We start from the raw sequence: 57671 nt of genomic DNA on the forward strand, positions 1-57671 counted from the left end.
CATGGCTTACCTCTTCGACAAGCCGAATGCCGACAAGCCGTCCACGCGCACCACGCAGTATTTCGAAATGCTCGGCCTGCGCGCGCTCTACCACGAGGGCTGGATGGCATCGACGACGCCCTACCGTGCACCTTGGGACATCACCGCGCAGCCGCCCAAGGACATCGTCAATGGCGTCAAATGGGAGCTGTACGACATCACCAAAGACTGGACGCAGAACGACGATGTCGCAGCAGCCAACCCTGCCAAACTCAAGGAACTCCAGGATTTGTTCTGGGTGGAAGCGAACAAGTATCAGGTGTTACCGCTCGACGCCTCCGGTTTCACGCGCGTCGTTGCGCAGCGCCCGAGCATCGTGGCCGGACGCACCGAGTTCAATTACCTGTCGCCAGTGACCGGCATTCTTCCAGGCAACGAGCCCAACATATTGAACAAGTCCTACGTCATTTCGGCTGACGTCACCGTTCCGCCAAGCGGCGGCGAAGGCGTGCTGGTGACGGACGGCGGCCGCTTCGGTGGTTATGCCCTCTACCTCCTGAAAGGCAAGCCGGTTTTCAGCTACAACCTTGAGGGCGTGGCGCAATTCCGTTGGGAAGGGACCGAGGCGCTTACTCCCGGAAAGCACGGCATCAGCTTCGACTTTAAATACGCTGGGCCGGGATTCGGAAAAGGCGGCACCGGCGTGCTCTCGGTGGATGGCAAGCAAGTGGCGAGCCGTACGATCCCCAACAGTGTCCCGTTCGTCTTCGGCGTGGATGAAAGTTTTGACGTCGGCTCCGACACCGGTACCCCCGTCGATGACAAGGATTACCAGGTGCCGTTCGCGTTCAACGGCTCGCTGCACAAACTCACCGTCAAGCTCGAACCGCCGCAGTTGAATGTCGCGGGCAAGGAGGCAGCCCAGAACAAGGTCGGCAACAAAGACTAAGACTGCGCGCGGGCCAACATGGACGATATGGCCCGTATCGTGAAAGCACATTTCCACCATCAAGTTTACTTGGGTAGTCAATGCAATAGACGTCTCTCAAGGAGAGCACTATGACGCACACGCTCAGACCACTGGCCGTACTGGCGACCTTCGTCGCGCTGGCTATTCCTGTGATAGCCGAGGGGCAAACCGCCACCGAAATCCCCCCGGCGATCACCACGCCCGATCGTCTTGAGACCCGTATCGGCACGCTGGAATTCAAGGATGGCGCGCCGAGCGCAAAAACCGCTCAGGACGTCTATGACACCCTGGCCTTCACCCGTGGTGTAGACGCGTTCATGAACAGTTTTTCGGGCGCCTCGGCCTATGCGGTTCGCGAGGGCTTCCACAGCATCGGAGCTGAGGACAACTCGGTGGTTATCTTCTCTGAGTTGATGGACTCCAAATCGCTCTTTCTTACCGCCAACGTCGATACGATCTATACGCTCGCGGTCCTCGACTTGACGAAGGGGCCGTTGGTGGTTGAGGTGCCACCGAAGGCGCTCGGTACGCTCAATGACATGTGGTTCGGCTGGATTATCGACATTGGCGCGCCCGGCCCTGATCGGGGCGAAGGAGGCAAATACCTGATCGTGCCGCCGGACTACGACGGTCCTCTTCCAGACAGCGGCTTCTTCGTGGGCCGATCGAAAACCAATCATGCTCTCTACGCCGTTCGTGCCTTCATGGAGAACAACGATCCAAAACCTGCTGTGGCCGAGATCAAAAAGTCGCTGAAGATCTACCCCTACACGCCGGGCGGATTTGGCACCAGCATTGCCACGGCACTCGAAGGCAACGTCAGGCTTGCGCCCAATCCACCAATACCGCCGACGAAGTTCGTTGAGGGGAGCGGCAAGTCATTCAATACAATCGCGCCTAACGATTTCTCCTATTTCGAGATGCTCGACAAGCTCGTGCAGATGGAACCGGCCACCTCTTTCAACCCGGAACTCATAGGCCAACTGGCGGCCATTGGCATCGTGAAGGGCAAACCCTTCAGCCCCGACGCCCGGATGAAGAAGATCCTCACCGACGCTGCGGCCGTGGGCAACGCGGCTGGGCGAGCGCTGAATTGGCGTGCCGCCGACTATCCGGGGTGGTCCCTTTATCCGAACTCGATGTGGGCCAACATGCTATGGCAAGGTGGCTTCGACTTCGAGACGCCGCCGCCGACGATCACCAAGGAAGGCTTGTTCAAAGCGCTGCCACCGACTGGCGCGCGGACCCTCGACTCCCGCGCGGCCTTTTACTACGGCTACACCATGGATTCGCCGGGCATGATCATGCGACTGCCCAACGTTGGCTCGCAGTACCTCATGGGCTTCACTGATGCTGAAAAAAATCCCTTCGATGGCGGCAAGACCTACAAGGTGACCCTGCCGCCGAAGATCCCCGCAGCCAAATTCTGGTCGTTCACCGTCTACGACAACCAGACGCGGTCAATGCTCCAGACGCCGCAGCGTTACCCGCGCGCAGGCAGCCAGACCTACCCTACACCAGCCGCCACAGAGAACACGGACGGGTCAACGACTATCTACTTCGGCCCTTCCAAGCCCGCAGAGGCCAAGGCAGGCAACTGGATCCAGACCACGCCCGACAAAGGGTGGTTCACACTCCTGCGCCTTTACAGCCCACTTGAATCGTTCTTTACGAAAGAGTGGCGGCCGAGCGAGGTCGAACTGGTTAAGTGAGACTGACAATCTGTTTCAGTGGATGGCGCGAAGCGCCGCCGCTGCCCGTGTCTGCTATAGGTCCAGGTTGTGTAAAAACGCATGCTCTGATTCTTACCGGATGAACGCCTGTAAATCGGTGCCCAGTTTATCGATCGCCGCTTTGAAATCCTGTGCAGTGATTTTCTGACTGGCGTTTGAAACCTGGCTGCCGAAGACTTTACGCACCACTTTGGCCACGGTCTGGTTGTTACTGGCGTCGATGAATTCGGCTTCGATGAACAGAGTGGTGTCCTGATCGCGATGGCCGCTGGCGGCGGAAACGCTACCCACGACGGCGGCAACCGGAATCACTTCATACCACTTCATGCCTTCGTTTTCGGCATTCACCCCGGTGATCGCCGCGCGCAAGATCAGCGTTTTCGAACCCTTCGGTGCTGATTTTTCGCTCGATACCACCTGGTATTTCTGCCCGAGCGTGTTTTTGGCTTTGCTGGTCATGTAGTTCTGTATTTCTTCCAGCGTCTGCCGATTCACCCGCTCGTTGGGCTGTGGCGCCGGGTAGAGTTCAAGCCGGTTGAATACCACGGTGTCGTAGGCGTCGGGATTCCAGGAGGGGCTCACCCAGCGCATGGCTGTCTCGCCGCTGGTGGTGGTGACTTGCTGCAGGTTGTTGTAGTTGGACAGGAAGCCTGAATACTGCGCCTTTTCGGTGACTTTCGAGGTACAACCGCCTAGCAGCAGGCTGGCCAGTGCAGCGCCAATGAGCAATTTTCGGGACAGGTTCATGTGATGTGTGCTCCATGGATTGAGTCGTATTTTTTCGGTAGCAGGCGTCAGAAGCGCCAGGTCATGTTTCCGGTCACGGCTTGAATCCAGGCATTGTCGAACTGACCGGAAGTTCGAGTGCCCGACGTGGATTTGGTCTGGTCCACCGGCATGTCGCCGAGCCAGACCATGGCCCAGCTGACGTTGATGTCGGTGACCTTGTTCAGCGCATAGGTGGCCCCCGTCGAAATGCGCCAGGATTCGCCCATGGGCACGGTGAACGTGCGGTTGCCGTCCGAAACGGCGCTGCTGTCATACGCGACGCCAACGTTCCACAACAGTTGCGCGGTGGCCTGGTATTGCGCGCCGAGCGCGAGTTGCCAGGTGTCCTTGAAGTGGGCGTCGACCGTGGTCGATTGGGCGCCGACCGCCGTGGTGTCGACCTGCACGGCGATATCACCGAACTCGGACCAGTCCTGCCAGTTGACCGAAGCCAGCAAGGCCCATTGCGGGTCGAGTTGCTGGAACAGGCTCAGGGTGGCGGTTTGCGGCACTGTCATGTCGAGCTGGGTGTTCAGCCCATCCAGACGCTGCAAGAGCGGGCCGTCGCCTTTGACGTCAAGCCCGTCTTCGAAGTCCAGATCGACCTTGCTGGTGTAGGCCAGGCCAATGCGGGTGCCGGGTTGCGGGGCGTAGATTACCCCGACATTCGCGCCAAACCCCCAATCGTTGTCTTTGTACTTGAACTGGCCGTCGCTGCGGTCGGTGAGGCCGAAGGGGGAGCGGTCGATCGCGGTTTGCGCTTGCAGCATGCCGTACATGGCTTTCACGCCGAGGCCCACCGACCATTGCTCGTTGAAGCGGTAAGCCACACTGGGTACAAACGACAAACCGGCGAGGCTGGCGTTCTGCGCGAAGTAGCGCCCGGACCAGTCGTTATCGTAATTGGCCGCCAACCCGAAGTCGCCGTAGTTGCCGAAACCGACGCTCCAGTGCTCATCCAATTCATGGCTGATGAAGAAGCTGCCGCCGGGAATCGGGTCGAGGGCATTGCCACTGCCGGTGCCCGTGCCGTTGGTGTCGGCATCGCGGTTGAAAGTCAGGTCGCCGTAGAGAATCTGCAATCCACCGGTGATTTGTGTGCCGGGCAGGTAGCTCATGCCCGCCGGGTTGCTGGCAATGGTCGAGGGACCCTGCGCCCGGGCGGCGGCACCGGCGTTGGCCAGGCCAGTGTTATCCGTGCCGACTTCGTAGAGCATGATGCCGCCCGCATGGGCCTGTTGGCAGCACAGCGCAAGCAGGGTCAAGGCGGGCAGGGCGGGCAGGGCGGATGTTTTTATCTGCATGGGGTCACCTCGGCAAATGTCCATCACGAACGCGGATGGCCAGCGTCAGCCACCCGCGTACTCGACTGCTTACTTGCCCATGGCTGCCCGGGCTGCTTCGATCTTGGCCTTGACCGCTTCGAGGTTGAAGCTCGCGCCTTTTTGCATCGGCGGGAACTCAACCGCTGTTTCAGCCAGTTTGACCACCTGCTGCTGCACGAACACGAAGCGCCAGAACTGGAATTTGAACCACTCGAAATATTCCAGCGAACCATTGGCCGCCATGTTTTCCGGCCAGCCGGCGCGTTCGAACGGGTCGAGACGCAGGTTGGTCAGGATCGGCATGTCCAGCGTTGTTTTCGCTCCCAGCCAGCCACCGGGCTGGTCGATGAAGCGATACTTGAAGTCATCAATGCGGACCGCCCCCAGGGTGCTTTCGCCAAAGTAGAAAATTTCATGGCGATTCGACGGGCCTTTGCCGGTGATCATCGGCGTCTGGTCATAACCATCGAGGTGCACTTTGTAAGTGGTGTCGCCCAGTTGCTTGCCCTTGAGCAGTTCGGCGGTGATGTTCGGGTTGCCGGCTGCTGCAACGAGGGTCGGGAACCAGTCCATACCGGACATGATGCCGTTGGCGATCTGGTTCGCCGGTACTTTGCCCGACCAACGAATGATCGCCGGCGCCCGGAAGCCACCTTCCATCACCGTGCCTTTGCCCATGGCAAACGGGGTGGTGCCGCCATCCGGCCAGGTAAAGTTTTCCGCACCGTTGTCAGTGGTGAAAATCACAATGGTGTTGTCATCCATGCCGTCTTTTTTCAGCTTGGCCATGACATCGCCGACGATGTCGTCAAGCTGCGCCATGCCGGCTTCCTGTTCTGACCAACCGTTTTGAGCGTTGCGCATGGCTTCGTACTTGTCGGACAGATGCGTGACAATGTGCATGCGGGTCGGGTTGAGCCAGAGGAAGAACGGTTTGTTGTCCTGCTTGGCCTTGTCCACAAAGGCAAACGCCTTGTCGCGAATTTCGTCGTCGACGGTTTTCATGCGGTCGGGATAGAGGGTGCCGGCGTCTTCGATCTTCTGTTTGCCGACCTTGCCCCAGCGTGGCATCACCGTTGAGTCATCCGTAGTCGTTGCCCAGCTGTGCACCATGTTGCGCGGCCCCACGGTCGCGAGCAGTTCCTGCGGATAGTTGGGGTGCGCCGGGTCTTCCATGGCGTCGAGGTGATAGAGGTAGCCGAAGAACTCGTCGAAACCGTGGACGGTGGGCAGGAATTCGTTCAAGTCACCCAAATGGTTTTTGCCGAACTGGCCGGTGGCGTAACCCATGGATTTGAGTGCGGTAGCGATGGTGACGGCTTCAGCCGGAATACCAATAGGAGAACCGGCCTGACCGACTGTGGTCATCCCGGTACGGATCGGCAGTTCACCGGTAATGAAGTTGGCGCGCCCGGCCGTGCAACTGGCCTCGGCGTAATAATCGGTAAAGCGCATGCCTTCGGCGGCGAGCTGGTCGAGGTTGGGGGTTCGACCGGCCATCATGCCCTGGTTGTAGACGCCGATATTGGACCAGCCAATATCGTCGCCCATGATCACTACAATATTCGGTGGTTTATCCGCCGCTTGAGCCATGCCGGGGAGAACCATTGCAGACAACAGTGCAGATGCAGCGAACGCCGTTGATAACTTTGTCCGGTTCATGTCGAGCTCCTGCGCACTAGCGAAAGTACCCTGTGAGAAGCCCCCCGACTGCTCTTGAAAATTGGATCCCCCGCGAAGAGAGTAGGTATGAATTGTGAAATATCCAGTAATTAGTTCCCCCACCTTGCGTGGTTGTTTCATGGGGTTTACAGCCTGTTCGGCGATTCAGATGGTTGGTGACATCTCACCTCGATACGTTCGCGCGGCACGGAAATTAATCCGTTGCGGTTTTACTTCTGCAGCTACGCTTAAAACCCTGACCTGATCTCTGCGGAGAGCAAGCGATGTCACACCTCTTACAGCATGTCCGGTTGTTCTCTCTCGGTTTGGTCATAGGCTTGTTTGCTGCCCCCTTATACGGGGCCCAAACCCCTGCCGTTGATGCTCCAGCGGTTCAACTGGAGCCCAAGGCGCTGGAAATCTTGAAGGCCATGAGCGCCAGGCTGGCGGGCACCCAAGGCATGAGTTTCAAGGCCATCACCACGTACGAGAAACCCAGCCGGCTGGGGCCACCCTTGGCCTATAACACCGTGGCACTCGTCAATGTGCAGCGCCCCGATCGCCTGCGCGTACTGACCTCGGGCGATGGCCCTGCGACCGAGTTCTACTACGACGGCAAGCAAGCCTATGCCTTTGAACCGAAGGAAAACCTGTTAGCCCAAGCAGAGGCACCTGCCACCATCGATGCAACCCTTGAGGCGGCTTACCAGCGCGCGGCAATCTATTTTCCCTTTACCGATGTCATCGTTGCCGATCCCTACAAGGATCTGGAAAGGGACATGCGCCTGGCGTTTTACATCGGTCAGTCCACGGTGGTCGGCGATACCACGACGGATGTGATTGCTTACGCCAATGACGTGGTGTTCGTGCAAGCCTGGATCGGCACGCAAGACAAGCTGCCGCGCATGTTGCGTGCGGTGTTTCGTGACGATCCGACCCAATCCCGGCATCAGGTCGCGTTCAGTGACTGGAAACTTGGTTCGGCGCTGTCCGCGGATTTCTTCAAGCCAGAGCACATCGAGAACGCACACAGGATTCAGTTTGCTCCGCCGCCAGACCTGCGCGCCCCGGAAGGGGTTAAAGCACCGGTCGCAAAACCTTGAGCGAGGAGGCTGAACCATGAACAGATCTACCTTGAAATTCGCCGGCCTGTTAGTCGCGGCGCTCAGCTGTAATCAAGCGGCGGCCTGGTCGCATGCTTCCAGCTTCGGGCACTCTTCAGGCGGCGGTGGCAGTTGGAGCGGAGAAAGCAATCGAGGCGGTTCGGCGTCCGGCGGTAGTGGCAGTTGGAGCGGTTCAGGCTATCGCGGCGGCTCGGCCTCGGGTAGCGGCGGTAGTTGGAGCGGCAAAGACGAAAATGGCGGCACTGCCTCCGGTGGCGAAGGTTCGTGGCATGGCACCGGAGCCGAAGGCGGTACCGCTTCCGGTGGCCAGGGGGCTTGGCACGCCCAGGGCGAATATGGCGCCACTGCCAGCGGTTACCATGCGAACGGCTATGGGGCGACCGCCTACCATCCAGCAACCTATGGCACCAGCTACTACCACCCGCCCACCGCTGTTTATGCCAGTAGCGGCTGTTACAACTGCGGTTATAACGAGGGCGTCAATCCCGCCGCCGCAGCAGCGGTAGGGGTGGTGGCCGGTACCGCTATTGCCACTGCGGCCAATCAGAATGCAAACAACAACGCCTACGGCGCGGGCTATAACGCGGGAATGACGGCCTCCGCACCGTCGACCATGCCCATGGGCACGACCTTTGTCAGCCTTCCCTCCGGATGTGGGTTGAGGACCGTTTCAGGCGCTACTTTTTATCAGTGTGGAAACTCGTGGGTGCGACCTGCCTACGGAGCCAATGGCGTTTTCTACACCGTGGTGCCGATGCCGTAGTCAAGAGGGAGTAACCACAAGACCGATTCACTGATCGTTAGCAGTTGATTCCGTCGAGAGTTAAAAATGCTGATCAATCAACCGAAGTATCTGCTGCTCAGTTGCAGCGTTTGCCTTGCACCTGTGGGGCTGGCCCTCGCGGAAGATTCTGCCGAGCTGGCCAAAAAAGCCCTCAATCCGATTGCTGCGATGTACAGCCTGCCGGTCCAGTACACCTGGGACCAGAAGATGGGGCCGACGGGCGAGGGCATGCACAGCGTCACCAATATCCAGCCGGTGTTGCCATTCGAATGGAACAATGAATGGAACCTGATTTCGCGCACGATTTTACCGGTGATCGATCAGCATGGCCTGGCCCAGAATGGCGCGGCGGACAAGTCCGGTATCGGTGACGTGACCCAAAGCTTTTTCTTCTCCCCCAAGGCACCGACGCCCAGTGGCTGGATCCTTGGGGGCGGGCCGGCGATCCTGATTCCCACCGGCAGCGACAGCCTGTTGAGCAGTCGCCAATGGGGACTGGGTCCCACGGTGGTGGCACTGAAGCAATCGAACGGCTGGACCCGAGGCATTCTGGCCAACCACATCTGGAGCCTGGACGGTGAGGGGTCAAATGGCGCGCAGAAGGTTAACCAGACATTCCTGCAACCGTTCCTGTCGTACACCACCGCCACCTACACCACCTTCGGAGTCAACACCGAGTCGGTTTACAACTGGCAAACCAGGGAGTGGGCCGTCCCGGTGAATGCGACGGTCACCCAACTTCTGAAACTGGCGGGGCAACCGTTGACGATTCAGGTCGGGCCACGCTACTGGGCCGACAGCGCGGAAGACGGCGCCCGAGGCTGGGGCGTACGAGCGGCGGTGACGTTTTTGTTCCCCAAGTGAATGCGGGGCGGTTCGCTGATTGTCCTGATTGCCCGGTCTAGCTTTGCGGAACAACTCGGGCGTCGTTCCCGGTGCCTTCGATGTAAACGTTCATGCCTTTGTTCAGCGCAGGGTTGATCGGCTGAGTCACCGATACCAGCACACCACTTCTCACCCGAACGATGATCTGTTGCGCTTCCTTGGGTTGGTCATAACGTTTTTTTTCCGCGTAGTTGCCACCGGCCGCACCGGCAAGGGCGCCGGCTACCATGGCGACATCCCGACCGGTGCCACTGCCGATCAGACTGCCGATACCGACACCGGCGAGCCCACCAAGAATGGCTCCGACGCCGCTGTCATGATTGGTCTGCATCTGTGTGAGCACGATCTGTTCGATCTTGCCCGAGCGAATCTCCGTCTCGCCGGGGCCCCCGCTGCCGGCTCCTACGGTGGCACAGGCACTGACCACCAGACTTGCCAGTACGATCGTCAGCCAGGAAAAAGTGGTTTTCATTGCCGAACTCCATCATCCAGGGAATGGGTTGATTCAAACGCATCGCATCACGTGAGAAAAAAGCCTAGCACAAGGTTTTCCAGGCACATGGACATTCCCGCGGGCTCAACAATACTCAAGGACTGGCTCACCCCCGTCAGTACCTCCGTCAAGCCGTGCCACTCTCAGGAGATCGGATCAATGAACATACGCCTTCAATGCTGGCGCGTAGTGCCAGCCATGAAGGATGTACGTCCGGGTAAACGAACGCTGATTTTGCGCGCGGCGATTACCGGGGTAACGGCCACCAGCGAGGGCATGCGTTGGTATGAAATTGTGCCGGTGGCGGCAGTGGTCGGGGCGACCGAGGCGGCGACGGGGCATCGTGATCAGAACACCGAGATGTTTATCGAGGCCGAGTTTATCGATGCCGCTTCCGGGTTACCGGTGCTCAAAGTGGTGCGCAAGGTCTTTGGCGAGACCTTGAAGAACGCCAGTCAGCCCATCACCGCCGAGGATTTCAAGGCGGCGATCAGAGGCATGACCAGCGATATGCGCACGCTCATGATGTAGAAAATTTGCGCGGGTCAGCGTCTGCTCCAGCGAGCAGACGCTGTGCCGAACCTTAGCTGATCTTGCGCAACGAACCCTGCCAATATTTTTCCCGCACTTGCCGGCGCAACACTTTGCCGACCACCGACGTCGGCATTTCATCGACAAACACCAGCGACTTCGGCGCCTTGTAGCCGCCCAGTCGAGTGCGCGTCTGGGCAATCAACTCTTCTGAAGTTACCGTTTCACCCTGACGCAGGACCACCTCGGCGTGCACCGCTTCGCCCCATTCCGGGTGCGGAATGCCGACCACTGCTGCCATCAGCACCGACGGGTGCGCCGCCAGCGCGGCCTCGACTTCCACTGCATAGACATTGAAACCGCCGCTGATGATCATGTCCTTGAGCCGGTCAACGATGTATAGGTAGCCATCGCCGTCGATGTACCCCAGATCGCCGGACTTCCACGCGCCGTCGGCGAATTCCGCCGCCGTCGCTTCCGGGTTCTCGTAGTAACCCTTGATGATCGCTTTGCAGCGAATTCGGATTTCACCGGTTTCGCCAACGGCGAGCGGGTTACCGTCGGGGTCGGCGATGAACACTTCGACACCGGGGGTAGGGCGGCCGGCCGATGACAAATGCTGCAACGCAGCGGTATCGCCGGGTTGGTGAGCAGCCTTGTCCAGCGATGCGATGATCATCGGCGCTTCGGTGGCGGCGTAGCCCTGGACGAAAATCTGCCCGAAACACGCGACCAGTTCGCCGAGCTTGTCCGGGCTCATGGGCGCGGCGCCGTAGATCAGCGTGGTCAGGGACGAGAAATCCTTCGGGTCAGCGCGCTGCAATTCCAGCAAGCGGTACAGCACAGTTGGCACCAGGAACGAATGGGTGACACGCTCGCTTTCGACGATCTGCCGCCAGCTTTCCATGTCCAGCTGGTTCAGGGTGATGTTGGTGCCACCGCCGTAGACCGTGGGGAAGAACAGCATAATCGTGCCGTGGGACAACGGCGATACATGCAGCAGTCGGGTGGCGCTGGACAGCCCCAGATCGGTGTTGATGAACGCCGCATCGCGACAGGCCATCCAGTTGTCGATGGAGTACATCGCGCACTTGCCCTTGCCGGTGGTGCCACCGGTGAAGCGCAACATGCAGATGTGTTGGTCGGTATCGAGGGTCACGTCGTTGTCGAGATCGGACGCGGCCTCCACCAACGGCCAGAAACTGTGCACGCCGGGGAGGGCGGCTTGCTCGGCAGTGGGCGGGTCCATCACCACGATGTCGCAACCGCGACTGCGCAGCATGCCGTAGTAGCTGTCCAGCAGGCGGGTTTCGAGAAACACCAGCCGGGGTTTGACCAGGTCGATTTGCCGTGCGTGCTCGTCGAGCGGGTCGCGCAGGTTGGTCATGACCACCGTGCCTTCCTGCTTGAAGGTGCTGGGAAACATCATCAGGCTCAGGTTGTCGTTTTCCAGGATCAGCATGAAACGTTCGCCCGTGCGTACTTGCAGCGTGGTGCGCAGGACGTCGGCGATACGGTTGGTCAGCAGGTGGTATTGCTCGTAGGTGAAACGCCGATTGCGCTCGACGTTGACGATCGCCTCCTGGTCGCGATGACGCAGCGCGAGCAAGCGCATGACCCGGCAAAAATTCATTTTCATGGTGGATGCTCTAATGGCTCAAGAAGATCGCAATGCGGATTACCGGGCGCGCATACGCGACGCGGCATCGAGGCGGATGGTTTCGCCGTTGATGTAGGCGTTCTCGATCAGGAAGGCGCAGCAATGGGCACGTGGCACTCATCAACTGGTCGCGGCGCGCTACACCTTCCGCCGTCTGTTCCTCGCCGGCCTCACCGCACTGCTGGCGGATGCCGTGGGTTTTGCGGTGTTGATGCTGATCGACATTCCGGTGATCCAGGACCTGGCGATCACCGCCAGCATCGGCGTCGCGGTGCTGATTTTTACCAACCTGGTGCTGCTGCCGGTGTTGCTGTCTTATTGGGGGGTGAGTCGCAAAGCGGCCGAGCGTAGCCTGCGTGCAGAGAATCAAGAGCTGCGCGGCAAAGGCATGGGCGCGCTCTGGAGTTTCCTGGACAAGTTCACCGAGCGTCGTTGGGCGACAATCGCTGTAACGGTGGCGGGCCTGTTGGCGGTGGGTGGGGTTGTTGTCAGCCATCATCTGAAGATCGGCGACCTCGATCCCGGTGCTCCGGAACTGCGCTCCGACTCGCGTTATAACCGCGATAACGCCTACATCACCGCCAATTATTCGCTGTCCAGCGACCAGTTCGCGATCATGCTCAAGACCCCCAGCGAAGGCTGCCTGAAATACGAAACCCTGGTGGAAGCCGATCGCCTGGGCTGGCTATTGCAGCAGCAACCCGGCGTGCAAACCACGGTGTCGCTGGTCAATGCAGTGCGGCAGATCACTGCCGGCTCCTACGAAGGCAACCCGAAGTGGCTGACCATCGCGCGCAACCAGAACGTGCTGAATTACGGTGCGCAGCAGGCTTCGGTCAGCAGTCCCGATCTGTTCAACAACGATTGTTCGATGATGCCGATTGTGGCGTACCTGTCCGATCACAAGGCCGAAACCCTCGACCGCGTGGTGCAAGTGGCCGAAACCTTTGCCCGCGAACATAGCAACGGCGAACGCCAGTTCATGCTCGCCGCCGGCAGTGCCGGGATCGAAGCGGCGACCAACATCGTTGTGCGGGATGCCAATCGGACTATGTTGTTGTACGTGTACGGCGCCGTGATCGTGCTGTGTTTCATCACTTTTCGCAGTTGGCGTGCAGTGGTCGTGGCGGTAGTGCCGTTGGTGCTGACCTCGATTCTTTGCGAAGCGTTGATGGTCTGGCTGGGTATGGGGGTGAAAGTCGCCACGTTGCCGGTGATCGCCCTCGGTGTGGGGATTGGCGTGGATTACGCGCTGTACCTGCTGAGCGTGCAATTGGCGCAGCAACGTGCCGGGTTGTCTTTGACCGAGGCCTATCGCAACGCCGTGGCGTTTACCGGCAAAGTCGTGGCATTGGTCGGCATCACCCTGGCCGCTGGCGTGATTACCTGGGCCTGGTCGCCGATCAAGTTCCAGGCCGACATGGGCATCCTGCTGACGTTCATGTTTATCTGGAACATGGTCGGGGCGTTGGTGCTGATCCCGGCGCTGTCTCATTTCCTTTTAAAAGACGGTCAGATAAATCGTTGCCTTCGAGGCTGAATGTGTGCTTTTTGACGATTTGCTGCCTGTAGCGAAGGGCAGCAAACCCAAAGCGGTCAGTCGTGACAATCCGCAATTGACCCGCTCCGGCCATGCAGTGCCCGCCAAAAGGAGATACCCGCGTGTCTTGGTTCCGAGCATAACGATGTCTTCGGTTAGGCGAATTTGATGTGTTGACCGCCCCCATCCTCGACTAATTGATCAACGAATGATCTCGGACAGCGCTTGGCGCATCGGCTCGCCGGAGACATGGACGAGGCCGGAGGAGGGCGAGTCCAGCTCCAGAATCATTATGATGCCTCCCGAAACCGCAACCGAACAGAGGCAGAACACGGCGATAGTCGTGGCATGGCGAGGTGCGAACAAGCCGAAGCTGGCAAAAACAAGGCTAAGCCAAAAGATCAGCAGGATCAGGAACGGAATCGGAATGTTGCTGGCACGCTGTTCCGCTAGCAGCCAGCGCGCCTGTAACACATCGTCCGAAAGCGTGAGTGCCTGCGAGCGCAGCCAGCGCTGTCTCGGATCAGTCGGCACAAGCAATAGAATCGATTCTTGTGTCGCCTCCATCATCCGGACAGTCGCTTCGGTTGACTGTGATGGTTCCCCTGCCGCTGGGAACAACTCCTGCATTTTCACCCTCGCGTAGTTGCGCAGCTTAACGCGGGCATCCTCCGCCTCTGGCCCGTAACGCTGCATCACGCGGTTGATGCGGACGATGTCGACGGCGATCCTGGATACTTCATTCGACCGTGTCGAGAACGAACTGTTCGCCGTCGAGATCATCAGGCCGATCACCAAGGCCGAAAGCGTGCCGACAATCGCCGCCGAAACGGAAATCGCATTGCGCGACTCATTGCTGAGGTGATGCTCGGGCAGAGCCCGCGCAGCAAAGATGCCAATAAGAGCGCCACCGAAGATAGCGACGAAGGCGATCAGTCCGACAGCGAAATGGTTCATGAGAGAAAACTACGCATCGCATCACCTTGGCATTCCTGCCGTCGTCGGGAACGCTCGCGCCGGATGCGAGTAACGCACCCGCCATGGCAAGCAGCTAGTTCGAACTGCGGCGAGCGGCGCGCTCAAATCTTTTGCTGCTCTGGTGGAGTGTAGTGCGATTTCAGCGACAAACCTTCCATGTCCGCTTCCTGGTCGATTGTGTCGTGACGAAGATTTGGAAATCTGATGAAGGGGATGAGACAGGCTGAGCAGGTGAGCTAAAGTTTTCTTGTTCGTCTCGCCTGATCCACGTTGCTGCGTTGATGTCCGCGCCGATACTGGGCTCGACATCGGCTCAGTGATTTTGTTTCTAAAGGGGCATGGAGTGATACACGCTGTGCCTCTTATTGCGGGGGGACATCGTTGGCGGAAAAAAGAAAAGCTAAGTCGTATGTGGCCTGATTTGCTTAAAAGCCGTATCACCCCCTCCTATGCTCGCTCCATTATTGGTGCTGCGACCGGTCATCAAACGTCGATCAACGCACCAATGCTAGAAATAGTTCGGCGAATTTCTTCTGGTGAGCGACGTAGTCGTCCTACTGATCAAGTCTGTGATTTCTCGGATGATCTACTCCCTTTTAGATCCCAATACCTGACTGAATGCAGCATCGATTCTGAACGCAAAGATTGACTCTCAACCTCCAGATCATGTCCTGAATTTTGCACACAAGAAGGAAGTCCTATGACATATCCGATAGCACTCCACCAACGCCGAGGGCTGAAGTTTCTGTTGGCTCTCGTCCTTTGCCTGCCGCTGTTTGCCTTGGCCGCCGAGCCATTACCCTCGTGGAACGACGGTTCGGCGAAAAAGAATATCATCGAGTTCGTCCAGGCTGTCACAGATCAAAGCAGCAAGGACTTCGTCAAACCCGAGGACCGCGTCGCGGTGTTCGATAATGACGGCACCTTGTGGAGCGAGCAGCCGATGTACTTCGAGTTTTTGTTTGCTCTCGAAGAGGTCAAGCGCACGGCGCCGCAACACCCGGAATGGAAAACCACCCAGCCGTTCCAGGCCGTTCTGGAGAACGATCACAAAGCTCTGGCCGCTTCGGGCATGGAGGGCTTCATGAAAATCTTCGGCGCTACCCACACCGGCATGACCACCGAAGCCTTCGACGACTACGCAAAAACCTGGCTGAGCCAGGCCAAGCATCCGAAGACCGGTAAGCCTTACACCGAAATGATCTTCCAGCCAATGCTGGAAGTGCTCGACTACCTGCGCAGCCAGGACTTCAAGACCTACATCGTCTCAGGAGGCGATACCGCGTTCATGCGTGCCTTCGCCGAGAAGGTCTACGGCATCCCGCCGGAACAAGTGATCGGCACCACGTTTGTCACAGCATTCCAGTACAAGGATGGCAAAGCTTCCATCGTGCGCAGCCCGAAACTAGCCCATAACGATGACGGCCCGGGCAAACCGGAAAGCATCGACGCGGTCATCGGCAGGCGACCGATCTTCGCGTTCGGCAATTCCGATGGCGACCTGCAAATGTTGCAATGGACTGCAGCAGGGCCGGGTAAACGATTCATGGGGCTGGTGCACCACACCGACGCCAAACGCGAGTGGGCCTATGACCGCAACTCCGACATCGGTCGTCTGGATAAAGCGCTGGACGAAGCAAACAGCCGTGGCTGGACTGTTGTGGACATGGCGGCCGAATGGCGCCGGATCTATCCATTCGATGCCACAACTACCGACCAAGTGAAGTAAACAAGGCAATTTATCCTGTCGGGTTCCCCCGGTGTCAGGACGATTACTCGCCCCGTCAGAGTAGGGTCTATTTCTGCATTTTCTGACGCTACGGCGTCCACCTCTACGACCTCAACCTGACAGACAAAGTGCTTAGTGTATAAAAATTTCCGTTTTCTATATTCGCCCCAGACTGGCCAGGGGACTACGATTCCGGTCGATTACGCCAACGCAGCTTTGGCGCATGGGTTTGGCTGGTGATGCTGTATGGCGGTGTTGCTGCATGGGTGCTCGTGGCGGCGAACTGCTTGGTCTTTCGTTCGAGCAAAGCCGTTCATTTTCAGCAGTGACTGTAATCCGAAGGACTGCTATTGGCCGATTCTGTTGAAAAAGTCGGAATTTCAGCTCGCCTGAACTCAGGCATGCCAACCACTGGAGAGCCTACTCACTACGTTGAGTGGTTTCTCGGCTCTTTGTTGACCTTTGCTGCTCTGTTATTGGGTTGGTTTGAGGTTTTTTTGCTTAGTGCAGACGCACCTATCCCGTGACTGGTGGCCCTTGAGATGTAAATTTGGCCAGCCGTCGCAGGTTCTGTACCGCAGCGGCCAGAGTGAATTCATCAGTCGCGCCACTCATGCCACGTAGTCGCAAGCGATCCAATTTCAGGATGCGCTTGAGGTGGGCAAACAACATTTCGACCTTTTTACGTTCGTGGCGAGAGCGCACGTACTGCGCCGTCGTTGAAGGCTCGCCATTCGCTGCGCAATGCGTTGCCGGCCGGGCAGCGGTATTCCTCAGTCTCTTCATTCCAGTGGAAATCGTTGCTCGAGAAACTGTCGTTCTTGCGCTCGGATTTGTCCCACACCGGCACATGCGGCTCGATGTCTTTTTCCTCCACCATCCAGGCCAGCATCGGCGCGGTGCCGTAAGCCGTGTCGCCAATCAGGCGTTCCGGCTTGATGTCGAACTGCGCTTCGACACGGTCAATCATGGTCTTGGTACTCTCGACCTCGGCCGTGCGATGAGCCGGTATGGGGTCCACATCCACGATGACGCCGTGCTCGGTATCGATCAGATAGTTCGTGGAATAGGCGAAGAACGCTGGGCCTCCCGGAACAGCGGTCCAGCGGGCTTGAGGATCAGTCAGCGATAGGCGCTTCGGTAGCGTTTCGGCCAGGGCCTCCTAATCGAGTGCCTCAAGGTACTCACGCACGGCGCGGGTGCTCAGGGACGGATCGCTCCAGTTGACCGGTTCATCACCCGGTACGCCGCGCTGCCGACTCGCATCCGCTTTGATGATGCTGGCGTCCACGGCAAAGCCTTCGCCCTTGACCAGACCTGCGTCCATGCAGCGACGCAGCACTGCCTGTCGCGACGGGCAGCAATCGAACCTGCATAACCCGGCGTTTGCTGTTGACGCAGAACACTTCTTTGCGCGCTCAAATGCTGCCCAAGCATCAACGCGAACAGGTCACCCGGCTGTCCTTTTAAAACTAGGGCGCTAAAACATATTCATGAAAAATCTGCGGCCCATGCTGATCATCGATTCTGCTGGTAAATCCCCTATTCATTGCCAAGTCGTGCATCGCCTCGTTACCTGACGAATCCATTGACGAGATTTTGCTGAAGCCTGGCGAGTGGCGGTGTCCATCAAATGTTGTAACAGCGCAGTGGCGACCCCCCTTCGTTGTCAGCGGTCGCGAACAGCAACGGCGAAAACTCGCAATGAGCATCGCCTTCGTACGCCCCGTAACGCGCGGTACCGATTTCAATGAGCTGGCTGCCTTCGTATCGGTTTCATCCTTGAAACGTGTGGTGATGCTTGCGTCATAAGACCTGCGATGAACTCCGGCTCATTTATGGGACTGCTCCTTCACCCTAGTCTTATGCGCGGTTAGCGGGAGCAATCCGCTCGCTGACAGGTTTAAGGGGAAACCGGTATTGCCGCCGGCAATCCATTCGAAAGCATCACTCGTCCTGACGACGGGTGTAATGCAACAGCCGATCGGTTTCGGTCTTGACCACCAGGTAGCACTCGCAGCTGAGCCGTTCAAGGCGCGCTCTATCCAGAACCGTGATCTGGCCCCGACTGTACTCGATGACGCCTTGACGCTGCAGTTTGCCTGCCGCTTCCGTGACGCCTTCGCGGCGCACGCCCAGCATGTTGGCGATCAGCTCCTGGGTCATGTTCAGGCGATTGCCGTGCAGGCGATCCAGCGACAACAACAGCCATCGACACAATTGCTGATCGATCGAATGGTGGCGATTGCACAAGGCGGTCTGTGACATCTGCGTGATCAGCGCCTGGGTGTAACGCAGCATCAGCAGGAGCAGATCGCCATGTCGGTTGAACTCTTTCTTGAGTTTTTGCCCAGGCAGGCGAAATGCACCACCGGCACTTTGCACCACCGCCCGACTGGAGGTGCTTTCGCCGCCCATGAACAGCGCAATGCCGATCAAACCCTCGTTTCCGACCACGGCGATTTCTGCTGACGAGCCGTTTTCCGTAACATGCAGCAGGGAGACGATAGCGTCGGTCGGGAAGTAAACGTGCCGCAAGGTGTCCCCCGGTTCATGCAGCACATCGCCCAGCGCCAGACTGACCTGCTCCAGGTGCGGAACAAGACGCTGGAGGTCGACGGCCGGGAGCGCCGCCAGTAAATGATTGTGGCTCGGATCGGGGGAGGCATGCATGGCAGAGCATCCGTGGCGGAACAGGGGCGTGCCCACTCAGGGTACTCCCATGCACGCCATGGCTGGTGATCAATGTCTATTCATCCGCGGCATGCTCGAATTCCAGCGCCTGAGGCTTGGGTGACCGGGCGCGACAATCTACCCGGACCCAATGCTCCAGACCGCCGTCATCCAGTGTCAGCGCAGCGTCCCTCAATGGCTGGCCATCGAGGGTCATGGAGGTAAAGGTCGAACTGCCCTGACGCACATCAAAGTGGTAGAGGGTTTTGCCGAAGCGGTAGTGCAAGATGAAGCCCGGCCAGTCGACGGGTATCAGCGGTTCGATTCTGAGCGTGCGGCCGCTGCGTTGTACGCCCAGCAACGACTCGACAATCAGTCGGTACATCCAGCCCGCAGAACCGGTGTACCAGGTCCAGCCACCTCGACCGGCATGGGGCGCGGTGCCGTAGACATCCGCGGCCATGACATAGGGCTCGACCTTATAGGTCTCGATTTGAGCGTTGTTGGCAGGCGCGGCGGGGTTGATCAGATTCAGCAGTTCCCAGGCTTTGCCGGCTTCACCCAACTGCGCAAACGCCATGCCCGCCCAAACGGCAGCATGGGTGTACTGACCTCCGTTCTCGCGCACGCCTGGCACGTAACCCTTGATGTAGCCGGGATCCAGGGTGCCCTTGTCAAACGGGGGATCCAGCAGCAACACGGCGCGGATGTCATGTTTGATCAGATGCTCATCCAATGACTGCATCGCCTTGATCTGGCGGACAGCAGAGCCGGCCTCTGACAGCACTGACCAGCTTTGAGCAATGGAGTCGATACGGCATTCTTCATTGCTCGCCGAGCCGAGCATTTGTCCGTCATCGAACCAGGCTCGGCGATACCAGGCGCCGTCCCAGGCCGTTTGATCGAGGTTGCGTTGCAGTGTCACCGCGCTGTCGCTGCAGCGTTTGGCAAATGCGTGATTACCGTGCAGGCGAGCGGTCACCGCAAATTGCTCCAGCACCTGATAGCTGAAGAAGCCCAGCCAGACACTTTCACCTGCACCCAGGTGGCCGACGCGATTCATGCCGTCGTTCCAGTCACCGGAGCCCATCAGCGGCAACCCGTGATGACCGCGGCGCAGGCTGTGTTCGATGGCACGCACGCAGTGTTGATACAGGGACTCTCGCAGGGGCGATACGCCGGGCAGGTCATAGTAGGACTCTTCGCCGGCCACCAGTTGGCGTCCTTCCAGGTATCCCACGGTCTCTTCCAGTACACCCACGTCTGCGGTCATTTCGACATAGCGGTTGGTGGCGGCCACCAGCCACAAAAAGTCATCGGAACAGGCGGTGCGGACCCCTCGATTCATCGGCGGGTGCCACCAGTGTTGCACGTCGCCTTCCACATACTGATGGCCGGCGCACAGCAACAGATGCGCGCGTACGGCTGCCGGATCGGCATGGATCATCGCCATGCTGTCCTGCAGCTGATCGCGAAAACCGATGGCGCCACCTGACTGGTAGTAGCCGCTTCGGGCCTGGAAACGGCACGCGATGACCTGATACATCAACCAGCCGTTGACCATGACGTCGACCTCAGGCGCGCCCGTTTCAATACGAATCGCCCCGAGCAATGAGCGCCAGTGTTCCCGTACTTTATGCAATTCCTCGGCGGCCACCAGGCTTCCCCGATAACGCTGCACCAACTGGGTGGCGGCGTTACTGGAAGACGCTGCCCCCAGACGCAGAATGACTTCCCGGGTATCGCCCTCGCCGAGTTCGATCGACACTTGCAGGGCGGCACAAGGGTCCAGACCACCGCCCATGCGCCCGGACAGACCGGCGTGCTGCATCGCTGCCGGTGAGGCGAGGGTGCCATTGCGGCCAATGAATTCAGTACGGTCCCCGCTGACACCGTGATCGATCGTGTCGGTGTCAAAGAACGCCACCCGCTCGGAAAACTCCACCGAGTAGGCGTTGCGGGCGAAGAAGGCCCCGCTGGCGGGATCCGATTGGGTGACCACATGCATCGCCGATTTGCTGCGCAGATCGCCCAGCACCCATTCCACATAGCCTGTGACCGACAATGACCGGCGGCGTCCCGAGCGGTTGCTCAACACTAGCCGCGAGAATTTGATCGGCGCATCCAGCGCCACGTAGATCCACAGCTCGCTGTAAATGCCGTCTTCTTCATGTTCGAACACGCTGTAACCGAAACCGTGACGGGTCTGGTACGGGCCTTGTCCGGAGCAGGGTTGAGGCGCTGCGGACCAGAAGTGCCCGGTCTCTTCATCACGCAGGTAAATGGCTTCACCACTGCGATCGGTGACCGGGTCGTTGTGCCAGGGTGTCAGGCGAAATTCGTGGGCGTTTTCGGCCCAGGTATAGGCACTGCCGGCTTCCGAGACCACCGTGCCGAGATGTGCATTGGCGATCACGTTGACCCAGGGCGCGGGTGTCGGATCGGGCGCGAGCCCGGTGATGATGTACTCACCGCCATCGGCGCTGAAGCCGCCATATTCGTTGCTCAGCAGCAGGAAGGGACGGTTCGGTCGTACCGATGCCGGCCGAGCCTGGAAATGCCGGGTCGCCACAAACGGCGCGTGCGCCGGTGATACTTTGCGGCGATGAATCTGTTCGGCAAGGCTGCCCAGATCTTCGCTCAGCACCAGCCTGGCAACCGAGAGGAACAGCACGCGATCTTCATTCGACATCTGCTGCGCGGGGCGCACAAAAATCCCGCCCGGGCGATCCAGCAAAGTGGCTTCACTGCCTGAGGTGATAAGGCCCAGGATCGCGTCTTGCAGTTGCTGGCGATAACCCGCCTGATCTTCGTTCCAGATCAGCAAATCGACCACCAACCCTTTTTGCCGCCAGTAGGCGTGGGCCTGAATCAATTGCTGCACCAGGGCGATGTTGTCCAGGCTCTGGATTTGCAGCAACACGATGGGCAGGTCGCCGGAGATGGCCTGACCCCAGAGCCCCGGCTGATTGCGGCGATTGGCAATCAGCACCGCATGGTTGGCGCGCATCGAGGCGTTCGCGTAAAGCAACGACGAGGCCATCTGCTCGAACAGACGGGCATCGGACAACGAGGCGTTGAGCTGACGCAGAAGCACCTGGCTATGGGTCCAGGACAGGTCGAACACGCGGTCGGCGAGGTGGCGGTCACGGTATTTGTTGATGAGGTAAAGGCAGTCATCACGGCTGTCGGCGACACCGGTGACCAGGTCGATGGTGGCCTGTTGGCCAGGTTGCAGGGTAATCCTGCAGCGAATCGCGATCACCGGATCGAGCACCGGGCCTGCACTGCCTGACAAGCGCTGGCAATCGGCATCAAGGGCGGCAGGTGACACAAGGCTGCGTCCTCGGCCGATGAACCGGGCGCGATCGGTTTCGTACGAGATCGCATCGATGTCCACCCCGTGTGCCGCCAGCAAATGGCACATCCACGGCGTCGGTTCATCGCTGGCCCGGGGGCGGCGGCTACAGATAATGGCCTGAAGCGCAGGCAGTAATTCGGTCTGCACGAACAGCTTGCTGAACGCCGGGTGCATCGCGTCGTTGACCGGGGTTGTCAGCACGACTTCGGCGTAGGTGGTGATCTCCAGTGTCTTGGCCGATGACGCTAGGTTGGTGACATGCAGGCGGCGCAGTTCGATGTCGTCTTCAGGGGAGACAACAATCTCCAGGTGCGTGTCGAAATCCAGGTTGCGCGCACGGAACTCTGCACGGGAATCGCAGAAGATCGCCTCGTGGCTCTCGGGTTGATGCATAGTCGGTTGATGCGCAGCCGACCAGACCGTGTTGCTCTGAACATCGCGCAGGTAGCAGAACATCCCCCAATTGTCCTGTGAGGTGTCCTCCTGCCAACGGGTGATCGCCATTTCATTGCGGCGGCTGTAACCACCGCCGCCGCTGGTCAGCATGACGTGGTAGCGACCGTTGGAAAGCAACTGCACGGCCGGACGCTTGCGTCCTGGATCGGAGAACACCCGAAGCCCCGTATCCTGGCCTTGGCCGACATCGCCGAGTACCGGCGACTGTGCGGTTTGCAGGTACGGCGCGGCGGATTTCGGCACCCGCTCCTGTAGCAGCAGCAGGGCTGATCGCAGCGCCGGGTCGGCCTCGAATCGCTGTTGCATGGGTTGATCGAGCAGTCGGCTGGTCAAGGCCAGCAAGCTCATGCCCTGGTGGTGAGCCATGAACGACCGGACCACGACGAAGTGTTGGCCGCGCGGTAAGCGGGCCTCGGTGTAATCCACGGCTTCATACAGACCGAAACGTCCGGCGGAGCCTTGCAGGGCGAGGCGTTGCAGGTTCTTGCAGGCCGCATCGGCATCGACCATCAACGCCAGGGCGCTCGCGTAGGGCGCTATCACGACGTCATTGCTCAGCCCGCGCTGGAGCCCCAGGGCCTGAACGCCGAAGGCGCGGTATTGATAATGGAAGTGCGCGTCGACGGTGGAGTAACCCGACTCCGAAACGCCCCACGGAATGCCCAGTCTGTTGCCCTGTTCGATCTGCACTGACACGGCGGCGCGGCAAGTCTGGTCCAGCAGGCTGCCCTCGAAGTTGGGCATCACCAGCATGGGCATCAGGTATTCGAACATCGAGCCCGACCAGGACAGCAACGTCGGTACGCCCGCGTTTTCACTCAGCAGCCTTCCCAGGGTGAACCAGGCGCGTTGGGGGATTTGTCCCTGAGCGATGGCCACGTAATTGGTCAGCCGCACCTCGGACGCCAGCAGGTCGTAGTAACCGGTGTCGAGCCTGCGCTCCTCGGCGTTGTAACCGATGACAAACAGGTCACGCTGGTTGTCGTAAAGCAACGAGAAATCCATCTGCGCCAGCGACGTGGCCAATAACGCCAGACGCTTCAGGGTTTCCAGACGCTGCGCGGCGTCACTGCGGACCCGCTCGATTTCAGGGTGATGCTCGGCGGCCCAGTCGGCGGGGTTCAGGCCGGCCAGTTGACGCAAGGTGCGAGGCGATTCAATCGTAACCGAGGGGGCAGGGAGGCGATAACGCTGCAGTTCTTCTGTCCAGTCGATGCATTGACGGGTAAACGCTTCTCGCCAGTAGAGGCTTTCCTCGTCGGTGTCCGCTGGCTGGCTGGTGACCATGATGCGAGCCGTGTGCAGCAGGTCTGTCAGCGCCTCAGGGGTCGCAATTTGCGAGACCGGTTCAAGGCCTTTTCTCAGTGGCAGGGCGTATTCATCCGCCCCCGAGGCGCGTTGGGAATCTGCAAGGATGTCCAGGGTATCGCGCAGGCCCTTGATCACGGCAGGGCCGAACATCGGGGCGTCTGCCAGCTGCGCAATGCCGGTGCTCAAGGTCGACAGCAGGCCCGCCAGGTTGCCGCTGTCGACGGTGGAGACGTAATGCGGACGCAGCGGCTCGAGGGTCTGCGTGTCGTACCAGTTATAGAAATGTTGCCGATAACGCTCCAGGCCGTCCATGCTGTCCAGCGACGCAGCAAGCCGGGACAGCAGTCGTTCGGTGCTCAAGTAAGCGAAATCGTGAGCGGCCAGGTGGGCGAGCAGCGACATGCCCATATTGGTCGGCGAGGTGCGATGGGCAATGGCAGGCCTGGGGTCTTCCTGCACGTTGTCCGGTGGCAGCCAGTGATCCTCGGGCCCGACGTATTGATCGAAGAACGCCCAGGTTTTGCGCGCCAGCAACCGCAGGAAGCGCAAATCATCCGTCGACGGAGCGAACACCGACTGCTTGGGTGCCGAACTGAGCCACCAAGCGATCCAGGGGCCCACTAACCACGACAGCAGCAGCGGACTGGCGATGGCCAGCGTCTGCGGATCCTTCACCAGCAGGGCCAGTGAGATCAGGGCCGATACCGGCTCGATCCACATTTGGCGATAGAGGCCGGACAGCCGGTTTTCGGTGGTGCGCTCCACCTCGCGCGAGGGCTGCCATTGCAACAGCCGGCGTCTGCTGAAGCCGATTCGCCAGAGCGAGCGCAGGATGGCGTCGGCGCTGTAGAACATCTCGAAGGGCAGCCAGGCGAGCGTCAGACCAGCCCGGGCGAGGTCTTGTGCCAGATCACCCAGCAGTGCCCTGAGGTATTGTCCATAGGGCACATTAGCGGGGGGCTGCATCAGATCGGTCACCGATCGCAGCAACGGTTGAATCACCATCAACCCGATGACAGTCAGGGTCCAGTTCATTGGCTGACTGCTGGCAAACCAACCCCATGCGAACATCAGCAACAGCGCCAGCGGTTCCAGGCTGCGTCGCAGATTGTCCAGAATCTTCCAGCGTGCCATGACACTCAGCCTGTTGCGCACCCACTTGCCGTCGGCGTTGCGCGCCCAGGGCAATGTCCACGGCAGCAGTTGCCAGTCGCCACGAACCCAGCGATGCCGTCGTTTGACATCGGCACCGTAGCGCGAAGGGTATTGCTCGTAGACTTGCACGTCGCTGAGCAGGCCGGATCGTGCATAACACCCTTCGATCAGGTCGTGGCTGAGAATCTGGTTATCCGGCAAGCAACCTTCCAGGGCGCAAGTGAACGCGTCCACGTCGTAGATGCCCTTGCCGATGAAGGAACCTTGCTGGAACAGGTCCTGGTAAACGTCCGATACCGTCCGGGTGTAGGGATCGACGCCGGCATCACTGCCAAACAGCCGGGCGTAGATCGAGCGCGTGGCGCTGGTCAGGCTGATGCCTACTCGCGGTTGCAACACCGCGTAGCCGGAAATGATCTGCTCGCCGTCACTGTCGAACAACGGACGATTCAACGGGTGCCTCATGGCCGCCACGCATTGGCGAGCGACATCGCGCGGCAGCAGGGTGTCGGTGTCCAGCGTGATCACGTAACGCACCCCGCGCAATGGCGTGATGTCGCCGACGATGGCGTTGAAACGTTCCTCTCCATGGCCACGCAACAGGGCGTTGAGTTCAATCAGCTTGCCGCGTTTGCGCTCGTGGCCCATCCACACGCGTTCGCTCGCATTCCAGCGGCGCGGCCGATGCAGCAGAAAGAATCGGTCGCTGAGTCCGTCCGCGTATTTTCGGTTGAGCAGGGTGATTGCACGGGAGGCTTGTGTGAGCAGCTCGGTATCTTGCGGCTGAGACTCTTCAGGCGCATCCAGAAAATCACTGAGCAACGCGAAATACAGGTTGCTGTCGCGGTTGGCGAGAAACCGCACTTCAAGACCTTCCACCAGTTCGTCGACATCTGCCGGGCTGGCGATCAGCGTCGGGATCACCACCAGGCTTCGCGCGCCATCGGGAATACCGTTGGCAAAATCCATTTTCGGCAGCGTCGTCGGCAACAGGCTGAACGTCACCAACCAGTTGATCAGGCTGATCGCCAGTCGGCTGGTCATGATCAGGCAGGGAATCGCCATCATCAGAAGCGCCGCATCGGGCATCCCGTCGCGCTGCGCGGAGGCCAGTAAAGGCCAGGCGAAGATGAGCGTCAGAACAGCCACCGGCGTCAGATAAAACATCAGCGGCGACTGCTGCAACAACCGTTTCCAGCGCTCATGAAGCGGCACCCTGGCATTAAGTCGTCGCTCCAGCGTCGGCAGCCCTGCGCTGATCAGGTAATACCCGACATGGCGCGCCAGCAGTTCGCAGGTGACGGAGGCGGTTCCGGCCGCGGCGAGATTGATCGCGGCGCGGGCGACCTGGATTTCCGAGTGCTGGGGGCTTCTTCGGGCAAGACGTTCTATGACATGCCGGTAGCTGTCGCGGGTACTGAAATCCATCGCCCGGTAAATTTCTGCCGGGTCTTCATTGAGAATCTGCTCGACATGACTCATCGACTCGACAAACTCGCGCCAGTCCGTGGCGGACAGGAGGCGCAAACTGCCGATGCTGTTGCCAATCGACACCTGATCCGCTGCCTGTTGTTGCGCATCGAGCTGCACCTGGCGTTCGATGCTGGAGCCTGTCTCACTCAGCGTCTGCTCCATCCAGTTAAGCGCCAGGGCCAGCGCCGCGCTCTGGCCCTGCAGGCGGCGGGTGAATTCGGCGACAAAGGCGGCGGTCATCGGCGGTGCGGAGCGGGCCATGTCGGCAACGGTCAGCACCACGCTTTTGATGTCTCGTTCCGAGGTTTCGATCAGGTGTTCGGCCCAGTCATCGGCCAGATTGCGCTCGTCGGCGTTGGCCATGACCCTGGAGGCCACTCGCCGCAGGTTTTCGATCAACGCCAGACGCAGCATGATCGGTATCGCCCACAGTTCGCCCAGCGCAAGCGGCATCACTGTCTGATAGGAAAAAATGAAGCGGCTCAGGCTTTCCTCATCGACTCGACCGTCGCCATGGGAGATGGTCTCCAGCGCGATGTCATAGACTCGAGGCAGCCCCGCCGACGGACCGTTGATCAGGCGTGGCAACTCACGGCTATAGCCTTTGGGCAGGTGCGTTCTGGCGGTGCGAATGTTTTCCTCGATCAGATAGTAATTGTCCAGCAGCCATTCCGCTGCCGGCGTCACTCGTCGGCTGGACACTTGCGCGTTGGCCAGCGCCGTGCTGCTGCGTTTGAGCAACTCCTCGTTGTCATCGAGCCTGTGCAGCATCGAGTCCCGTGCGGACAGCGTGGTCAGGCGATGCTGCCCGGCCAGGGCGATGCCGTGACTGGCCATCTGATCGGCGCTGAAAAGCTCCGAGCGCAATATGGGCTCGTATTTGAATCGGGGTGGAGGAAACAGACGGGTTCGCCAAAAACCGGACGAGCGAGAAAATACCTTCTGTAGGCGTGTCCATATGCTGTTCATAAGGTCCTGAGCCTGAAACGCATCATACAATTGCGTGCATTTTTATAGGTGCGCCAACGCATTGCGCCAGCACCGAGCAGCGCTTGGTGGACGTAGCTTTTCAACTTGAGTGTGGAGACTTGGAGGGCTGTTCGTCTGTTCGCTGGCGAACATAGCCAGCGCTCCTTGGATGCGGTGCACATTGCAGGCGGCATTGCTCGGACGCGGGGCGGGATTTATCCAGTCTCTGCGCGTTTTGTCGACCCCGCATTGGTGGCTAGTAGCGAGTCGCATGCATTGGTGGGTGAAGTGCAGGGGAGCGCGCAGATGATCGAACATTTGCCCTGAGATCACACAACTGGCGATCTGCGGTTAAAACAACATCATGGGTCAGACGGCATCAGCGAAGGTCTGTAGCGCATCAGCAGGTCGATAACCGAAGGTTACTATGGGTGTCCCCGCCAAGGACGGTCATCCGGATCTGCGCAGGTTGCGCACCGGTTGTCCGTCCAGCGGGGGCGGATGGCTTTTTGAATCAAAAAGCAGCCACTACTCCGTCTTTACGTGGGTCGGTGCCGCCGACATAACCGTGGGCAGTGCGCTGGATGATCTGTGCACCGCCGAAGGCGAAGACGCCTCTGGGCGCTTCGACGACGACATCATGACCTTTGGCGCGCAGGGCTTCGACGACCTGAGGATCGAACGAGCGCTCCACTGCAACTTTAAGTCCTGACTCGATCCTCCAGCGTGGCGCATCGGCCGCGGTTTGCGGGTTCTGTTTGTAGCGCAGGATGCGCATCATCATCTGCAAATGCCCTTGGGCCTGCATTGGGCCGCCCATTAACCCGAACGACATCAACGGTGTGCCATCAGCGTTCATCACAAAGCCGGGAATGATGGTGTGAAACGGGCGTTTGCGCGGTGCGACGACGTTCACGTGCTGCGGATCCAGGGAGAACCCGGCGCCACGGTTTTGCAGGCTGATACCGGTGCCGGGTACGACTACGCCCGATCCGAAGCCCATGTAGTTGGACTGAATGAACGAGACCATCATGCCGCTCTCGTCGGCAGTCGACAGGTACACCGTGCCACCGGGCTTTGGTGAGCCGTGACCGGGGTTGGCGGCCTGTTCGCCCACCAGCCCGGCGCGGTCCATCAGGTAGGAAACATCCAACAAGTGTTCGCTGCTCAAACGCATGTGCTCGTTGTCCGCGACATGCTCGTTCAGATCGGCGAGGGCCAGTTTCATCGCTTCCAACACCGGGTGCACGGTTTCCAGGCTGTCCACCGGATACTCGCCGACGCCCAGCGCTTCGAGCATGGTCAGGCCCGCCAGCGTCGCGATGCCCTGGCCGTTGGGCGGCAATTCATGAACCACGGCACCGGCGTAAGGCACCGCCAGGGTGTCGATCCAGTCAACGGTGTGAGTGGCCAGATCGTCGAGGGTCATGACGCTGCCATTGGCGTTGCCATGGGCGATGATCGCCTCGGCCAGTTCGCCACGATAGAACGCCTCGCCTTTGGTTTTTGCAATCAGCTCCAGCGTGCGGGCGTGATCCTTGAGATAGATTTTTTCTCCGGCCAGCGGTGCCTTGCCCTCGGGCATGAAGCACTCGGCGAATCCCGGTTGCGACTTGAGCAGCTGTGAACCGAGCTGCCACAGCTCGGCGATGATCGGCGTGACCTGATATCCGTCCCGTGCATAACCGATGGCGGGCTCGGCCAGGGTGGCAAAAGGCAGCTTGCCATAACGCTCTGACAACTCGACCCAGGCCGACACGGCGCCAGCGGCATCTTCACGCCTGCGGCAGTCAGCAGCGCTTTGCTTTTTTCCACGTCGCGGGTCGGGGTCGGCAGGTCCTTGTCGTAGTACGGGCTGCTTTTCGGGAAGGGCTGCGCGCTCGGCTCATATAAGCCCTCAAACACCACCTGGTTGATCGCATCGCGGTCGATGGCCAGTTCGAAGGCCTTGCGCACGCGCTTGTCTTTACCTATCGGCGTATTGGCTCTTTCGCCATCGGCCACGTTGAACATCAGATGCGTGTAACCCAGACCTGGCGTGTTAGAGATCACCAGATTGCTGTCGGCCTTGGCGGTCTTCACGTCGGTGGGCGCGACACGTTCGATGATGTCCACGTCACCCGAGCGCAGATTGGCCAGACGCACCGAGGTGTCCGGGATCGGCATGAACACGACCTTATCGAAGTGATACGCCTGCTTGTTCCAGTACTTGTCGAAGCGTTCCAGCACGATGCGATCCTGATGCACCCGTTGCAAGAATTTGTAAGGTCCGGAGCAGACCGGCTTGGCGCCGACGTCGCCCTGGGACGCTTTCGGCGCGAGCATCATCCCGGCGCGGTCCGAGAGCTGCGCGATCAGCGTGGCGTCCGGCTGCTTGACTTTGATGGCGACGGTCTTGCTGTCCACCACCTCTACGCTTTTAATCGAGGCCACTTCACTTTTGCGCAACGAGTCGGGCAAGGTGCGGGCGCGGTCCAGGTTGAACTTCACCGCGGCAGCATCGAAAGGTTCGCCATCATGGAAGGTCACGCTTCGCGCAGGTTCATGGTCAGGGTTTTGCCGTCCTCGCTCCAGTTCCACGCCGTGGCCAGTTGCGGTACGTAGGTCAGCTCAGGGGTGACATCCACCAGCTTGTCGCACAGGGCGGTGTAGACCAGACGACCCGAGTAGGTGCGTGAACGATGCGGATCGAGGACATCGGGGTCGTCCTGAATGCCAATGCGCAGGGTCGATTCGGCGAAGGCGGCGTTGGCAGCCAGCAGCAACAACATGGCTGGTAGGGTGCGTGCGATTTTCATGGCTGGCTCTCCAGTGATAAGGATTGATGGCTTTTGAATAAGTTCAAACGTTGGGTATAGGTGGCGTTGGGTGCAGGAAGAATCAGCGCCCCTGCACCGGCATTGGCTATCTCGCGCCAAAAGTGGCAGGCGACCTGACGGTTGGGTTCGACGCTTTCCATGACCGGGGCAACCTCTTTGCACAGGGCGCGGGCATGGGGGCAACGGGTATGAAAGCGACAGCCAAGCGGTTGCCCGCTGCCTCCGCGATACCCCGGTGCAAGGCGCTGTCCCACAACTCAAGGCCTTCAGGGTCTATTTGCTCGGCGCCCTGCTGGCGCGTGGTGCGCTCGGCCAACCGACGCAGAATCGCCATCTGCTCGCCATTGGCCCGTACCGCTGCCAGAGACGCCAGGGCAGGTTCCAGATGCCGGGCTTCCATGACCTCGCTGAAATTGGTCCGCCCGCAAAGGCGGGAAAAACTCAACGACGCACTGGGCGGCGTCGGGCCGACGAAAGTACCCTTGCCTTGCCGCCGCCAGATTTGGCCTTCGGCTTCAAGCACTGACAAGGCGCGGCGAATTGCCCGTCGGCTGAGCCCGAAATCAACGGCCAGATCCCGCTCGGTCGGCAACGCCCGCTGGGGAAACTCCGCACGCTGCGCCACCATCTGCCGCAAGGTATCCAGCGCCAGCTTCGATGAATTATCTATGGTTGTGTCAGGGTCGAACTTTTGCATGGTGGTCACTCACGCCAGACCAAAAAAGCCGATTGACCCGCCTTCAGGCAGGACTACAGGACAAAAGGGTCAGAGCAAGAGCGATGCCAATATAAATTGGTTCGCCTTGGGTCAATGCGAATCAGGCCCGTAAAAATCTGCACGGCCGAGGGTTGAGCCAATGAACAAAGGTTCGCGGCTTGGGGTTAGGGCGATGAAAGGCAATTGGTTCGCTCGCCAGCGAACCAATTTTGTCTATGATTTGCGGTTGTGCCTTTTTATGGACTGCATGCCTCGCAAAGGGGCACTGCCAATAGGGGCGGCTCTGGGGGCCCCGGCACAGGTACTGAACACTTGTTGGAGTGTTGGTTTTGGGATGATAGCGCCGGAGCGAAAAAATCAGCAGATGTCGTAGTGCTGGTGAAGTGGACGCGGAACTAGAGCGACGAGGCCATTGTTTCGTCAGGTACCAACACCACCCTCAACGCACTGCGCGCATCATCGAGCTGCACCAATGTCGCATGTTGCGCACCCAACGCATCACGGTTCTCGATCGCCGTTAGAATCGCCTTGTGCCGCGGCAACGCCAGCTCATGCAGATTCGGCCGCTGGTTGGAATGCTTCAACGCTTCGATAATCGCCACTGACAGCATGTTGCACAGGTTGGCCAGCAAGTCGTTATGGGTTGCGTGGGCAATCCGGCTGTGGAAGTCCAGGTCCGGTTGCAGCAGCGCTTCGGGGGTCGGTGCGGCCTCCATGCGTTGGTAGGCTTCACCGATGGCGGCGATGTCCTCGTCGGTGGCGAACTGTGCGGCGAGGGCGGCGGCGGCCGGCTCGATGATGCTGCGCACGCTGGTTAGCAGACTGAAAAATTCATTCTGCGGGCTGCTTTGCATCAGCCAGTGCAGCACGTCCGGGTCGAGCATGTGCCATTCGCGGCGCGGTTTGACCACGGTGCCGACCCGCGGACGGGAATACACCAGCCCCTTGGCGACCAAGACCCGGGTGGCTTCGCGCAGCACCGGGCGGCTGACCGCGTACTCCTCGCACAGCAGGGCTTCGGCGGGCAGTTTGTCGTCCGGCTTGAAACGTCCCGAGACGATCTGCATGCCCAGTTCCTGGACAATGCGCGAGTGCATGCTTTTGCGGTCGGAGGGTTTGCGGTAATCCATGGGAAGCGGCGCGATTCTGTGCGATGGGGGCCGCGCATGATAACAGGCGCGGCGCAATCTTGAGGTAGGTGCAAATCAAATGTGGGAGCGAGCATGCTCGCGAAGGCGGTGTATCAGTCAACACGCATGCTGAATGATAAATCGCTTTCGCGAGCAGGCTCGCTCCCACAGGGGATGGGTGTGATTAGTGGGAGTGGCGGGGTACTTCGGAGCCGCGGCAACCGACCAGGAAGTCGAAATCGCAACCCTGATCCGCCTGCAGCACATGGTCGATGTACAGCTGACGATAACCGCCCACGATCAATTGCTGCGGCGGTTGCAGATCGGCCATGCGAGCCGCCAGTTCGGCGTCGGGAATGTCCAGGTGCAGACGACCGTTGGCGCAATCAAGCTCGATCCAGTCGCCTTCCTTCACCGTCGCCAAAGGCCCGCCGGCAGCGGCTTCCGGTGCTACGTGCAACACCACGGTGCCATACGCCGTACCGCTCATGCGCGCATCGGAAATACGCACCATGTCCGTCACGCCCTGCGCGAGCAGTTTGGCCGGCAAGCCCATGTTGCCGACTTCGGCCATGCCCGGATAACCCTTCGGCCCACAGTTTTTCATTACCAGGATCGAGTTGGCATCGACGTCCAGTTCCGGATCGTTGATCCGTGCCTTGTACATGTCGAAGTTCTCGAACACCACGGCGCGCCCGCGATGTTGCATCAGCTCGGCACTGGCGGCGGACGGTTTGAGCACCGCACCGAGCGGCGCCAGGTTGCCGCGCAACACGCAGATGCCGCCGTCGGCGCGGATCGGGTTGTCGAGGGTGCGGATCACTTCGTCCTGGCCGTAGATCGGCGCGTCCTTGGTGTTCTCGCCGAGGGTCTTGCCGTTGACGGTCAAGGCGTTGGGGTTCGGGATCAGGTTGGCTTCACCGAGGCGGCGCAGCACGGCAGGCAAGCCGCCGGCGTAATAGAACTCTTCCATCAGAAAGCGCCCGGAAGGTTGCAGGTCGACGATGGTCGGCATGCCGCGACCGATGCGGGTCCAGTCATCCAGGTCCAGCTCGACGCCGATGCGCCCGGCAATGGCTTTCAAGTGAATCACCGCGTTGGTCGAACCACCGATGGCGGCGTTGACGCGGATGGCGTTTTCGAAGGCTTCCTTGGTGAGAATTTTCGACAGCTTCAAGTCTTCGCGAACCATCTCCACCGCACGCATGCCGGACATGTGCGCCAGTACATAACGCCGCGCATCCACCGCTGGAATCGCCGCGTTGTGGGGCAGGGAAGTGCCGAGGGCTTCGGCCATGCAGGCCATGGTCGAGGCGGTGCCCATGGTGTTGCAAGTGCCGGCCGAGCGCGACATGCCGCCTTCGGCCGCGAGGAAGTCATCGATAGTGATGGTGCCGGCCTTGACCTGCTCGCTGAGCTGCCAGACCACCGTGCCCGAGCCGATGTCCTGGCCCTTGTGCTTGCCGTTGAGCATCGGCCCGCCGGTGACGACAATCGCCGGCACGTCGCAACTGGCCGCGCCCATCAACAACGCCGGGGTGGTTTTGTCGCAACCAGTCAGCAGCACCACACCATCGATCGGGTTGCCGCGAATCGCTTCTTCGACGTCCATGCTCGCCAGGTTGCGAGTGAGCATGGCGGTCGGGCGCAGGTTCGATTCGCCATTGGAGAACACCGGAAATTCCACCGGAAAGCCCCCAGCCTCGATCACTCCGCGTTTGACGTGCTCGGCAATCTGGCGGAAATGCGCGTTGCACGGGGTCAATTCCGACCAGGTGTTGCAGATGCCGATGATCGGTTTGCCGTTGAACTGGTGGTCAGCGATACCCTGATTCTTCATCCAGCTGCGGTACATGAAGCCGTTCTTGTCGGCGGTGCCAAACCATTGGGCGGAGCGCAGGGTGGGTTTCTTATCAGACATGACAGGGCCTCTTATTGTATGACTATATAGTTCATGATGAGGCGTAACATAAACGCAAATTCGCCTGTTTGGAAGTATTGTTGATCAATTAGTATTACTATATAGTCGTTTTTGACGGAGGGATGGCCCTGGCGATTTTGTGCGAGAGGCGTCCCCCGAGGTTCTATAAAAACAATCGGAGACCGATCTCATGAGCCAGGAATTGCGGCTTATTCGTCGCATCACGCTGAAACTGATTCCCTTCCTCATCCTGCTGTACCTGATCGCCTATGTGGATCGCTCCGCCGTAGGTTTCGCCAAGCTGCACATGGGCGCCGATATCGGCATCGGTGACGCGGCCTACGGACTGGGTGCAGGGCTGTTTTTCATTGGCTACTTCCTGTTGGAAATTCCCAGCAACCTGATGCTTGATCGCTTCGGCGCCCGACGCTGGTTTGCGCGGATCATGGTTACCTGGGGCGCCATCACCATCGGTATGGCCTTCGTTCAGGGACCACACAGCTTTTATGTGATGCGCTTTCTGCTCGGTGCCGCCGAAGCCGGGTTCTTCCCGGGCGTTCTGTACTACATCACCCAATGGTTCCCGATTCGCCATCGCGGCAAGATCCTCGGGCTGTTTATCCTCTCCCAACCGATCGCGATGATGATCACCGGCCCGGTGTCCGGCGGTTTGCTCGGCATGGACGGCACCCTCGGTCTGCACGGTTGGCAGTGGCTGTTCATTGTCATCGGCACGCCGGCGATCCTGCTGACCTGGCCGGTGCTGCGTTGGCTGCCGGATGGTCCGCAACAAGTGAAATGGATGGACCAGGCGGAAAAGGACTGGCTGACCGGTGAGCTGAAAAAAGACCTGGAAGCCTACGGGCAGACCCGCCACGGCAACCCGTTGCACGCCCTCAAGGACAAACGCGTGTTGTTGCTGGCGCTGTTCTACCTGCCGGTGACCCTGAGCATTTACGGTCTCGGTTTGTGGTTGCCGACCTTGATCAAGCAATTTGGTGGCACCGATCTGGTGACCGGGTTCGTGTCGTCGGTGCCCTACATCTTCGGGATCATCGGCTTGCTGATTATCCCGCGCAGTTCCGATCGCTTGAATGATCGCTACGGCCACTTGGCGGTGCTTTACGTGTTGGGTGCGATCGGTCTGTTCCTCAGCGCCTGGCTGACGGTGCCGGTGCTACAACTGGCGGCCCTGTGCCTGGTGGCATTCGCGCTGTTTTCCTGCACCGCGGTGTTCTGGACCTTGCCGGGTCGCTTCTTTGCCGGTGCCAGTGCGGCGGCCGGAATCGCCTTGATCAACTCGGTGGGCAATCTTGGCGGCTACATCGGCCCGTTCGTGATCGGTGCGCTGAAGGAATACACCGGCAGCTTGGCCTCGGGGCTGTACTTCTTGTCCTGCGTGATGGTGTTCGGTTTGGTGCTGACCGGCGTGGTTTATCGTGTGCTGGAGCGCAAGCATGTGTTGCCGGCTGACCAGTTTGCGGCCAGTGCCCGGGGTGCAAGCCGTACTTGACCCGCAATTTGTGATTTCCACTGACCCTGTGGGAGCGGGCTTGCCCGCGATGGCGGCGGCATCTTCACCATTGATGTGTCAGACAGATTGCTATCGCGGGCAAGCCCGCTCCCACAGGGATCTGCGTTTGTTTTCGAATTTTGTATACGGGAGAAATTTCATGCGTTTGGTTCAGTTCGAATTGAGTAATGGCGAGCGCCGCGTCGGCGTGGTCGAGGACGGTCTGGTGCGTGAAGTCCAGGACACGCGCACCGTGCGTGACCTGGCACTGGCAGCGATCGAGGCGGGCGTCAACCTTGAGCAACAGGTGCAAACCCTGGGCCTGGGCATCAGCCACGACTATGCCGAGCTGCTGGCCACGCTGCGTATCCTGCCGCCGCTGGATCACCCGGACCCGGCGCACATGTTGGTCAGCGGTACCGGCCTGACCCATTTGGGCAGCGCTTCGGCCCGGGACAAGATGCATCAGCAGGCCGGCGACGAAGCCGCGATGACCGACTCCATGCGCATCTTCAAGTGGGGCGTGGAGGGCGGGCAACCGGCAGCGGGTCAGGCTGGCGCGCAACCTGAGTGGTTCTACAAGGGCGACGGCAGCATCGTCGTGCGCCCGGGCCAACCCTTCCCGCTGCCGCCATTCGCCGAAGATGCCGGTGAAGAGCCCGAGATAAGCGGTCTCTATGTCATTGGTCAGGACGGTAAACCGTATCGCCTCGGTTTCGCCGTGGGTAACGAGTTTTCCGACCACGTGATGGAGCGCACGAACTACCTCTACCTGGCCCATTCGAAATTGCGCAGCTGCAGTTATGGCCCGGAGCTGCGGGTCGGCGAACTGCCGCAGCACCTGGCCGGTACCAGTCGCATTTTGCGCGACGGTGAGGTGCTGTGGCAGAACGAGTTTCTCAGCGGCGAAGGGAACATGTGCCACAGCCTTGCGAACCTTGAGTACCACCATTTCAAGTACAGCCAGTTCCTGCGTCCGGGGGACGTGCACATCCACTTCTTCGGCACCGCAACCCTGTCCTTCGCCGACGGCATTCGTACCCGACCGGGTGATGTGTTCGAGATCAGCCAGGCCGAGTTCGGCGCGCCGTTGATCAATGGCATTAAAACCGTCGAAGCGGCCTTCGAGCCCGGCACCGTCGGCACCCTTTAAGGAGACTCTTATGACCCGGATTCTTGGGCACAACTTCATCGGCGGCCAGCGCGCCGCGGCCGGCACCATCATCGTCAAAAGTGTTGATGCCAGCACGGGCGATCAGCTGCCTTACAGTTTCCACCAGGCCACTTTTGAAGAGGTCGACCGTGCAGTATTGGCAGCTGATTGCGCCTTTGCGGTCTACCGCAGCCTGAGCGCAGCCAAACGCGCCGAATTCCTCGACGCCATCGCCGATGAACTGGACGCGCTGGGTGATGACTTTGTCGCGCTGGTCTGCCGCGAAACCGCGTTGCCTGCCGCACGGATTCAAGGCGAGCGCGGCCGCACCAGCGGCCAGATGCGCCTGTTCGCCAAGGTGCTGCGTCGCGGTGATTTCTACGGGGCGCGCATCGATCAGGCACTGCCGGAGCGCAAACCGCTACCGCGCCCGGACTTGCGTCAATACCGCATCGGCCTCGGCCCGGTGGCCGTGTTCGGCGCCAGCAACTTTCCCTTGGCCTTTTCCACGGCGGGCGGTGACACCGCGTCGGCGCTGGCCGCTGGCTGTCCAGTGGTGTTCAAGGCCCACAGCGGCCACATGGCCACCGCTGAACTCGTCGCCGATGCCATCATCCGCGCCGCGGAAAAAACCGGCATGCCAGCCGGTGTGTTCAACATGATCTACGGCGGCGGGGTTGGCGGAGCGCTGGTCAAGCATCCGGCGATTCAGGCGGTCGGCTTTACCGGTTCGCTCAAGGGTGGCCGCGCCTTGTGCGACATGGCGGCAACACGTCCCCAGCCAATACCGGTGTTCGCCGAGATGTCGAGCATCAACCCGGTGATCGTTTTGCCCCAGGCGCTGGCCGCTCGGGCAGAAAGCGTCGCCCGTGACCTGACGGCTTCGGTGGTTCAGGGCTGCGGTCAGTTCTGCACCAATCCGGGTCTGGTGATCGGCCTTCGTTCGCCGCAGTTCAGCGCGTTCGTGCAACAGGTAGCGGGGCTGATGGGTGATCAACCGGCGCAAACCATGCTCAACGCCGGGACCTTGAATAGCTATGGCCAAGGTCTGCAAAAGTTGCTCGCCCATCCGGGCATCGAGCATTTGGCCGGCAGTCCGCAACAAGGCAATCAAGCCCAGCCACAACTGTTCAAAGCCGATGCCAGCCTGCTGATCAACGGCGATGAAGTGCTGCAAGAGGAAGTGTTTGGCCCGACCACGGTGGTCGTCGAAGTGGCCGATCAGGCGCAACTCAGTGCCGCGCTGAACGGCCTGCACGGTCAGCTGACAGCGACGATCATTGGCGAGCCGGCGGACTTCGCGCAGTTCGGTGAACTGACGGCGCTACTGGAACAAAAGGTTGGGCGGATCTTGCTCAATGGTTATCCGACCGGTGTGGAAGTCTGCGATTCGATGGTGCACGGCGGACCCTATCCGGCGACTTCGGATGCGCGCGGTACGTCGGTGGGTACCTTGGCCATTGATCGTTTCCTGCGGCCGGTGTGTTTCCAGAACTACCCGGACAGCTTGCTGCCGGAGGCGTTGAAGAATGCCAATCCGCTGCAGATCCAGCGCCTGGTGGATGGCCTGCCGTCCCGCGAAGCCCTGTAACTGATCATTCCCATGCTTTGTTTCATTAGCGTCTCGTAACAATTAAAGGGGGGAACTTGCTCGCCTCGTTCCCCCTTGCTCTGCCTGCCTCCAACCAACACCAACAGGTCGTTGCCCGCAGCAAGAGACCAACCGCTCATAAAGGCAAAACGATGATCGAGTTGAACCAAGTCACCGCCTTCAACAACAGACCCAGGTGTTTGATCGGCTCTCACTGAAAATCGGTTACAACGAACGCGTAGCCATCCTCGGCCCCAATGGGGCAGGCAAAAGCACACTGTTGAAACTGATGACACGGGAGATCCATCCCGTCGACAAGACAGGCAGCTATCTCAAATTGTTTGGCGATGAAAGGGTCAACCTTTGGGACCTGCGCAGCAAGATCGGCTTTGTATCGCAGGATCTGCAGGAAGATTACACGCCTTATACCTCGGCGCTGGATGTTGTCATCTCAGGTTTTTTTGGCGCTATAGGTGCGCATGATCATCTAAAGCCCTCTGATGATCAGGTCTCACTGGCACGAGATCTCATGGCAAAACTGGGCATGCCTGTCGATGAACAATGCATGTACCAGCGCCTGTCCACAGGGCAAAAACGCCGCCTGTTACTGGCCCGTGCGCTGGTTCACGATCCGCAGGCGTTGATCCTCGATGAGCCCACCAGTGGCCTTGATATGGGGGCGAGTCTGGGCTTGCTGAAGCTGATGCGCAGCTTCTGTGGCGAAGGTCGGGCGATGATTATTACCACTCACCACATTCACGAAATAATTCCCGAGATTGATCGCGTGGTGTTGATCAGCGACGGGCAAGTGGTAGCCGATGGTCCGAGGAAGCCTTGTCGGCAGCCATCGAGCAGCATTTCTGGCAGCCGGTCTATCGACAATATGCGCGACGCCCTGAGTAAACATTGAGTCAAAAAGAATCCCGCCAATTCGGCGGGATTCTTTTATCTGTGCGCCAGGCATGGCGCGTTGCGCGCAAGCGCAACCAGCTTGGCTGTGGTGGCGGACCCCTTTTGTAAGGGGCTCGTTCAACGAGTGTTACAGGTGGACCGATCTGATGGCTTCGATCAGTTGTCTTAATCCAGGGTGGACCTGCCGGCGACTGGGGTAATACTACTCGGATGAGTTGCGCAATGTGCTCGGCGTCAAACTGCCGCACTACCTGATTCGAGCCAAGCAGTACACTCACGAGAACGCCCGCGAAGCGCTGCACCTGGAAGACATCGAGGCGATTTCCGGCGTGTCGCGATTCAAGCTGTTCGAAGGTTTCAGGAAGTACTTTGGGATGTCGCCCATGGCGTATCTGAAGAAGCACCGGCTGGGTGCCGTTCGCCAGGAAATCCTCGAGGATAATTCGGCGCGCAATATCTCGGTAATCGCCATGGGGTGGGGTTTTACCCACCTTGGGAGATTCTCCAGCGAATATCGCAAGTTGTTCGATGAAACGCCGAGTACCACCTTGCAACGTAACGAAGCTCGTCGAAATCGGCTGGGAGCCAGCGCGGGCGCGCCGGTGCATGGTCACTGGCTGCGACATACCTGATACGCATCGGCAATGATTAGGCAGCATTGGCGCCGGACTCTCTATCCTGTTAGTTCGAGACTCATATCCGATTACTTCGATTCATCGATTTCCCCTCACTTATCCAACCCCGCAACGCCCGCCCTGGCTGGCCAAAGCACACCGGCCAATTTTATGGACTGTGTTTACCGATAAAGCGGATAGACCCCGGCGCGGGCAACTTATTTAATGCCGACACACACAACTTATTGAATGCACGAATTAGCCCGATGCAAAGAGGTATCGATTAATGAGCAGTGAAGTCGTACTTACTCTAGGGAAGGGGGGTGGGGCGCAAAAGCCGATATCGGCAAGTCGATAGCCGGATATTGCGTAAATACGCGGACCGGGCATCAGGCGCGGTGTAGGGCGTGAGAGAAATACCAAGGCCCAAGGCCAAAAATAATTTGACATATGTTATTTGTGATCACATATTGGGCCCATAAGAACGTCCAATGTGAGCCATTACTCATGACAGATCGCCCAATCCTCCTGCCCACCATGCGTCAGGTTTCCCGCGATACCCTGCAGGATCAGGTCTACCGTCAGATCCGCGAGGCGCTGATGAGCGGCCGCTTCCAGCCAGGCCAGAAACTGACCATCCGCGGTCTGGCCGAGGCGCTGGGTTCCAGCCCGATGCCCGTGCGCGAAGCGCTGAACCGCCTCAGTGCCGAGAACGCCTTCGAAGTCACCGAAACCTCCCGTCTGCGTGTGCGCATGATGACCCCCGAACGGCTGCGCGAAATCCGCGACGCCCGGGTTGCGCTCGAAGGTCTGCTGGCCGAGAAGGCCGTTCTGCTGCTCAACGACGCCGACCTTAAAGACATCAGCCACCTGTGCGACCAGATGCAGCAAGCCGCCGACAGCGTCGATGTGGCCCGTTACCTGTGGACCAACTTTGCTTTCCACCGGCGCATCTATGCGGTTGCCAAGGCTGAACTGACCGTCGCGGCGGTGGAGAATTTCTGGCTGCACATGGGCCCCTGCTTTGCGCTTGTCGCACCGGACAAGGCGCACCTTCAGCGCTCGATGGAAGCGCACAACCGCATCGTCGAGGCCCTGGCCGCGCGCGATGGGGCTGCGGCCCGGGCGGCAGTCACCGACGACATCATGCAGGCGGCCGACTCCCTGGCACGCCTGATCGCCAAGGGCGACCGTTCAAGGTCGCCAGTTTCTGGAGTAAAGAAAGCATGAGCGTTCTCAATCGACTGATTCCCTACACCGGCCTGCGGGTGCTGATTTCTGGCGGCGCAGCCGGGATCGGCGAAGTGCTGGCAGCGGCTTACATGGAGGCGGGTGCGAAAGTGCATGTGTGTGATGTCAGCGAGGCCGCCCTTGCAGCGTTCCGCGACCGTTACCCGGACAGCGTCGCCACCCGTGCCGACGTGGGTGACCCGGCGCAGATCGAAGCGGTATTCAAGGTTCAGCGCGAACAGTTCGGTGGCCTCGATGTCCTGGTCAATAACGCCGGGATCGCCGGGCCGACCGCCGGGATCGACGCGATCACCGACGAGGAATGGCAGCGCACCATCGACATCAACCTCACTGCGCAATACCGCTTTGCCCATCACGCGGTGCCGCTGCTCAAAGCATCACCCAACGCGCATCTGATCCACATCGCGTCGGTAGCCGGCCGCCTGGGTTACGCCTGGCGCACACCTTACGCCGCGACCAAATGGGCCATCGTTGGCCTGATGAAATCCCTTGCATCCGAACTGGGCGAAAGTGACATCCGCGTCAACGCCTTGCTGCCCGGCATCGTTGAAGGTCCGCGCATGGACGGTGTCATCCGCGCCCGCGCCGAACAGATGCAGGTACCAGAAGCCGAAATGCGCGAGGAGTACCTGAAAAAGATCTCGCTCAAACGCATGGTCACCGCCGAGGACGTCGCCGCCATGGCGCTGTTCCTGTGTTCGCCCGCCGCACGCAACGTGACCGGCCAGGCCATCAGTGTGGATGGCAACGTCGAGTACCTCTAAGCGTCTCGACCTCAGTTACAACAACGGCCGGACATAATCCGCGTCGAGTGACCCCAATAACTTTCTCGCCAAGAACAAGAACGGAGAACACTCATGTCCAAAAATCGCCCGATCATCATCACCTGCGCCGTCACTGGCGCCATCCATACGCCTTCGATGTCGCCACATTTGCCGATCACCCCGCAGGAAATTGCCGACGCCGCCATCGGTGCCGCCGCAGCCGGCGCATCGATTGTTCACCTGCATGCCCGCGATCCAATCGATGGGCGGCCCAGTCAGGATGTCGATCTGTTCCGTCAGTTCTTGCCGCAAATCAAGGCCAAGAGTGACGTGGTGATCAACATCACCACCGGCGGTGCGCCGACCATGGGCGTGGAAGAACGCTTGCAGCCTGTGGCGCAGCTCAAGCCGGAACTGGCGTCGCTGAACATGGGATCGATGAACTTCGGGCTGTACGAAATGCTCGATCGTTTCACCGAGTTCAAGCACGACTGGGAACGGCCATACCTCGCCGAGAGCGATGACCGGATCTTCCGCAATACCTTCCGCGACATCGCCCACATTCTCAACGCCTGTGCCGAGAACCGTACCCGTTTTGAAATTGAATGCTACGACATCGGCCATCTGTACACCGCCGCGCACTTCCTGCAGCGCGGGTTGCTCAAGGCGCCGATTTTCATTCAGTCGGTGTTCGGTCTGCGCGGAGGCATCGGTGGCCACCCGGAAGACCTGGCGCACATGCGCCGTACGGCCGACCGCCTGTTCGGCGACGCTTACCAATGGTCGATTCTCGGCGCCGGCCGCAATCAGATTCCCCTGGGCACCATGGGCCTGTCGATGGGCAGCCATGTACGCGTCGGCCTTGAGGATTCGCTATGGGACGGGCCGGGTAAACTGGCCGCGTCCAATGCCGACCAGGTCAAGCGCATTCGCACGGTGATCGAAGCCCTGGGCGGGCGCGTGGCGACCCCGGATGAGGCGCGGGAAATGCTCGACCTCAAGGGCAAGGACCAGGTCGATTTTTAATAGCGTTTTCATGAGGGCGCAGGCCTTGGTGGTCGGCGCCTGCTGTTGACGGCGAAACGTGTCCTCTCCATAAAAACAGTCAGCTCGGCTTTTTTTGCTCACGGCGGCCAGCGTTGCCGGGACTTCTCAAAGCTGTAGCTGCCAAGAGGTTTGCGCGATGACAATAACAAGAACCATCGAATCACTTGATACCCCCCGAGACTCGGCGACGCTGAACAAGTTGATGTTCGTCAAGCTGATGCCGTTGCTGATTGCGGCCTACGTGCTGAGCTTTCTTGACCGGACCAACATCGCGTTGGCCAAGCATCAGCTGGATATCGATCTGGGCATTTCCGCTGCCGCTTACGGGTTGGGAGCCGGGTTGTTCTTTCTCACCTATGCACTGTCGGAAGTGCCCAGCAACCTGATCATGCACAAGGTCGGCGCGCGGTTCTGGATTGCGCGAATCATGGTCACCTGGGGGTTGATCTCTGCGGCGATGGCGTTTGTCCAGGGCGAAACGTCGTTTTACGTATTGCGCCTGCTGCTGGGCATCGCCGAAGCGGGTCTGTTTCCTGGCGTCATGCTGTACCTGACGTACTGGTTCGGCCGGGAACAACGGGCCCGGGCTACCGGTTATTTTCTGTTGGGTGTGTGTTTTGCCAACATCATTGGCGGTCCACTGGGTGCCGCGCTCATGCAACTGGACGGTGTGTGGGGCTGGCGTGGCTGGCAGTGGATGTTCATGCTCGAGGGCCTGCCTGCGGTGTTCTTCGCCATGGTGGTCTGGAAAAAATTGCCGGACCGTCCAAGCAAGGCGCCTTGGCTGAGCGCCGCTGAAGCCGAGCAGATCGAGCGGAGGTTGGCCGCGGAATCGGAGGAGGGTGCCGGCCCTGGCGGTCACTCGTTCAAACAATGCCTGACCCCGCAAATTCTGTTGGCGATCCTGGTCTACTTCTGCCACCAGATCACGATCTACACGGTGATCTTCTTCCTGCCCGGCATCATCGGCAAATACGGCGAGCTGAGTACGTTGCAGATCGGCTTGTTGACCTCCCTGCCTTGGCTGGCGGCCGCAGCGGGCGCTATTGCACTGCCCCGATTTGCCACCACGCCGGCGCGTGCCCGGCAAATGCTGGTCGCGGGTTTACTGACCATGGCCGCAGGCCTGGGAATCGCCTCGCTGGCGGGACCGGTGATCAGTCTGCTGGGCTTCTGCATATCGGCGGTGATGTTCTTCGTCGTGCAGTCGATCATTTTTCTCTACCCCGCTTCGCGACTCAAGGGCGCAGCACTCGCAGGAGGGTTGGGATTCGTCAACTCGTGCGGCCTGCTGGGCGGTTTCGTCGGCCCCTCCGTGATGGGGTTGATCGAGCAAAGTACCGGTAATGCGATGAATGGCATGAAAATCGTAGCGATTATCCTGGTGCTCGCGGCGATTGCAGCATTGCGTTTGCGTCAGGGCCATGAGCACAAGGTGGATAAACAACGACTGCAAGGCCGGCGACAGCCTGTATGAGTGCGCGCTGACAACAAGGCTGCCGGTCAAGGTGGGAGTGTTCGTGGTATCCGCGACATTTCCACCCCGGTTTCCGACATCCGACTGGCTGAATCCAGCAAGCTGGTTTAAAATAAGGCTGTAAATCATCCTTATGGATAAATATCGGAAGTGATAATAAACCAGCTCCTATCCGATTGGCCCTCTGGTGCTGTAGCCACACAAACGTGGCTGCATGAGCATGGCGTAGGGCCAAATCTGGTACAAAAGTATCAGCATACCGGCTGGCTGGAGCGTATCGGCCACGGTACGTGGAAGCGCAGCGGCGATAAGATTGACTGGCAAGGCGGCGTTTTCGCATTGCAACAGCAAGACCCTTTACGGATTTGGCCGGGTGGGGCGACCGCTTTGAGCCTGGCTGGATATAGCCATTACCTGTCATTCGGGAAAGAGGCTGTCGAGCTGTTCGGTATAGCCGGCACCAGCCTGCCTGGCTGGTTCAGCAAGTACGCTTGGGAAGTCCCGGTAAATTTTCACGCCACCGGGCTCTTCGCTTCAATGGAAGACCCTGCGTTGCAAACCTTTCAAGTGCCTTACTCTCGATTTGAACTGAAAATCTCCACTCCAGAGCGTGCCGTGCTCGAGCTTATCCACCGTAGCGCAAATGAAGTTCTTTTCAGTAGTGTGGTCGATGTGTTCAGCGGCTTGGCCACGCTAAGTCCTCGACGCTTACAAAAACTGCTTGAAGCCTGTAGCTCCATTCGAGTCAAACGTGTCTTCCTTCTGCTGGCTCGCAACGCTGGCCACGCATGGTATGAGCGAATAGATCTTTCCAGGATCGACGTAGGCAAAGGCAAACGTCAAATCACGCCAGGTGGTCGACTCGATAAAGAGTTCCTGATCACCGTGCCAGAGAGTTTTGCCAATGTCGCTTGATCCTCGTTATGCCGCTCAGGTCCGCTTGTTGGTACAGGTAATCCCCTACGTGGCAGCTGAGCGCTGCTTTGCGCTTAAGGGCGGAACTGCCATCAATTTGTTTGTTCGGGACTTACCTCGTCTTTCAGTGGATATTGACCTGGCTTACCTGCCCAGCTCCGATCGTCAACAAGCATTGACGGACGTTCGTCTTGCACTTCGACGGATTGCAGACGCAGTGGGTCGAGGCTTGCCCCACGTTGATGCGACCGTGCAGAGCAACCGGGACGATGAGTTGCGAGTTCTGGTTAGAAGTCCGCAGGCTCAGATCAAGGTTGAGGTATCGCCTGTCTTGCGTGGCACTGTGCATCATCCGCTCGAGCGCGATGTGGTGCCGCTGGTTGAGGATGAATTCGGATTTGCCTCAATTCCAGTCGTCTCCTTGCCCGATCTGTACGGTGGCAAAATTTGCGCCGCATTAGATCGGCAACACCCCAGGGACCTCTTCGATGTCATGTTAATGCTCCGCGAGGAAGGACTGACACGCGAAATCTTTGAGGGCTTTTTGGTGTATCTGATCAGCCATGGTCGGCCTATAAATGAGCTACTTGCCCCTCGGTGGAAAAAACTGGACGGCATCTTTCAGGCTGAGTTCGCGGGTATGACACGTGAGCCGGTCACGCTTGAGCAGTTGGAGTCTACAAGGGCTGCGTTGCTTGCTGCGATCCAGGAGCAGTTCACCGGGCAAGATGCCGCGTTTCTGCTCTCGCTGAAGCGGGGAGAGCCAGACTGGGCACTGTTGAATTTGCCAGGGGTTGATCAGTTGCCAGCGGTGCGATGGAAACTGCGCAACATTATGGAAATGTCTGCTTCAAGGCGGGCTGGGGCGGTTGATAAGCTGCAAATTGTCGTCGACCAAATGCTGGCAGGCCGAATCTGGTGAGATGTGCGGACGGTTCGGCTTCCTACTTGGAATGGGCGTTATGCCCCGGTCCCGCCATTTGAGATTCGACCCAAGATCGTGATTGGTTTATTTTTTGTTATTAAAGCACCCTTATTGGTGCTTTTTTCTTGTTTTTTTAAACCCGTTTGGGGTCGGTATTCGGAATGTTCCACCAGAGAGGTAAAGGCAGTGAAAATCATGTCGAGCTCATTTCTCAGATGCGCAGACGGAAACTTGAAATCCATAACGAACTTGGCTTATAGGATGAGTTCTGTTGGCGGGAAGGCTTCACATTGCCCATTCATGATTTGCTCCCAGTCCCTCTCGCGTAGTTGTGCTGCACACCGGTAATTCTTGGACGGGAAAAGGAGACGGATCTATTTGCAGGCGAGTACAGAAGGTCCCCTAAAATAGATCCGATCCCATTTTGATAGAGAGATGCGCAATGGCGCTGCCATCGACCGCACTAAGGAAAAAAGCCAAGAAGTATCAGTTAGAAGAGGCTCGCGATTTTCTTCAGCGAGCAGGAGTTGAGCTATGAGCAGCATGACTTATAAGGGCTATGCGGCCCGAGTCGAGTTTGATGAGCGGGACGACATCTTCGTCGGCCGGGTGTTGGGTGTGCGTGACATCATCAGCTTTCACGCCGATTCAGTGGCCGAGCTGCGCGCCGGGTTTGCTGCCGCTGTTGAGGATTATTTGGTGGACTGTGGCCCGCCGACTTGACTGAAGTCCGCTGGCCGGAACACAAGCGTTCCGGCAGCGTTCTTGTTGTTTTGCCCTTCAAAACGTCGGCGGGGTGATCACCCAGATCACTACCGCGTCGACCTCGCCGGGGTTGCCGTAGCGATGGGGTTCCTGGCTGGAAAAACTGAAACTGTCGCCTTCGTTGAGCTGGAAATGGCGTTCGCCCACCCATAACTCGAAACTGCCGCTGAGCAGGTAGCCGGCTTCTTCGCCTTCATGGCTATAGCTTTGCTGGCTGTACGTGCCTGGTGGAAAGCGCGAATGCAGGATCTCCAGCTGACGATTGGGCTGCGGGGTCAGCAATTGGTCCACGATGCCGTCTTCGTAATGCACGCTCATCCGGCTGTGCTTGCGGACCACATAACCACTGTCCTCGGGGGCGGTGCTGGCTTCGCTGGCGAAGAACCACTGGATGGTCACGCCCAGGCTGCGGGCGATGTTGAACAACGCCGGAATCGACGGGTAAGCCAGGTTGCGTTCCAGCTGGCTGATATAGCCCGCCGTCAGCTCGCTCATGTCTGCCAGCGCGGCCAGGGTCATGCCCCGGCGTTTGCGCAGGCCGCGAATCCGCGTGCCGAGAAAGTGCGGCCCTGCGGCAGCGGGCTGACTGGCGGGCGCGCCGGCAGGCGGCAGGTTGCTGCTGTTGCTCATTGCGTGCTCCGAACCGGACTGTGCCCGAGCGGGTTGAAACCCTCGAGCCTGATGGCTGACAAAGGCCGGGAGTATAGAGCAGCCTCAGAGGTCCCACGCAACCCTCAAACCGTCATAGATCGCTTCTTCGGCGGTGCGCGGTGCCAGGCAGTCGCCGATCCGCCGGAACTCCACCAGCCCTTGCAGTTCCGCGCCGAGGGTATCCACCGGTTGGTGGCCCTGGCACAGCACCAGCGTGTCGATGTCTTCGAATATGATCGGCTCGGCGCTGGCGGTGTGTTGCATGTACACGGTGCTGTCATCGCAGCCGTAAAGGCGGGCGTAAGGCGTAATGGGGATGCCTGACTTGTGCAGTTCTCCGGCCAATTGATCGCGCACGTACAGTGGCAGGTTTTCTCCACAATGGGTGCCGTTGACCGCCAGCTGCACCTGATGGCCGGCACGCACCAGGCGTTCGGCGATGCCAGGACCAATCCAGTCGCACCGCCAGTCGACGACCAGCACCGAACGTCCTGGCTTGACCTCGTCGCGCAGTACCTGCCAGGCATCCACCACGTGCAGTTCGCCACCCCGTTCGAAGGTCGGCCAGTAGGGTTCGGCACCGGTTGCAACAATCACCAGGTCCGGCCGTTCGCGTTCGACCAGCGCCCGGTCGACGCGGGTATTGCACACCACGCGTACGCCTGCCAGTTGCATTTCCCGCTGCAGGTTGGTGCTGGCGCCGCCGAATTCGCTGCGCCGCGGCAGCAGTTGCGCCAGCAAGATTTGCCCGCCGAGCTGTGAACCGGTTTCGTAGAGCGTGACCTCATGCCCGCGCGCGGCGGCGACGGCGGCGGCCTTCATCCCGGCCGGGCCACCGCCGGCGATCATGATGCGCTTGCGTTTGGCCGTCGCTTGCAGCTTGCCGAAAATCAGCTCACGCCCGGTTTCCGGATGCTGGATGCAGGAAATCGGCAAGCCTTTGTGGAAGTGCCCGATGCACGCCTGATTGCAGGCGATACAGGCTCGTACATCCTCGCTGTGCCCGGCACCGGTTTTGTTCGGCATTTGCGGGTCGCAGATCAGTGCGCGGGTCATGCCGCAGACATCGGCCTGGCCACGGGCAATGATCAACTCGGCTTCCTGCGGCTGATTGATGCGACCGGTGACGAACAGCGGAATCGACAGGCTGGCCTTGAACGTCCCGGCTTCCTTGGCCAGGTAGGCCGCTTCGATGGCCATCGGCGGCACGATATGCACCGCACCGCCCAACGATGCCGAAGTGCCGGCGACGATGTGCACGTAATCCAGTTGCTGCTGCAATGACTTGACTGCCGCCAGTGACTCGTCTTCGGTCAGGCCTTCGGGGTCGCGCTCATCGGCACTGATGCGCAAGCCGATGATGAACTGCTCATCAGTGTTGGCGCGTACCACCGCAATGACTTCGCGCAAAAACCGCAGGCGCTGTTGCAGGTCGCCGTTGTAGCCGTCGGTGCGCCGGTTGACCCGCGGGTTGATGAATTGCGCGGGCAGGTAACCATGGCTGGCGACCACTTCCACGCCATCCAGCCCGGCCTGGTATAAGCGCCGGGCCGCCGCGCCGTAACCGGCGACGATCTCGTCGATCATGGCTTGATCCAGCGCGCGCGGCATGACCCGAAAACGTTCGTTGGGCACCGCCGAAGGCGAGTAGGCGACGGCCAGCAGGCCATCGCTGGACTCCATGATTTCCCGCCCCGGATGGAAAATCTGCGAGAGCACCACCGTGCCATGGGCATGACAGGTTTCGGCCAGCTTTCGATAACCGTCGATGCAGGCGTCATCGCTGGCCATCAGCACATGGGAAGTGTAGCGCGCACTGTCATGCACCCCGGCAACCTGCAGCACGATCAGCCCGACGCCGCCTTCTGCACGCGCCCGGTGATAGGCGATCAATTGCTCGTTGACCAGGTTGTCGGTCGGCATCGAAGTGTCGTGGCCGCTGGACATGATGCGGTTCTTGAGGCGTTTGCCACGGATCTGCAGCGGTTCGAAGAGGTGCGCGAACGCTGGGGTGGAAGTCGGCATAGTGCGATACTCCAGGCGAGCCGAAGCTGGAAAACAGGGTGCTCGGCGTTGTTATTATTTCGCTATAAAAATTTACCCACAGTAAAAAATCAACTTGTTTTTTTAATTGTGGCTCAGTAGCTTCAGGGCGTCGAGTCCTGTATTTCGCGCAAACGATCAGCCCAGGGAGCAGAAACAATGAATGAAATGGCACACACGACGGCAGCCGCTGCCGGGCAGGTTTCTACCGAGCAACGGCTGCGCCGGGAGCTGGCGGCCTGTTATCGATTGATCGCGCACTTTCGCATGAGTGACCTGATTTTCACCCACATCTCGGTGCGTCTGCCGGGGCCTGAACATCACTTCCTGATCAACCCCTATGGGCTGATGTTCGACGAAATCACCGCCTCCAGCCTGGTCAAGATCGACCTCGATGGCCGTGCGGTGGAGTCGTCGCCGTATCCGGTCAACCCGGCTGGCTTCGTGATTCACAGCGCCATCCACGGTGCCCGCGAAGATGCGCAGTGCGTGCTGCATACCCACACCAGGGCCGGTTGCGCGGTGGCGGCGTTGAAGTGCGGGTTATTGCCGGTGAATCAGATCTCCATGGAGTTCTACGAACGGGTCGCTTACCACGACTATGAGGGCGTGGCGCTGGATCTGGGCGAGCAGCAGCGATTGGTTCAGGACCTGGGTGACAAGACGGTGTTGATGCTGCGCAACCATGGTTTGTTGACCGTCGGTGCAAGCGTGGGCCAGGCTTTTCTGCGCATGTACTACCTGGAAAAAGCCTGCGAGATCCAATTGGCGGCACAGGCCTGCGGCGAACTGGTGCTGCCACCGGCGGCCGTTTGCGAGCACACCGAGCGCCAGTTCAACGAGCCGGGTCGGCCATTGGCGGAGGGCGAGTTGAATGATCCGGATGCCATGCAGTTGGCATGGGCGGCGTTGTTGCGGTTGGCGGATCGAGTGGCGCCGGGTTATCGGGATTGAGCGCAATGCGCACTCTGAGCACAGGCCCCCTCGCCACAATCCAGGCTCCTGTTGTACAGTCGTTCAGCAAAGTGGCTGCAAAAAACCAGCCCAACGACTGTTCCAAGGAGATTGATCCCCATGACCCAGGAAGCCCGCTTTTCTCGAATGGAGCCGGAGTTGCGCAAGGCCAACCTGGTCGAGGCGACGCTGGTGTGCCTCAAGCGCCATGGCTTCCAGGGGGCTTCGATCCGCAAGATCTCGGCTGAAGCGGGGGTGTCGGTCGGGTTGATCAGCCATCACTACTCCGGCAAGGATGAGCTGGTGGCCGAAGCCTATAGGGCGGTCACCGGGCGAGTCATGAGCCTGTTACGCGACGCCATGGAGCAAGCCGCACCGAATGCCCGTGAGCGTTTGTCAGCGTTTTTTCGCGCGTCGTTCTCCGCCGAACTGCTGGACCCGCAACTGCTGGATGCCTGGCTGGCGTTCTGGGGCGCGGTAAAGACCGCCGAAGCGATCAATCTCGCCCATGAGCATTCCTATGGCGAATACCGCAGCGAATTGCGCAAGGTGCTCAACGATCTGGCCCGGCAAGAGGGCTGGGAGGCTTTCGATGCCGACCTTGCCGCCATCAGCCTGAGCGCACTGCTCGATGGCTTGTGGCTGGAGTCGGGACTCAACCCCGGCACCTTCACCCCGAGCCAGGGCGTGCAGATCTGCGAAGCCTGGGTCGACGGTTTGCAGGCAGGCGGTCGCCAGCGTTTTCGTTTGCAGACAGAGGGCTGTTGATCGATCGTTCAGTAGTAGCTACTCTCTGCCGCTCAAGCGGGATACATTCTAATAAGAAACATGCCCTTCGGGCTTATGCAGGAACACCAAGCGATGACTCCTCGGGTACTGATCGTCGACGACGATTTGCTGATTCGCGAACTCCTTCACGCCTATCTTTCGCAAGAAGGTTACGACGTGCACTGCGCCGCGACGGCGGAGCTGGCCGAAACCTTTCTGGCGACCAACACGGTCGACCTGGTGATGCTGGACATCCGCCTTCCGGGCAAGGATGGCCTGACCCTGACCCGCGAGCTGCGCGTGCGCTCGGAAGTCGGGATCATCCTCATTACCGGGCGCAATGACGAAATCGACCGCATCGTCGGCCTCGAATGCGGCGCTGACGATTACGTGATCAAACCCCTCAATCCACGTGAACTGGTGTCGCGGGCGAAGAACCTGGTGCGCCGGGTTCGCCATGCCCGGCTGCAGCAGCCGGCACCGGCGCTGCGTCCGGTCAAACAGTTCGCGGCCTGGGGATTGGACACCGATCGCCGACGCTTGATCGATGATGCCGGTGGCGAAACCCTGCTGACCCATGGTGAATTCCAGTTGCTCAGTGTCTTCCTGCGCAACAGCGGGCATACCTTGAGCCGCGATCAGTTGATGGATCAGATCCGCAACCGTGAATGGGTACCCAACGACCGCTCCATCGACGTGCTGGTCGGGCGCTTGCGGCGCAAGTTGCATGACGATCCCGCCGAGCCGCAACTGATCATTACCATCCATGGCGCCGGCTATCTGTTCACCGCCAGCGTGGCTGCCTGAACCCTATGTGGCGGCTGCTCTGGTTACTTCTGGCACTGACGGGCACGTCGGCTGCGGCCGAGACCATTCGCTACTGCGATTATCCGGTCTACCCGCCGATTTCCTGGAGCGACGGCAAACAGGTGCGCGGCCTGGCGCCCAGTGTGGTGAAGACCTTATTTGGTAATCTGGGGTATGAGGTCGAGATCGTCGTGCTGGGCAACTGGAAGCGCTGCCTGCTGGACGCCGCCGAAGGCCGGGTCGACGTGGTCCTGGCCTACAGCACGGCGCAGCGTGAACAGAGCCTGCGCTTCTCGACGGTGCCGGTGTTGCGTGAAGAGGTCGCGGTGTTCTTCAACCGCCAACATCCGGTGAAGTTCGAACGGCTTGAAGACCTCGGCAATTACCGCGGTGGCCTGCTGTTTGGTGAAAGCTATGGCCTGGACTTCGATCGCTTCGTCGCCCGGCACGACAATATCGAGTGGGTCTCCGACAGTCGACAGAACTTCGGCAAGCTGATTCGCGGCAGAATCGACTTCATCACCCATGAGCGGCGCACCGGGCAGCTGTTCGTGGAAAACCTGCCGGGTGCCGCAGACATCCAGGCGTTGCCCCATTCATTGAGCGTCGACTATTTGCGGGTCGCCGTATCGCGCCGTTCCACCCTGGCCGAGCGTATGCCCGCGATTGACGCCGAACTGCAGCGGATGGTTGACGCGGGCGAGATCGAACGCTGGTTGAACGAGAGTGAAGCCACCTATCGCGACATGATCAAGCTGCCGGCGGACGCGCAATGAGCCGCGCCAGTCCCGGCGGCCTGTTGCGCCGCCTGCTGCTGTTCATCCTGCTGTTCAGCCTGTGCTTCACCATTCTCGCCAGCACCGTGCAGCTGTATTTTGAGTACCGCCGTGAAATGCGCGATATCGATTCGCGCATGGAGCTGATCCGCGCCGGCTACCTGGCAAGCCTGGAACGCAGCCTCTGGGATCTCAACCAGGAGCAGTTGAATGTGCAACTACGCGGCCTGGTGGATTTTTCCGATGTGGCCCGGGTGCGTTTGCGCAGTCCCGATTTCGACCTGCTGCAAGGCAGCGCCGCGCCGGCCGGCCCCTTGCGCATCGAGCGTTTCCAGCTCAATTATCAGCCGCCGTCCGGCCCGTCGCGACAGCTGGGCGAGCTGGAAGTCAGTATCGACCTGGACGCGGTGTATCGCCGGTTGTACGCCACCGGCCTGACCAGCCTGTTATGGATGAGCGTGTTCCTCTGCGGTCTGGCGGTGGCACTGTCGGGGTTGTTCTACCGGCTGGTGACCCGGCATTTGCAGGTCATGGCCGATTTTGCCCGGCGCATTGCCGCCGGTGACTGGCATGAACCTTTGCGCCTGGACAAAAGCAGCACCGGCAGCGAAGACGAAATCGATACCGTGGCTCACGCCCTGGATGACATGCGCCGGGCGATTCTCAGCGATATCCACCGCCGCGAAGTCGACCGCCTGGCGCTGCAGGACAAGCGCGACGAACTGCAGAAAATGGTCGAGCGGCGCACGGCCAGTCTACTGCGCGCCAAGGATGAGGCCGAAGCGGCCAACCTCGCCAAGTCGCGCTTCCTCGCCACCATGAGCCATGAACTGCGCACGCCACTCAATGGCATTCTCGGCATGGCCCAATTGCTGCGCGGCGCCAGCCTCGACGAGCGCGATGGCAAACGCCTGGAAGCGCTGTACAAAGCCGGCGAAGGTCTGCTGACGATTCTCAACGAAGTGCTGTATTTCGCCCGGCTGGAGGAGGGCGAAAGCCATCCGGAGCAGGTCGACTTCTCTCTCAGGCAACTGCTCGATGAGGTACTGACGTTGCTTGAACCGCGAGGGCTGAGCAATGGCACGCAACTGCAGTGTCGGGTTGATCCGCAGGTCGACGATCGTTGTCGTGGCGCCGAGCAGTTTTTACGTCAGGTGTTGAGTAACCTGTTGGCCAACGCCATCAAGTTCACCGAGGCCGGGCACATTAGCGTCGACGTCGCGCTACTGACGGCGGGCGACCCGTCCACAGGGCAACGCCTGCGTTTCAGCGTGACCGACAATGGCATCGGCATCGCGGCGTCGGTGCAGGAAAAGATCTTCGAGCGCTTCACCCAGGCCAGCGAAGACGTGGCCCAGCGTTATGGCGGTACCGGGCTGGGACTCGCCATCAGTAAACACCTGGTGCAGTTGCTCGGCGGGCGCATCGGTGTCGACAGCCAGGAAGGGCAGGGCAGTTGCTTCTGGTTCGAGCTGACGCTGCAACCGGCCTTGGCCGCGGCCCAGGTCACGCGCGCCACTTCACCGATTCAGGCGCTGAGCATTCTGGTGGTCGAAGACGTGGCGCTGAACCGCGAGGTGGTCAGCGGCCTGCTGGAACGCGACGGGCACTGGGTCAGCCTCGCGGAAGATGCCGAGCAAGCCTTGGAACTTTGCCGCCGACAGTCCTTCGAGTTGATTCTGCTCGATGTGCATCTGCCGGGCTTGAGTGGCGTCGAACTGTGCAAACTGATCCGCAGCACACCGGGGCCCAATCAACACAGCCGGATCTTCGCCCTGACTGCCAGTGTGCAGCCGGCGCTGGTTCGCGGTTATCTGGATGCCGGCATGCAAGGCATTCTCGCCAAGCCGCTGAAGCTCGACAACCTGCGCCAGGCACTGGCCGGTCAATCACCGATGCCCGAGCCGGCGCTGGATACTCACCTGATGGGCCAGCAGCTGATGGACTGGCAGTTGCTGCATACCCATCGCAGCTTGCTCGGCGAGCAGAAACTTCAGGGCTTGCTGGGGGTGCTGCGCGACTCGATTGCCCAGCACCGCGTGGCGCTTATCGAAGCCATTGAAGCCGGTGACTGTACCGAGGTTGCGCATCTGGCCCACCGTTTGGCCGGGAGCAGTGACTCACTCGGCTTTTGCGCCTTGGCCGAGGTCTTGCGCGCCCTGGAACAGGCGGCATTGAGCAACGACACGGCGGCGGTGCAAGCGTTGGTGCCGCTGTTTCAAGGGGTGTTGCAGGGTTCGCAAGGGGTGCTGGCGGATGTGTTGAACGCCTGACGTACAATTTCGTTACGACTTTTTACAACTTTGATCTTCAGGTTCAACGCGAACTTACATGGCCTTCCAATAATCGGCACAACCGCGCCGGACGCGGTCTTCGAAGCTTATTGGAGATAATAATAATGAACTGCCGTAAAGCTGATCTTCCCCCGCGCGATGACCTCCTGTCATCCGCCGCCCACCTCGCCCAGTCTTGAGAGGTGCGGTCATGAGCGAATCTATCGAACGTAAAGGCATCCAACTGACCCGAGCCTTGAAAAGCCGGCACATTTTCATGCTGTCGCTGGGCGGGGTGATTGGCACCGGGTTGTTCATGGGCTCGGGCGTCACCATCAACCAGGGCGGTCCGATGGGGGCGGTCCTGGCTTACCTGGTGGCCGGCTTCCTGATGTACCTGGTGATGGTCTGCCTCGGCGAGCTGTCGGTGCAGATGCCGGTGTCCGGCTCGTTCCAGACCCATGCCACAAAGTACATCGGGCCGGCCACCGGTTTCATGATCGGCTGGGTGTACTGGATGAGCTGGGCGACCACGGTCGGCCTGGAGTTCACCGCGGCGGGCATGTTGATGGTGCGCTGGTTTCCGGACATCCCTATCTGGTATTGGTCGGCGCTGTTTGTGGTGGTGCTGTTCGGGTTGAACGCCCTGGCCACTCGCGCCTTCGGTGAAGCGGAGTACTGGTTCTCCGGGATCAAGGTGGCGGCGATCCTCGGTTTTATCATCGTGGGTGTACTGGTGATTTTCGGCGCGATACCGCTGACCAGCGGCGCCCCGGCGCCGATGATGACCAACCTGATCGGCGACTCGCTGTTCCCCAACGGTCTGTCGGCGGTGTTCGCGGTGATGATGACGGTGGTCTATGCCTTTCAGGGGTGTGAAATCATGGGCGTTGCCGCCGGCGAAACCGACCAGCCGGAGAAGAGCATCCCCCAGGCGGTGCGCAACGTGGTGTTCCGGGTGCTGATCTTCTATGTGCTGGCCATCGTGGTGTTGTCGGCCATCGTCCCATGGCAGCAGGCCGGCTTGATGGAAAGTCCGTTCGTGCAGGTGTTCGACATGGTCGGCATTCCTTACGCCGCCGACTTGATGAACTTCGTGATCCTCACCGCGATTCTCTCGGTGGGTAACTCCGGCCTGTATGCCTCGACGCGGATCCTCTGGGCCATGTCAAAAACCGGCATGGCACCCAAAAGCCTCTCGCCCTTGAGTTCCCGCGGCGTGCCGTTGCGGGCGCTGAGCATCACTCTGTGCTTTGCCCTGGTGTCACTGCTGACCAGCTTCATTGCCGCCGACACCCTGTTCATGGTGCTGATGGCCGTCAGCGGCATGGCCGGTACCGTGACCTGGATCGTGATCGCGCTGGCGCAATACAAATTCCGTCGCGCCTTCATCAGGGAAGGCGGCCAGCTCAGCGATCTGAAATACCGCGCACCCTGGTTCCCGTTCCTGCCGCTGCTGTGCATCGCCTTGTGCTGTTCGCTGTTCGTATTCCTGGCGCTGGACGAGACGCAGCGTCCGTCGCTGTATTGGGGCTTTGGCTTTATTGCCATCTGCTATGGCGCGTACTTCCTGACTAACCGCAAACGCCAGGCAGCTATGGCTCAGACGCTACCGACGGTCTAAGTCAACAGGTGAAGAACTAAATGTGGGAGCGAGCTTGCTCGCGATAGCGGACTGACAGTCAACATCACCGTTGAATGTTATGGCCTCATCGCGAGCAAGCTCGCTCCCACATTTGATCTCTTCGACCTCAAGATCTCGCAAACAACCCCCGTAGTCAGTTGTTCAAAGATGTAACAACTTTTTCGGCAAACACTCGAAATTTATAATTATTACCTTTAAAAACAATGAATTAGATAGATTTTACGACTGTTACAAACGCCCAGATCACAGGATTGCCGCCTTACTGAACACTCGTTTAGTATGGTCGCCATATCGCTCCCCCCTCATGCCAAACACAACAATTCGAGGACTCGTATGACTACTCAATCTTCTCTGCTCAGTCAGGTCGAAGCGGGTGTTGCCTGGATCACGCTCAACCGTGCCGCGCAACGCAACGCGCTGGACATTCCGACGCTGAAAAGCCTTCACGCCTTGCTCGACCAATTCAACGTCGATCCGGCGGTGCGAGTGATCGTGCTGACCGGAACCGGCCGCAGTTTCTGCGCCGGTGCCGACCTCGCCGAATGGGCCGAAGCCGAGGCCCGCGGTGCGCTGGAAAGCTACGGCTGGACAGAAACCGCCCACGCCATGATGAGCCGCCTGTACAGCCTCGATAAACCGACCATTGCCGCGATCAACGGCACCGCCGTCGGCGCCGGGAT

35 protein-coding genes and 8 pseudogenes (2 of these 43 running past the window's edge) are annotated in these 57671 nt (G+C 59.7%); 27 read left to right on the forward strand and 16 right to left on the reverse strand.

Going from position 1 to position 57671, the window contains the following annotated elements:
- Together ACA067_RS10300 and ACA067_RS10305 are read left to right on the forward strand one after the other, a co-directional pair.
- Nucleotides 1-928: the 3' end of an arylsulfatase gene (locus tag ACA067_RS10300; RefSeq protein ID WP_497461646.1), read on the forward strand. 1559 nt of this gene lie to the left of the window's left edge; 928 of the gene's 2487 nt are visible here — the last part of the coding sequence; its start codon lies beyond the left edge, outside the window; its stop codon occupies nt 926-928.
- Between the two features lie 110 nt (nt 929-1038).
- Complete coding sequence (locus ACA067_RS10305; protein WP_497461647.1) at nt 1039-2661, forward strand: DUF1254 domain-containing protein; 1623 nt, start codon at nt 1039-1041, stop codon at nt 2659-2661.
- Nucleotides 2662-2754: 93 nt separating this feature from the next.
- Here ACA067_RS10305 and ACA067_RS10310 read toward each other — a convergent pair whose 3' ends face one another.
- The 3 genes from ACA067_RS10310 to ACA067_RS10320 form a co-directional block, all read right to left on the reverse strand.
- Entirely contained in the window at nt 2755-3429 is a 675-nt protein-coding gene (locus ACA067_RS10310; protein WP_497461648.1) for a DUF3313 domain-containing protein, read from the reverse strand.
- Between the two features lie 47 nt (nt 3430-3476).
- Complete coding sequence (locus tag ACA067_RS10315; protein WP_497461649.1) at nt 3477-4754, reverse strand: OmpP1/FadL family transporter; 1278 nt, start codon at nt 4752-4754, stop codon at nt 3477-3479.
- Nucleotides 4755-4823: 69 nt separating this feature from the next.
- A complete protein-coding gene (locus tag ACA067_RS10320; RefSeq protein WP_497461650.1) occupies nt 4824-6437 on the reverse strand; it encodes an arylsulfatase in 1614 nt (537 codons plus the stop codon).
- A gap of 284 nt (nt 6438-6721) precedes the next feature.
- Here ACA067_RS10320 and ACA067_RS10325 point away from each other — a divergent pair, with 284 nt between their 5' ends.
- The 3 genes from ACA067_RS10325 (at nt 6722) to ACA067_RS10335 (ending at nt 9209) form a co-directional block, all read left to right on the forward strand.
- On the forward strand, nt 6722-7540 hold the full coding sequence (locus ACA067_RS10325) for a DUF2092 domain-containing protein (protein WP_497461651.1): 819 nt from the start codon (nt 6722-6724) through the stop codon (nt 7538-7540).
- A 16-nt stretch (nt 7541-7556) separates the two neighbouring features.
- On the forward strand, nt 7557-8324 hold the full coding sequence (locus ACA067_RS10330) for a hypothetical protein (protein ID WP_497461652.1): 768 nt from the start codon (nt 7557-7559) through the stop codon (nt 8322-8324).
- Nucleotides 8325-8390: 66 nt separating this feature from the next.
- Nucleotides 8391-9209, forward strand: coding sequence for a transporter (locus ACA067_RS10335; RefSeq protein ID WP_497461653.1), 819 nt, complete (start codon nt 8391-8393; stop codon nt 9207-9209).
- A gap of 37 nt (nt 9210-9246) precedes the next feature.
- Here the strand turns inward: ACA067_RS10335 and ACA067_RS10340 are convergent, their stop codons facing one another.
- A complete protein-coding gene (locus ACA067_RS10340) occupies nt 9247-9702 on the reverse strand; it encodes a glycine zipper 2TM domain-containing protein (protein WP_497461654.1) in 456 nt (151 codons plus the stop codon).
- A 195-nt stretch (nt 9703-9897) separates the two neighbouring features.
- Between ACA067_RS10340 and ACA067_RS10345 the strand changes: the two are divergent.
- Nucleotides 9898-10254, forward strand: a pseudogene (locus ACA067_RS10345) (DUF3313 domain-containing protein); the annotation flags it as partial.
- A 52-nt stretch (nt 10255-10306) separates the two neighbouring features.
- Here ACA067_RS10345 and ACA067_RS10350 read toward each other — a convergent pair.
- The gene (locus ACA067_RS10350; protein WP_497461655.1) at nt 10307-11893 is read right to left on the reverse strand and encodes a class I adenylate-forming enzyme family protein; all 1587 of its coding nucleotides are present in this window, start codon (nt 11891-11893) and stop codon (nt 10307-10309) included.
- A 118-nt stretch (nt 11894-12011) separates the two neighbouring features.
- Here ACA067_RS10350 and ACA067_RS10355 point away from each other — a divergent pair.
- A pseudogene (locus ACA067_RS10355) lies at nt 12012-13454 on the forward strand (efflux RND transporter permease subunit); the annotation flags it as partial.
- A 201-nt stretch (nt 13455-13655) separates the two neighbouring features.
- Here ACA067_RS10355 and ACA067_RS10360 read toward each other — a convergent pair.
- On the reverse strand, nt 13656-14411 hold the full coding sequence (locus ACA067_RS10360; RefSeq protein ID WP_497461656.1) for a bestrophin-like domain: 756 nt from the start codon (nt 14409-14411) through the stop codon (nt 13656-13658).
- A gap of 721 nt (nt 14412-15132) precedes the next feature.
- Here ACA067_RS10360 and ACA067_RS10365 point away from each other — a divergent pair.
- Complete coding sequence (locus ACA067_RS10365; RefSeq protein WP_497461657.1) at nt 15133-16161, forward strand: HAD family hydrolase; 1029 nt, start codon at nt 15133-15135, stop codon at nt 16159-16161.
- Nucleotides 16162-16677: 516 nt separating this feature from the next.
- On the opposite strand, the pseudogene ACA067_RS10370 reads toward ACA067_RS10365, so the two are convergent.
- The 8 genes and pseudogenes from ACA067_RS10370 to ACA067_RS10405 all read right to left on the reverse strand — a co-directional run.
- A pseudogene (locus ACA067_RS10370) lies at nt 16678-17503 on the reverse strand (transposase); the annotation flags it as partial.
- 605 nt (nt 17504-18108) lie between these two features.
- A complete protein-coding gene (locus tag ACA067_RS10375; protein WP_497280397.1) occupies nt 18109-18834 on the reverse strand; it encodes a Crp/Fnr family transcriptional regulator in 726 nt (241 codons plus the stop codon).
- Between the two features lie 76 nt (nt 18835-18910).
- Complete coding sequence (locus ACA067_RS10380; protein ID WP_497461658.1) at nt 18911-27559, reverse strand: GH36-type glycosyl hydrolase domain-containing protein; 8649 nt, start codon at nt 27557-27559, stop codon at nt 18911-18913.
- Nucleotides 27560-28073: 514 nt separating this feature from the next.
- Nucleotides 28074-29324 (reverse strand): annotated as a pseudogene (locus tag ACA067_RS10385) (gamma-glutamyltransferase family protein); the annotation flags it as partial.
- A pseudogene (locus ACA067_RS10390) lies at nt 29321-30357 on the reverse strand (ABC transporter substrate-binding protein); the annotation flags it as partial. The pseudogenes ACA067_RS10390 and ACA067_RS10385, both read right to left, overlap by 4 nt.
- A gap of 219 nt (nt 30358-30576) precedes the next feature.
- Nucleotides 30577-31075, reverse strand: a pseudogene (locus ACA067_RS10395) (FadR/GntR family transcriptional regulator); the annotation flags it as partial.
- Between the two features lie 416 nt (nt 31076-31491).
- Nucleotides 31492-32226 (reverse strand): FadR/GntR family transcriptional regulator, encoded by a 735-nt coding sequence (locus tag ACA067_RS10400; protein ID WP_497461659.1) that lies wholly within the window; start codon nt 32224-32226, stop codon nt 31492-31494.
- Nucleotides 32227-32410: 184 nt separating this feature from the next.
- Complete coding sequence (locus tag ACA067_RS10405) at nt 32411-34147, reverse strand: IlvD/Edd family dehydratase (RefSeq protein ID WP_497461660.1); 1737 nt, start codon at nt 34145-34147, stop codon at nt 32411-32413.
- A gap of 190 nt (nt 34148-34337) precedes the next feature.
- On the opposite strand from ACA067_RS10405, the gene ACA067_RS10410 reads away from it, so the two are divergent.
- From ACA067_RS10410 to ACA067_RS10465, 12 genes and pseudogenes are all read left to right on the forward strand, one after another.
- On the forward strand, nt 34338-35660 hold the full coding sequence (locus ACA067_RS10410; RefSeq protein WP_497461661.1) for an MFS transporter: 1323 nt from the start codon (nt 34338-34340) through the stop codon (nt 35658-35660).
- 160 nt (nt 35661-35820) lie between these two features.
- The gene (araD1, locus tag ACA067_RS10415) at nt 35821-36813 is read left to right on the forward strand and encodes an AraD1 family protein (protein WP_497461662.1); all 993 of its coding nucleotides are present in this window, start codon (nt 35821-35823) and stop codon (nt 36811-36813) included.
- A 10-nt stretch (nt 36814-36823) separates the two neighbouring features.
- Complete coding sequence (locus tag ACA067_RS10420; RefSeq protein WP_497461663.1) at nt 36824-38404, forward strand: aldehyde dehydrogenase (NADP(+)); 1581 nt, start codon at nt 36824-36826, stop codon at nt 38402-38404.
- 152 nt (nt 38405-38556) lie between these two features.
- Nucleotides 38557-39233 (forward strand): annotated as a pseudogene (locus ACA067_RS10425) (ABC transporter ATP-binding protein); the annotation flags it as partial.
- A gap of 286 nt (nt 39234-39519) precedes the next feature.
- Nucleotides 39520-39948: pseudogene (locus ACA067_RS10430) on the forward strand (helix-turn-helix transcriptional regulator); the annotation flags it as partial.
- Nucleotides 39949-40437: 489 nt separating this feature from the next.
- Nucleotides 40438-41160: a GntR family transcriptional regulator gene (locus ACA067_RS10435; RefSeq protein WP_497461664.1), complete on the forward strand. Its 723-nt coding sequence runs from the start codon at nt 40438-40440 to the stop codon at nt 41158-41160.
- Nucleotides 41157-41945 (forward strand): SDR family oxidoreductase, encoded by a 789-nt coding sequence (locus ACA067_RS10440; protein ID WP_497461665.1) that lies wholly within the window; start codon nt 41157-41159, stop codon nt 41943-41945. The genes ACA067_RS10435 and ACA067_RS10440 overlap by 4 nt, the downstream gene beginning before the upstream one ends.
- Before the next feature lie 93 nt (nt 41946-42038).
- Entirely contained in the window at nt 42039-42971 is a 933-nt protein-coding gene (gene kce / locus ACA067_RS10445; RefSeq protein WP_497461666.1) for a 3,5-dioxohexanoate:acetyl-CoA acetone transferase, read from the forward strand.
- A 157-nt stretch (nt 42972-43128) separates the two neighbouring features.
- Complete coding sequence (locus tag ACA067_RS10450) at nt 43129-44469, forward strand: MFS transporter (RefSeq protein WP_497461667.1); 1341 nt, start codon at nt 43129-43131, stop codon at nt 44467-44469.
- Nucleotides 44470-44619: 150 nt separating this feature from the next.
- Nucleotides 44620-45384, forward strand: coding sequence for a type IV toxin-antitoxin system AbiEi family antitoxin domain-containing protein (locus ACA067_RS10455; protein ID WP_497461668.1), 765 nt, complete (start codon nt 44620-44622; stop codon nt 45382-45384).
- Entirely contained in the window at nt 45374-46306 is a 933-nt protein-coding gene (locus ACA067_RS10460; RefSeq protein WP_497461669.1) for a nucleotidyl transferase AbiEii/AbiGii toxin family protein, read from the forward strand. Before ACA067_RS10455 ends, ACA067_RS10460 begins: the two co-directional genes overlap by 11 nt.
- Nucleotides 46307-46843: 537 nt before the next feature.
- Nucleotides 46844-47032: a type II toxin-antitoxin system HicB family antitoxin gene (locus ACA067_RS10465; RefSeq protein ID WP_497461670.1), complete on the forward strand. Its 189-nt coding sequence runs from the start codon at nt 46844-46846 to the stop codon at nt 47030-47032.
- Nucleotides 47033-47089: 57 nt separating this feature from the next.
- Here ACA067_RS10465 and ACA067_RS10470 read toward each other — a convergent pair whose 3' ends face one another.
- Together ACA067_RS10470 and ACA067_RS10475 are read right to left on the reverse strand one after the other, a co-directional pair.
- Complete coding sequence (locus tag ACA067_RS10470; RefSeq protein ID WP_497461671.1) at nt 47090-47704, reverse strand: helix-turn-helix domain-containing protein; 615 nt, start codon at nt 47702-47704, stop codon at nt 47090-47092.
- Nucleotides 47705-47788: 84 nt separating this feature from the next.
- Nucleotides 47789-49750: an oxidoreductase gene (locus ACA067_RS10475; protein ID WP_497461672.1), complete on the reverse strand. Its 1962-nt coding sequence runs from the start codon at nt 49748-49750 to the stop codon at nt 47789-47791.
- 186 nt (nt 49751-49936) lie between these two features.
- Here ACA067_RS10475 and ACA067_RS10480 point away from each other — a divergent pair, with 186 nt between their 5' ends.
- From ACA067_RS10480 to ACA067_RS10510, 7 genes are all read left to right on the forward strand, one after another.
- Nucleotides 49937-50722 carry a class II aldolase/adducin family protein gene (locus ACA067_RS10480; protein WP_497462761.1) on the forward strand — a complete coding sequence of 262 codons (786 nt, stop codon included), beginning with the start codon at nt 49937-49939 and terminating at the stop codon, nt 50720-50722.
- A 120-nt stretch (nt 50723-50842) separates the two neighbouring features.
- Nucleotides 50843-51490 (forward strand): TetR family transcriptional regulator C-terminal domain-containing protein, encoded by a 648-nt coding sequence (locus tag ACA067_RS10485; RefSeq protein ID WP_497461673.1) that lies wholly within the window; start codon nt 50843-50845, stop codon nt 51488-51490.
- A 93-nt stretch (nt 51491-51583) separates the two neighbouring features.
- Entirely contained in the window at nt 51584-52297 is a 714-nt protein-coding gene (locus tag ACA067_RS10490) for a response regulator (RefSeq protein ID WP_497461674.1), read from the forward strand.
- A gap of 5 nt (nt 52298-52302) precedes the next feature.
- Complete coding sequence (locus ACA067_RS10495; protein WP_497461675.1) at nt 52303-53073, forward strand: substrate-binding periplasmic protein; 771 nt, start codon at nt 52303-52305, stop codon at nt 53071-53073.
- Nucleotides 53070-55346 carry an ATP-binding protein gene (locus tag ACA067_RS10500; RefSeq protein ID WP_497461676.1) on the forward strand — a complete coding sequence of 759 codons (2277 nt, stop codon included), beginning with the start codon at nt 53070-53072 and terminating at the stop codon, nt 55344-55346. Before ACA067_RS10495 ends, ACA067_RS10500 begins: the two co-directional genes overlap by 4 nt.
- Before the next feature lie 211 nt (nt 55347-55557).
- Nucleotides 55558-56970 (forward strand): amino acid permease, encoded by a 1413-nt coding sequence (locus ACA067_RS10505; RefSeq protein ID WP_497461677.1) that lies wholly within the window; start codon nt 55558-55560, stop codon nt 56968-56970.
- A 354-nt stretch (nt 56971-57324) separates the two neighbouring features.
- Nucleotides 57325-57671, forward strand: partial view of an enoyl-CoA hydratase/isomerase family protein gene (locus ACA067_RS10510; RefSeq protein WP_497461678.1) — the beginning only. The gene runs 445 nt beyond the window's last position; 347 of the gene's 792 nt are visible here — the first part of the coding sequence; it begins with the start codon at nt 57325-57327; its stop codon lies beyond the right edge, outside the window.

Source organism: Pseudomonas sp. LBUM1674 (assembly GCF_059695635.1).

What these genes read in the sequence shown, in the direction of transcription:
- ACA067_RS10380 (WP_497461658.1), bottom strand. Translation starts at nt 27,559, where the DNA reads ATGAACAGCATATGGACACGCCTACAGAAGGTATTTTCTCGCTCGTCC.
- ACA067_RS10375 (WP_497280397.1), bottom strand. Translation starts at nt 18,834, where the DNA reads ATGCATGCCTCCCCCGATCCGAGCCACAATCATTTACTGGCGGCGCTC.
- ACA067_RS10335 (WP_497461653.1), top strand. Translation starts at nt 8,391, where the DNA reads ATGCTGATCAATCAACCGAAGTATCTGCTGCTCAGTTGCAGCGTTTGC.
- ACA067_RS10325 (WP_497461651.1), top strand. Translation starts at nt 6,722, where the DNA reads ATGTCACACCTCTTACAGCATGTCCGGTTGTTCTCTCTCGGTTTGGTC.
- ACA067_RS10465 (WP_497461670.1), top strand. Translation starts at nt 46,844, where the DNA reads ATGAGCAGCATGACTTATAAGGGCTATGCGGCCCGAGTCGAGTTTGAT.
- araD1 (WP_497461662.1), top strand. Translation starts at nt 35,821, where the DNA reads ATGCGTTTGGTTCAGTTCGAATTGAGTAATGGCGAGCGCCGCGTCGGC.
- ACA067_RS10420 (WP_497461663.1), top strand. Translation starts at nt 36,824, where the DNA reads ATGACCCGGATTCTTGGGCACAACTTCATCGGCGGCCAGCGCGCCGCG.
- ACA067_RS10360 (WP_497461656.1), bottom strand. Translation starts at nt 14,411, where the DNA reads ATGAACCATTTCGCTGTCGGACTGATCGCCTTCGTCGCTATCTTCGGT.
- ACA067_RS10495 (WP_497461675.1), top strand. Translation starts at nt 52,303, where the DNA reads ATGTGGCGGCTGCTCTGGTTACTTCTGGCACTGACGGGCACGTCGGCT.
- ACA067_RS10470 (WP_497461671.1), bottom strand. Translation starts at nt 47,704, where the DNA reads ATGAGCAACAGCAGCAACCTGCCGCCTGCCGGCGCGCCCGCCAGTCAG.
- ACA067_RS10305 (WP_497461647.1), top strand. Translation starts at nt 1,039, where the DNA reads ATGACGCACACGCTCAGACCACTGGCCGTACTGGCGACCTTCGTCGCG.
- ACA067_RS10410 (WP_497461661.1), top strand. Translation starts at nt 34,338, where the DNA reads ATGAGCCAGGAATTGCGGCTTATTCGTCGCATCACGCTGAAACTGATT.
- ACA067_RS10310 (WP_497461648.1), bottom strand. Translation starts at nt 3,429, where the DNA reads ATGAACCTGTCCCGAAAATTGCTCATTGGCGCTGCACTGGCCAGCCTG.
- ACA067_RS10480 (WP_497462761.1), top strand. Translation starts at nt 49,937, where the DNA reads ATGGCACACACGACGGCAGCCGCTGCCGGGCAGGTTTCTACCGAGCAA.
- ACA067_RS10500 (WP_497461676.1), top strand. Translation starts at nt 53,070, where the DNA reads ATGAGCCGCGCCAGTCCCGGCGGCCTGTTGCGCCGCCTGCTGCTGTTC.
- ACA067_RS10485 (WP_497461673.1), top strand. Translation starts at nt 50,843, where the DNA reads ATGACCCAGGAAGCCCGCTTTTCTCGAATGGAGCCGGAGTTGCGCAAG.
- ACA067_RS10340 (WP_497461654.1), bottom strand. Translation starts at nt 9,702, where the DNA reads ATGAAAACCACTTTTTCCTGGCTGACGATCGTACTGGCAAGTCTGGTG.
- ACA067_RS10365 (WP_497461657.1), top strand. Translation starts at nt 15,133, where the DNA reads ATGACATATCCGATAGCACTCCACCAACGCCGAGGGCTGAAGTTTCTG.
- ACA067_RS10315 (WP_497461649.1), bottom strand. Translation starts at nt 4,754, where the DNA reads ATGCAGATAAAAACATCCGCCCTGCCCGCCCTGCCCGCCTTGACCCTG.
- ACA067_RS10490 (WP_497461674.1), top strand. Translation starts at nt 51,584, where the DNA reads ATGACTCCTCGGGTACTGATCGTCGACGACGATTTGCTGATTCGCGAA.
- ACA067_RS10400 (WP_497461659.1), bottom strand. Translation starts at nt 32,226, where the DNA reads ATGGATTACCGCAAACCCTCCGACCGCAAAAGCATGCACTCGCGCATT.
- ACA067_RS10435 (WP_497461664.1), top strand. Translation starts at nt 40,438, where the DNA reads ATGACAGATCGCCCAATCCTCCTGCCCACCATGCGTCAGGTTTCCCGC.
- ACA067_RS10405 (WP_497461660.1), bottom strand. Translation starts at nt 34,147, where the DNA reads ATGTCTGATAAGAAACCCACCCTGCGCTCCGCCCAATGGTTTGGCACC.
- ACA067_RS10350 (WP_497461655.1), bottom strand. Translation starts at nt 11,893, where the DNA reads ATGAAAATGAATTTTTGCCGGGTCATGCGCTTGCTCGCGCTGCGTCAT.
- ACA067_RS10475 (WP_497461672.1), bottom strand. Translation starts at nt 49,750, where the DNA reads ATGCCGACTTCCACCCCAGCGTTCGCGCACCTCTTCGAACCGCTGCAG.
- ACA067_RS10320 (WP_497461650.1), bottom strand. Translation starts at nt 6,437, where the DNA reads ATGAACCGGACAAAGTTATCAACGGCGTTCGCTGCATCTGCACTGTTG.
- kce (WP_497461666.1), top strand. Translation starts at nt 42,039, where the DNA reads ATGTCCAAAAATCGCCCGATCATCATCACCTGCGCCGTCACTGGCGCC.
- ACA067_RS10440 (WP_497461665.1), top strand. Translation starts at nt 41,157, where the DNA reads ATGAGCGTTCTCAATCGACTGATTCCCTACACCGGCCTGCGGGTGCTG.
- ACA067_RS10505 (WP_497461677.1), top strand. Translation starts at nt 55,558, where the DNA reads ATGAGCGAATCTATCGAACGTAAAGGCATCCAACTGACCCGAGCCTTG.
- ACA067_RS10330 (WP_497461652.1), top strand. Translation starts at nt 7,557, where the DNA reads ATGAACAGATCTACCTTGAAATTCGCCGGCCTGTTAGTCGCGGCGCTC.
- ACA067_RS10460 (WP_497461669.1), top strand. Translation starts at nt 45,374, where the DNA reads ATGTCGCTTGATCCTCGTTATGCCGCTCAGGTCCGCTTGTTGGTACAG.
- ACA067_RS10450 (WP_497461667.1), top strand. Translation starts at nt 43,129, where the DNA reads ATGACAATAACAAGAACCATCGAATCACTTGATACCCCCCGAGACTCG.